The sequence below is a fragment of the Pseudomonas sp. RGM2987 genome (genome assembly GCF_022952855.1).
In the GTDB taxonomy this organism is placed as follows: Bacteria; Pseudomonadota; Gammaproteobacteria; order Pseudomonadales; family Pseudomonadaceae; genus Aquipseudomonas.
On record NZ_JALJDX010000205.1, the window covers coordinates 1 to 56,049 of the forward strand.

Consider the following 56,049-nt stretch of genomic DNA (forward strand, 5'->3'; position numbering starts at 1 on the left):
CATTTGGATTAGTGTCGCCCTCGCCTCTTCATCACCCAAATCAATCTTCCTGTTCAGCCTCTATTTCCGCGCCTAGACTCGGCCCATTCCAAACAAGGTAGGCCGCCATGTCCGAGACGCTGCTCAGTTCCCGTAATCTGGCTTTCGAGCTGTATGAAGTCCTTGATGCCGAGGGCCTGACCCAGCGCGAGCGGTTTGCCGAGCACAATCGCGAAACCTTCGACGCAGCCCTCGGCACAGCCCGCAGCATCGCCGAGAAGTACTTCGCCCCGCACAACCGCAAGAACGATGAGAACGAGCCGCGCTACGAGAACGGCGAGGCGATTCTGATTCCGGAAGTGAAACCGGCGGTGGATGCGTTTCTCGAGGCGGGTTTTCTCAATGCAGCCCGCGGTTTCGACGCCGGCGGCATGCAACTGCCGACGCTGCTGTCACAAGCCTGTTTCGCGCATTTCCAGTCGGCCAACGCCGCCTCCACCTCCTATCCGTTCCTGACCATGGGCGCAGCGAACCTGATCGAAAGCTTCGGCAGCGAGGAGCAGAAACAACGCTTCCTGCAACCGATGATCGACGGGCGTTTCTTCGGCACCATGGCCCTGACCGAACCCCACGCAGGCTCCTCGCTGTCGGACATCCGCACCCGCGCCGAGCCGGCGCCGGACGGCACTTACCGCCTCAAAGGCAACAAGATCTTCATCTCCGGCGGCGACCATCCATTGTCGGAAAACATCGTGCACATGGTCCTGGCGAAACTGCCGGACGCGCCACCGGGGGTGAAGGGTATTTCGCTGTTCATCGTGCCCAAGTTCCTGGTCAACGACAACGGCAGCCTCGGCCCACGCAACGACGTGCTGCTGGCCGGGCTGTTCCACAAGATGGGCTGGCGCGGCACCACGTCCACGGCGCTGAACTTCGGCGACAACAACGAGTGCGTCGGCTACCTGGTGGGCAAGCCGCACCACGGCCTGAGCTACATGTTCCAGATGATGAACGAGGCGCGGATCGGCGTCGGCATGGGCGCCGTGATGCTGGGCTACGCCGGTTACCTGTATTCCCTCGAATACGCCCGTGAACGTCCACAAGGACGAGTGCCGGACAGCAAGGACCCGACCACCGCCCCGGTGGCGATCATCCAGCACGCCGATGTGCGCCGCATGCTGTTGACCCAGAAGGCCTACGTCGAAGGCTCGTTTGACCTGGGCCTGTATGCGGCGCGGTTGTTCGACGACACCACCACCCTTGAAAGCGAAGCCGAACGGCAGCGCGCCCATGAACTGCTGGATCTGCTGACGCCCATCGTCAAATCCTGGCCGTCGGAGTTCTGCCTGAAGGCCAACGAACTGGCGATCCAGATTCTCGGTGGCCACGGCTACACCCGCGAGTATCCGGTGGAGCAGTATTACCGCGACAACCGCCTGAACCCGATCCACGAAGGCACCCACGGCATCCAGTCGCTTGACCTGCTGGGCCGTAAACTGGCGCAGAACGGCGGCGCCGGGCTCAAGCAGCTGATTCGCCTGGTAGCTGACACCACCGAGCGCGCCCAGGCCCATGATTCACTGGCGCCCTTGCGCCAGCCATTGGAAGCGCTGGTGGCGCGCCTGCAGACGGCCACCCTCGGCTTGCTGACCGACCTGGCCCAGGGCAAGGTCAACAGCAGCCTCGCCAACTCGGCGCTGTACTTGAAAGTGTTTGGTCATATGGTGATTGGCTGGCGCTGGCTGGAACAGGCGATTCGCGCCGAGGAAGGACTGGCCAGGGGCAATGCTGCGGACAGCGACTTCTACAAGGGCAAACTGCAAGCGGCGCGGTATTTCCTGACGTGGGAAATCCCCGGTTGCCACCATGAACTGGCATTGCTCGAGGCACGGGACGATACCTGCCTGGAGATGCGGGATGAGTGGTTCTGATCCGTTTTTGTAGCGCGGTTCAAATCGCTATCGCGAGCAAGCTCGCTGGGTTCTGCTGTGAACGCGGACTTTGCGACCACGCCAAGCTACTGTGGGAGCGGGCTTGCTCGCGAAAGCGGTGTGTCAGCAGGCACACGTGTAACTGACACTACGCCTTCGCGAGCAAGCCCGCTCCCACAGTGATCATCGAGACGTTCAAGCCTGATGAATCGTCTTGGCAATGACATCCACCGTGGCGTTGACCTGCTCCTGGTAACGCTCGAGTTCTGCCTGATGCTGCTTCTGCATCTCGATCTGCTGCGAGCACAGGTTCATGGCGGCCAGCACCAACAGCCGATCACCGATCAGCGTCGGGTATTTGCGCTTGGTGTCGGCCAGGGCCGCCTTGAGCATCGAAGCGGCGTCCAGCAGGGCCTGTTCCTGCCCGGCCGGGGCCTTGATTGAATAGTCTTCTCCCAGGATCGAAACGACTGTCACCCCATCGGCGTGCTTCATGCGCTGACAGGGCCTGCGCTGGCACGCTCGATCAGCGCCTGGATACGCGCGGCGGTGGTGCCATGCAGTTCTTCCTGCTCCATCAGGCTCAATTGCAGGCTTTCGTTTTCATCCTTGGCCCTGGCAAGTTCCGCGCTCAGGGTTTCGTTCAGGCCGGTGAGGTGACGGTTCTGTTGCACCAGGTCATTGACCAGTTGCTCCAGTTGGCTGAGGGATGCTTCCAACATATTGATTTCCAGGCTTTTTCAGGGGGCGCGTACGATAAAGAAAAGTCACCGGCGACGCTATGGGGCATGTGCGGCGGTGCTTCGCTGGCGAGCTTTAGAGACTGCGATTCGAGGATCTGGTTCCTACCCTTCGTCGTGCCACGCCCCGGCGCTGCGACAAAAGCACGCAGTCGCTCAAGACTTCAGTCGTATGACCGATAAGTCAGGGACCACCCGTAAAAAGTCTCGCACGGACGCCCTTCTCCGGTACTTTCCATGTCTCTACGTAATATGAACATCGCGCCGCGGGCGTTCCTGGGGTTTGCCCTGATCGGCGCCCTGATGCTGGCCCTCGGGGTCTTTGCCCTGAGCCAGATGAGTAAAATCCGCGAGTCCGGCGAAAACATCGTCGAGAACAGCGTGCCCAGCATCAAGGCCCTCGACGAGTTCACACAAATCACCCTGCGCCTGCGCGTGCTGTCCTATCGCTTGCTGGTCAACCGTGAACCGGACATCCAGCAAAAGACCTACGATCTGTTCGAACAACGCAACCAGCAGATCCGCGCCGCCCAGACCGCTTATGAAAAGCTTATCAGCGCCCCGGAAGAGCGAGCCGCCTACGATCAATACGTACAACTGCTGGGCCAGTACCGTCAGCTCGAAGAGCGGATGAAAACCCTGTCGCGCAACAATCAGCTCGAGGAGCTGCGGGCACTGCTCAACACTGAACTGCTGAGCAACTCCGATGCGATCAACGCGGTCATCGGCCGACTGATGGACATCAACAATAAGCAGGCCGAGGCCCTCAACCAGGGCGCGGTGGAGCAATATTCCACGGCCTTCAACTGGGTGGTCACGCTGCTGGTCATCGCCACCGGCCTGACCCTGTTGTTCGCCTGGCTGCTGACCAACAGCATCACCCGACCGATCGGCAATGCGCTGGACGCAGCCGAGGAAATCGCCAAGGGCGACCTGACCCGGCCGATCATCGTCGATGGCAGCGATGAAGCCGGGCGCCTGCTGCGGGCGATGTCGACCATGCAGGAAAAACTGCGCGACACCTTGCAACGCATCTCCGGCTCGGCCACGCAACTGGCCTCCGCCGCCGAGGAACTCAACAGCGTTACCGACGAGAGCGCCCGTGGCCTGGTTCAGCAGAACAACGAAATCGAACAGGCGGCCACAGCGGTCAACGAGATGACCAGCGCCGTGGAAGAAGTGGCGCGCAACGCGGTCAGCACCTCCGAAGCCTCGAAAAACGCCACCACCTCCGCCGGCGATGGCCGTGACCTGGTGCAGGAAACCGTCAGCGCCATCGAACGCATGAGTACCGATGTACAAAGCACCGCCACGCTGATTGGCAATCTGGCCGACGAGTCCCGTGACATCGGCAAGGTGCTGGACGTGATCCGTGGGCTGGCCGACCAGACCAACCTGCTGGCGCTGAACGCCGCCATCGAAGCCGCCCGTGCCGGTGAAGCCGGTCGTGGATTTGCCGTGGTGGCGGACGAGGTACGCGCCCTGGCCCATCGCACCCAGCAGTCGACCAGCGAGATCGAGCGCATGATCGGCAGCATCCAGAGCGGTACCGAACAGGCCGTGGATTCGATGCGCAACAGCACCGAACGCGCCGAGTCGACCCTGAACATCGCCCGCGGCGCCGGCATGTCCCTGGACACCATCAACACCGCCATCGTCGAGATCAACGAGCGCAACCTGGTCATTGCCAGCGCCGCCGAAGAACAGGCCCAGGTAGCCCGTGAAGTGGATCGCAACCTGGTGAACATCCGCGACCTGTCGGTGCAATCGGCCACCGGCGCCAACCAGACCAGCGCTGCCAGCGCCGAACTGTCGCGCCTGGCGGTGGACCTGAACAGCATGGTGGGGCGTTTCAGCCTCTGATCTGCGTAACGGTTGATCGTCCACAGACCGTGAGCGATCAACCCGCCAGCTTTTGTGGCGAGGGAGCTTGCTCCCGCTGGACGCTCCGACGCCTCGGGCGAAGCAGCCCCAGGCCTCAAAAGCGACGACTGCTTCGCAGCCGAGCGGGAGCAAGCTCCCTCGCCACGGTATTGCTGCCGCCCTTGTAGCCCAATCCCCAACCTTTTTTGACAGCATCACATTTCAACAGGTTAGAATCGCTGGCACGCAGACTGCATGGTCAGTCTGTGCCCGCCCTTGAGTTTTTTCGGAGTACTGCCTTTGACTGCGACGACCATCAACAGCCTGTTCTTGATCGGCGCGTTGCTGGTAGGTGCGAGCATCCTGGTGAGTTCTCTTTCGTCCCGCCTGGGCATCCCGATCCTGGTGATCATCCTGGCCGTGGGCATGGTGGCCGGGGTCGACGGCGCCGGTATCCTTTTCGATAACTACGCCACGGCCTATCTGGTCGGCAACCTCGCCCTGGCCGTCATCCTGCTGGACGGCGGCTTGCGCACCCGGGTTTCCAGCTTCCGGGTGGCGTTGTGGCCGGCGCTGTCGCTGGCCACCGTCGGGGTGTTGATCACCACCGGCCTGACCGGCCTGGCGGCGGCGTGGCTGTTCAACCTCAACCTGATCCAGGGGCTGCTGATCGGCGCCATCGTCGGCTCGACCGACGCTGCGGCGGTGTTCTCGCTGCTCGGCGGCAAAGGCCTGAACGAGCGGGTCAGTGCCACCCTGGAGATCGAGTCCGGCAGTAACGACCCGATGGCAGTGTTCCTCACGGTGACCCTGATCGGCATGCTTGCCAGTGGCGAAACCGGCCTGCACTGGAGCCTGCTGGGGCACCTGGTGCGCGAGTTCGGCATCGGCGCGGTACTCGGCCTGGGCGGTGGCTGGTTGATGTTGCAACTGGTCAACCGTATCAACCTGGCCAACGGCCTGTATCCGATCCTGGTGATCAGCGGTGGCCTGGCGGTGTTCGCCCTGACCAACGCCCTGCACGGCAGCGGCTTCCTCGCGGTGTACCTGTGCGGCCTGGTGCTGGGTAACCGTCCGGTGCGCAGCCGTCACGGCATTCTGCACATGCTCGATGGCATGGCCTGGCTGGCCCAGATCGGCATGTTCCTGGTGCTGGGGCTGTTGGTTACGCCCCACGACCTGCTGCCGATCGCCCTGCCCGCCCTGGGCCTGGCGCTGTGGATGATCCTGTTTGCTCGCCCACTGTCGGTCATGGTGGGCCTGCTGCCCTTCAAGGCGTTCCATGGCCGCGAGAAGGCGTTCATTTCCTGGGTTGGCCTGCGCGGCGCGGTGCCGATCATCCTCGCGGTGTTCCCGCTGATGGCTGGCCTGCCCCACGCTCAACTCTATTTCAACCTGGCGTTCTTTATCGTGCTGGTGTCGCTGCTGGTGCAGGGCACGAGCCTGCCGTGGGTCGCCAAGTTGCTGCATGTCACCGTCCCGCCTGAGCCGCTGCCGATTTCCCGTGCCGCGCTGGAGGTGCACGTCACCAGCGAGTGGGAACTGTTCATCTATCGCCTGGGCGCGGAGAAATGGTGCATCGGCTCGCCGCTGCGGGATCTGAAAATGCCCGACGGAACGCGCATCGCGGCGCTGTTTCGCGGCCAGCAATTGCTCCATCCGTCGGGTAGTACGGTGCTGGAAGTCGATGATTTGCTGTGTGTTATCGGCCATGAGCACGACTTGCCGGCCCTTGGAAAACTCTTCAGCCAGGCGCCGCAACGAGGCCTCGACCTGCGCTTCTTCGGCGACTTCGTACTCGAAGGAGACGCCCAGCTGGCCGCGGTTGCCGCCCTGTACGGGTTGCAACTGGACGGCATCGACCCGGACATGTCCCTGGGCCGTTTCATCGCCCAGAAAGTGGGCGGTGCGCCAGTGGTCGGCGACCAGGTGGACTGGAACAACACCCTGTGGACCGTCGCGGCCATGGACGGGAACAAGATCGGCAAAGTGGGCGTCAGATTCCCCGAAGGAAGTCGCCCGGGTCCCGGCTTGTTCCTCTAAACTGCTCCCACTCTCACTTGCTCGACCGGTCTCTATGCCTACCCTGCGCTCCTTTTTTGCCATCGCCCTTCTGGGCTTGAGTCTCTCCGTCTGCCCACTGCAAGCCGCTGAACTGCCCACCAGCGCCTCGGTGCAAACCAGCCTGGACAAGATCGGTGACCGCAAGCTGCCGGAAGCCGACGAGAAAGCCTTGCAGGCCGTGTTGCAGAGCACCCTGACTCAGCTCAACAACAAGGCAGACTACGAACAGAAACTGACGGCCCTCAAGCAGCAGTTGGCCACTGCGCCGAAACAGAACATCGAGAACCAGCGCGAACTGACGCGGCTCAAGGGCACCAACGTGGTGCCGGTGGCGCAGCGCTACGCCAACCTGCCGATTCCCCAGCTCGAGCAGATGCTGACGGAACGCTCCACCCAGCAGGGCGACCTGCAAAAGGCACTGGCCGAGGCCAACAGCCTGATCATCACCGCCCAGACCCGCCCCGAACGGGCCCAGGCGGAAATCTCCAGCAGCCAGACCCGCATCCAGCAGATCAACGCCATCCTCAAGGCCGGTCGGGACGCCGGCAAAGCCATCAGCGGCGAACAGCGTGACCAGCTCAACGCTGAGCTGGCGGCGCTCAACGCGCTGATTGCGCTGCGCCGCCAGGAGCTGGCCGGCAACAGTCAATTGCAGGACCTGGGCAACGGCCAGCATGACTTGCTGATGGAAAAAATCGCCCGCATGGAGCAGGAAATCCAGGACCTGCAAAACCTGATCAACCAGAAGCGCCTGGCCCAGTCCCAGGAAACGGTGACCCAGCAATCCATCGAGGCCCAGAAGGCCGGCGGCAGCAGCTTGCTGGCGACCGAAAGCGCGACCAACCTCAAGCTGTCCGACTACCTGCTCAAGAGCACCGACCGCCTCAACGAGGTCACCCAACAGAACCTGCAGACCAAGCAATTGCTGGACAGCGTCACCCAGACCGACGCCGCCCTGGACGAGCAGATCAGCGTGCTCAAGGGCAGCCTGCTGCTCTCCAAGATTCTCTACAAGCAGCGCCAGACCCTGCCACGCCTGAAGCTGGACCAGAACCTGGCCGACCAGATCGCCGACATCCGCCTGTACCAGTTCGAGGTCAGCCAGCAGCGCGAACTGTTGAACAATCCCAGTGCCTACGTAGACAGCCTGTTGGCCTCCCAGCCCTCGGAGCAAGTCACGCCGCAACTGCGCAAGGCCCTGCTGGACCTGGCATTGACCCGCGTCGACCTGCTGGAGCGCCTGAACCGCGAATTGAGCGCGGTACTCAACGAATCCATCACCTTGCAGCTCAACCAGAAGCAACTGCTCAGCACGGCGCAAAACCTGCGCTCGACCCTCGAGGAGCAGATGTTCTGGATTCCCAGCAACAAACCGCTGGACTTCGAATGGATGCGCGGCGTGCCGGCCCGCCTGGAAAAACAGGTCGATTCACTGCCCTGGGCCTCGAGCCTCAGTGAGCTGGCCGATGGCCTGACCCAGCGGCCCCTGCTGTTCCTGCCCCTGGCGCTGCTGATCGGTGCGTTGTTGTGGCGGCGCAAGCAGCTCTATGCGCGGCTGAACAAGGTTCACCAGGACGTCGGACACTTCAAGCGCGACAGCCAGCTGCACACGCCCCAGGCGATCCTGATCAATATCCTGCTGGCGATGCCCGTCGCATTGGCGCTGGCGCTGTGCGGCTACGCCTTGCAGATCGACGCACGGGGCCAGAACGCCAACCTTGGCGCCGCGTTGTTGCAGATCGGCCAGGCCTGGCTGGTGTTCTATACCGCCTACCGCGTGCTGGCCCCGGGCGGCGTGGCCGAGTTGCACTTCCGCTGGGAGAAGCCCCAGGTTGAATTCCTCCAGGGCTGGATCCGTCGGCTCGGGCTGGTCGTGCTGGCGCTGGTTGCGGTGGTGGCCGTGGCCGAGTTGCAACCCTCGGCCCTGGCCGATGACGTGCTGGGCATGCCGGTGGTGCTGACCTGCTACGCCCTGATGGCGTGGTTGCTCAGTCGCCTGCTGCTGAGCAGCCCGACCCACCAGAACACTTCGCTGTTTCGCAAGGCCGTCGGGGTGCTGTTCACTGCGCTGCCTATCGCGCTGTTCGTGGCGGTGTGCTTTGGCTACTACTACACCGCGTTGAAGCTCAGTGACCGGCTGATCAATACGCTGTACCTGCTGATGTTCTGGCTGGTGATCGAAGCCACGTTCGTGCGCGGCCTATCGGTCGCGGCGCGGCGCCTGGCCTACCAGCGCGCCCTGGCCAAGCGCCAGGCCGCCAAGGAAGCCGGCGATGGCGAGGCGGTGGTCGAGGAACCGACCCTGGATATCGAGAAGGTCAACGAACAGTCCCTGCGCCTGATCCGCCTGGCCCTGCTGGGTGGGTTCATCGCCGCGCTGTACTGGGTCTGGTCGGACTTGATCAGCGTGTTCTCGTACCTGGACAACATCACCCTCTACGAATACACCAGCGGCACCGGCGCCAACATGAGCATGGTGCCCATCAGCATCGGCGACATGCTCGGCGCCCTGATCATCATCGGCATCACCTTCGCCCTGGCCCGCAACCTGCCGGGCCTGCTGGAAGTGTTCGTGCTGTCAAAGCTGAACCTGGCCCAGGGCAGCGCCTATGCCACCACGACGTTGTTGTCCTATGTGATCGCCGGCGTCGGCTTCGTCACCACCCTCTCCACCCTCGGCGTGAGCTGGGACAAACTGCAATGGCTGGTGGCCGCGTTGTCGGTGGGCCTGGGCTTCGGCATGCAGGAAATCTTCGCCAACTTCATCTCCGGGATCATGATCCTGTTCGAGCGCCCGGTGCGCATCGGCGATACCATCACCATCGGCAACCTGTCGGGCACGGTCAGCAAGATCCGCATCCGTGCGACCACCATCACCGACTTCGACCGCAAGGACATCATCGTCCCGAACAAAACCTTCATCACCGGGCAACTGATCAACTGGTCGCTCACCGACACTGTTACCCGGGTGACCCTGAAGCTGGGCGTGGACTACGGTTCGGACCTGGACCGGGTCCGCGAGCTGCTGCTCAAGGCGGCCCGCGACAACCCACGGGTGCTGAAGGAACCGGAACCGATCGTGTATTTCCTCAATTTCGGTGAAAGTACCCTGGACCACGAGCTGCGCATGCACGTGCGCGACCTCGGTGACCGCAACCCGGTGCTGGACGAGATCAACCGCTTCATCAACCGTGAATTCAAGAAAGAGCACATCAACATTTCGTTCCGGCAGATGGAAATCTACCTGAAGAACCTGCACGGCCAGGAATACAAGCTGGTGCCTGCCGAGCCGGACAACAAAACCCTTGCGCCCGTGCCTTCGACCGTCGCCAGCATCAAACCGGTACCAGAGCCACCGCAACAGAATCTCGACTGATCGCGGGGTGCCTCTGGGCATCGCGCCGGAGACGGCCATGAAAACGCTGGAAACCTTGACCTTCGATAACCGTTTCGCCCGCCTGGGCGACGGTTTCTCGACCCATGTGCTGCCCGAGCCCATCGACAATCCCCGGCTGGTCGTCGCCAGCCCCGCTGCCATGGCGCTGCTGGACCTGGACCCGGGCGAAGCGCAGTCGCCGCTGTTCGCCGAGCTGTTCGGCGGTCATAAGCTGTGGGCCGAAGCCGAGCCGCGGGCGATGGTCTATTCCGGGCATCAGTTCGGCCACTACAACCCGCAACTGGGTGATGGGCGCGGGCTGCTGCTGGCAGAGGTGTACAACGCGGCCGGCGAACACTGGGACCTGCACCTCAAGGGCGCCGGCCAGACGCCATTCTCGCGGATGGGCGACGGCCGGGCAGTGCTGCGCTCCTCGATCCGCGAGTTCCTGGCATCCGAAGCCCTGCATGCCCTGGGCATTCCCACCACCCGCGCCCTGTGCGTGATCGGTTCGGACACCCCGGTGTGGCGTGAAAAACAGGAGCGCGCCGCCATGGTCCTGCGCCTGGCGCCCAGCCATGTGCGCTTCGGGCATTTCGAATACTTCTACTACACCAAGAAGCCCGAGCTGCACGCGGCCATCGCCGAGCACGTGCTGAACCTGCATTTTGCCGAGTGCCGCGAGCAGCCCGAACCGTACCTGGCGATGTTCCGCGAAATCGTCGAGCGCAATGCCGAGCTGATTGCGAAATGGCAGGCCTACGGGTTCTGCCACGGCGTGATGAACACCGACAACATGTCGATCCTGGGCATCACGTTCGACTTCGGGCCGTTCGCCTTCCTCGATGACTTCGACGCCAACTTCATCTGCAACCACTCCGATGACCAGGGCCGCTACTCGTTCAGCAACCAGGTGCCCATTGGCCAGTGGAACCTCAGCGCCCTGGCCCAGGCCTTGACGCCTTTCATCAGCGTCGAGGCCCTGCGCGAAACCCTTGGCTTGTACTTGCCGCTGTACCAGGCTCATTACCTGGACCTGATGCGCCGCCGCCTCGGCCTGACCTGTGCCGAAGAAGACGACCAGAAACTGGTGGAACGCCTGCTGCAACTGATGCAGAACAGCGGCGTCGACTACAGCCTGTTCTTCCGCCGCCTGGGCGACCAGGCCCCCGCACCGGCCATCGCCACCCTGCGCGACGACTTCGTCGACCTGAACGGCTTCGACGCCTGGGGCGAGCTCTACATCGCCCGGGTCAACCGCGAAGGCGCCATCGATCAAGACCAGCGCCGAACCCGCATGCACGCGGTCAACCCCCTGTACATACTGCGCAACTACCTGGCCCAGAAAGCCATCGACGCCGCCGAGTCCGGCGACTATGAAGAAGTCCGCCGCTTGCACGCCGTGCTGAGCAACCCGTTCGAAGAACAACCGGGCATGGACGCTTACGCGCAACGTCCACCGGAGTGGGGCAAGCATCTGGAGATCAGTTGCTCCTCATAATGCTGAGGCGCCACGAAAGGCAGGTCGGCATCAACCTGAATGATAGCGACGCTCATGCCCTAAATGAATGTTTCGACAGACACCCCGAAACGCTCCGCCAGCCAGCGAACCTGCCTCAAGTTGAGCTGACGTTTACCACTCAAAACTTCCGATACAACTGACTGTGCACCCACACCTGGCAATTCGCTCTGACTCATGCCGTGCTCGCGCATCAAGTAACGAAGCGCCTCGACGCCTGTCGCCTTTGGCATCGGCCGGTGCTGATGGTCCCAGGCCTCGATCCATTCTCCAATGATGTCCACCAGGCTCATCAACGGATGCGCCTCGTCTTCACCCACCAACTCCAATAGCTCATCAAGAGCACCGGCCAGCCGGTCGTAATCTTCTTCATTCCTGGGTTTACGCAACAACGGCGACACAAACTCCCAATGGGCGGCGACTTGTTCGATCAGTGCACTCATCGCTTTTCCTCCTTCCACTTGCCACGGTCGTATTCCTTATGATCCAGCACGCATTTGATGTACAAGCGTTGAGCCCGATAGTGAACTACGGCGACCAGCCGCAATTTGTTGCCACCAATGTCGAACACGTGCAGCGGACCCACTTTATCGGCGGCAGGGAAAATCGCTTTCATCGTCGCGAAATCTGTAGGCTTGTTGCGCTTGATAAGTCGATACCACTGATCCAACGCCGCCGCTGACTGCGGCCATTTTTCCTTGGCCTCCCAGATGCGTTTCTCGGTGATGACATGCATGCAATATCCTTATCGCATTTTGCTATGGGGGAGTTAAGCATGGATCAGGCATATCGCAAAATGCGATAGCCTCGAATCAGACAGACGGGTGCCTGAAGACCTTTTTCAGCCTAGCTGTTCCAAACTTCAGGCTCCGCTTCAAGATGTCAGTAGATATGAGCTTCGTTCTTACCCCACCTTATCGTTGCCCTGCTCCGGCGTTTCGATCCCTGTCTCCGTTTCGGCGTCCGCCTGCTCGTCGGTCGATTCGGCCGGCGATTTCTTCTTGGGGTAACCGGGTAGGCCACGGGTGTCTTCAGGGGTCAGCTCATCCCGGTCATGGCGCTCATCGGTGGCATAGGACGGGGCGGCGTTCGGGTCTTCGTCGCGACCGGCAGTGCCGAGCACGAAGCCGTCGTCGTTGGGGCTGTTCAGGGTGGTGGAGAGGGTTGGGTCTTGAGGATTGCTCATGGGGCCTCCGGAATATGAACAGGTGCGTTGTATTTTTGAGGGCCTGGCGCGCCTTGCGTGCGGTGGACCTGATGAATGGCACCGTGAGAAGACTTGGAGAAAATCTCTGTGGGAGCCTATTCGCTCCCACATTGGGGCCTGCGGTGGCCCGTACTTTCATGCCCGGCGCAAATCCTGTGGGAGCGGGCTTGCTCGCGAAGAGGTCAGGACATTCAACCTCTTTGCTGGCTGTTACACCGCCTTCGCGAGCAAGCCCACTCCCACAGGGGGATGCGCCGGGCTTGCTGATTTCACCCTAAGCCATATCGCTATGGCTGAATTCCTCAGCCAAAAAGTCGATCAATGTGCGCACCGACGGCAGCAACCCGCGCCGGGAGGCGAAGATCGCGTGGACGATCCCGCATTTCGGCGTCCAGCCCGGCACCAATTCAACCAGGCGTCCAGCGGCCAGGTCCTCGCGCACCACTACGGTGGGCAGGTGGGCGACGCCGATACCCGCCAGCACCGCATGCCGCAGGGCCAGCAAGTCGTCGGTGACCATGCGCGGTTCATGGCGGATCAACGCACGGGCGCCCTCCGGACCGAACAGTTCCCACTGGTATTCGCGTTGCGCCGAGCCCCAATGCACGCTGGGCAAACCGTTGAGGTCCGCCGGTGAGGCAGGTGACGACAAATGCTCCAGATAAGCCGGGGTGCCCACCAGGCATTGGGTGCTGTTACTCAGCACTTTCATGACCATGTCGGTGTTTTCCAGCGGCGGGAAGCGCACCCGCAAGGCGATATCGAACCCCTCATGGATCAAGTCGACCCTACGGTTGGTGCTCTCGATGAACAGCTCCACCCGCGGGTACTTGAGCATGTAGCGGGTCAGCATCGGCCCGACCCAGCTATTGAGCAATGCCGTCGGGCAACTGATACGCACCAGGCCCTGGGGTTCGGAACGGTTGCGTTCGATCACCTCGGCCGCACTCTCGGCCTCGACCCGCATCGCCAGACAGCGCTGGTAATAGGCCTGGCCGATCTCAGTCAACGTGCAAAGGCGGCTGGTGCGATGGATCAAGCGCACCCCGAGCCGCTCTTCCAACTGGGCGATACGCCGGCTGAGCTTGGATTTAGGCATGTCCAGCGCACGCCCGGCAGCGGCGAAGCCGCCGTGCTCGACTACCTGAGTGAAATAGTAAAGCGTGTTGAGGTCTTCGATGATCGTTCTCCAAATAGAACGCTAAGGCTGATTTTCGCACTCTAGCGCATCAAAGGTGTCAGTTTTAATCTATGTCCATCGCTTAGGAACACAGACCGAAGCCAAAAGCTTCAGTCGGATCGACACCCGATTTAACGCTGTACCGAGTTCAAAACCTTAACCCCGCCGAATCGATCGGCACCCAGACTTTATGAGGATTACGCCATGACTACTTCCTACAACCGCCTGGACAAAGACAACGCCGCCGTTCTGCTGGTAGACCACCAGGCCGGCTTGCTGTCCCTGGTACGCGACATCGATCCGGACCGTTTCAAGAACAACGTACTGGCCCTGGCTGACCTGGCGAAATACTTCCAACTGCCGACCATCCTCACCACCAGCTTCGAAACCGGCCCCAACGGCCCGCTGATGCCCGAGCTCAAGACCCTGTTCCCGGACGCGCCGTACATCGCCCGCCCTGGCCAGATCAACGCCTGGGACAACGAAGATTTCGTCAAGGCCATCAAGGCCACCGGCAAGAAGCAACTGATCATTGCCGGCGTTGTGACTGAAGTCTGCGTGGCCTTCCCGGCACTGTCGGCCCTGGCCGAAGGTTTCGAGGTGTTCGTGGTCACCGATGCCTCTGGCACGTTCAATGAACTGACCCGTGACTCGGCCTGGGACCGCATGTCCACCGCTGGCGCCCAACTGATGACTTGGTTCGGCCTGGCCTGTGAGCTGCACCGCGACTGGCGCAACGACGTGGAGGGCCTCGCGACCCTGTTCTCCAACCACATCCCGGACTACCGCAACCTGATGACCAGCTACAACACGCTGACCAGCGCAAAATAAACAGCACTCTATAACCCCTGTGGGAGCGGGCTTGCTCGCGAAGGCGTAGTGTCATGTACTGCCCTCTTCGCGAGCAAGCCCGCTCCCACAAGGGTTTTGTGGTGGCCGGCAGGCCGTGTTCAAATCGTTGCATCGATGTTTTCTCTGGAGACTCCCCATGCTGATCCCCTGCCCCCATTGCAACGGGCTCAATCGCATCCCCGCCGAACGCCTGGGCGACCAGCCCAAGTGCGGGCGCTGCAAGGCGCAAGTCCTGTTGAGCAAACCGTTCGAACTCAAGCAAGGCGACTACGCCAGCCAGATCAAGGGTGACCTGCCGTTGCTGGTCGATGTGTGGGCCGATTGGTGCGGGCCGTGCAAGTCCTTTGCGCCGGTATTCGAACAGGCCGCCGCGCAACTGCTGGGTAAATGCCGGCTGGCCAAGCTCGACAGCGAAGCCAATCAGGCGTTATCGGCACAACTGGGGATCCGCTCGATTCCCAGCCTGATCCTGTTCAAGGAAGGCCGGGAAGTGGCGCGCCAGAGTGGGGCGCTGCCGTTGCCGCAGTTGATGGGGTGGTTGCGTAGCCAGGGGGTTTGAGATCACACAGACCACTGTGGGAGCGGGCTTGCTCGCGAATGCGCAGTGCCAGCAACACATTTGCCACCTGACACTCCGCATTCGCGAGCAAGCCCGCTCCTACAAAAGATCCAGATCGCCCTCAGGATCAAGCGCCTTCCAGTAACCCATGCAACTCGACGAACTGCTGGGTCAGCTTGTGCCGTGGGTCCAGGTGAATCAGCGGCAGGCTGGCCTGGTGGGATTCGCGCATGCGCACCGAGCTGCTCAGGTACACCGGCAACACCGGCAGGCCTTCGGCGATCAGTTCGTCCAGGATCTGCTGGGGCAGGCTGGCGCGGGCCTGGAACTGGTTGACCACGATGCCCTCGACTTCGAGGCCTTCATTATGGTCGTCCTTGAGCTCTTCGATTTCCGCCATCAGGCCGTAGAGGGCCTGGCGGGAGAAACTGTCACAGTCGAAGGGAATCAATACTCGATCAGCGGCGATCAGTGCCGAAACCGCGTAGAAGTTCAGGGCTGGCGGCGTATCCAGGTAAATCCGATCGTAATCCTCTTCCAACTCTTCCAGCAGTTTGCGCAGCTTGTTGATCTTATGCTTCGCCTCAAGCTTGGGCTGCAGGTCCGTCAGCTCCGCCGTGGCAGTGATGACGTGCAGGTTGTCGAACGGCGTCTCGTAGATATCCACCTTGTTCTTCTTCGAGAAGGGCCCGGACGACAGGGTCTGCTTGAAGAAGTCGGCGATCCCCATGGGAATCTCATCGCCGGTCAGGCCAGTCAGGTATTGGGTGGAGTTGGCCTGGGCGTCCAGGTCCACCAACAGCGTGCGATACCCTTCGCTGGCGCTGACTGCTGCCAGGTTGCAGGCGATGCTGGACTTGCCCACGCCACCTTTCTGATTGAACACCACACGCCGCATGGCAAAGCCTCCGTGTCTCAAAGATTCCCGAGTGTAGTAGGCCGCGACACCGCTTAGCTACCTTCTGCGTAGAAGGACTACAGCATCGGTGGCTTTTTCCACGCTTGCGGCGTCAGTTCCCCGTGGATATGCCGGAAGCAACCGACAGACAGGCGCGTCACAATCGCGACAATGGTCCCGGCCTGAGACCCAGTGCACTGATTCGTACATTTTTACTGGGCAAAATGTAACCAGCATTTGCTACAAGCCAACAGCACCGGGATAATGCGCGCCACTTGGGTCGCAAGACCATGCAGGGTTGGACGCGGGTCAAACCACTGACCGTGACAATAAAAGCCCGCAGGGGTGGGGTTAATTTGTGATCAATTTCAACATCGCCCAATGGCGCGCATGGGCCCCTGGGCTCGAAAGCGTGGCCGATTGGCAGGCATGGAGCCGACAGCCGGTCGTGTTGCCCGCCAGCGATGCCGCCCCTGACGTCTCGTTTCTGCCAGCCATGCAGCGCCGCCGCCTCAGCCGCCTGGCGCGGATGGCCTTCAGTGTGGGCTGGCCGCTGGCCGAGGGCCGGCCGGACCTACCGTTGGTCTTTATTTCCCGCCACGGCGAAACCCCACGCACATTCGAGATTCTGAAAGACCTGGCCGCTGACCAGCCGTTGTCGCCGACCCAGTTCAGCCTGTCGGTACACAACGCGGTGATTGGCCTGTGGTCGATCATGCGCGGCGAGACCAGCGAGATGACAGCCCTGGCCGCCACCGGCGACGGGCTGGAACACGGCGTGCTGGAGGCCGCCGCACTGCTGAATGAAGGATCGCCCGCCGTATTGCTGGTGATGACCGAGGAACAACCGCCGCAGGTGTACGCGCCGTGGGTCAATGATGTGCCGTTTCCCTATGCCATGGCCCTGCTGCTGACCCCAGGCGATGACTGGCAATTGGACTTGGCCGCCGGTCAATTGCCCGGCAGTGACTGGCCCCATGCCCTGGATCTGCTGCGTACCCTGCTGACCAACCAAACCTCTTGCCAACATGCCTGGAAGAATCGCGTATGGACCTGGCAACGCAACCGGTAATCGGTAGACATCGCGACGCCTTTTACTGGCGCCTGTTCGCGACCGCCGCCAGCTTCGCCCTGTTCGGGCTGGGCGGGCTGTGCCTGCGCCTGTTGGTGTTTCCGGTCCTGGCCTGGCTGCCTGGCGACGCCCAGGCCCACCGGCAACGGGCCCGCCGCACGGTCGGCCGGCTGTTCTGGTGTTTCATCCGTTTCATGGCCCGTACCGGGGTGCTCACTTATCAGATCGACGGCGCCGAACGGCTTGGCCGCCCCGGACAGATGATCATCGCCAATCACCCGTCGCTGATCGACGTGGTGTTCCTGATCGGCCTGGTGCCCAACACCAATTGCGTGGTCAAACAAAGCCTGTGGGACAACCCGTTCACCCGCGGCCCGCTGCGCGCGACCCAATACATCAGCAACGACGGCAGCATGGACATGCTCGATGCCGCCAGCGGTGCCCTGCAGGACGGCCAGACCCTGATCGTTTTCCCCGAGGGCACCCGCACCCAGCCAGGCCAGGCGCCGGCCTTTCATCGGGGCGCCGCAGCCATTGCCCTGCGCGGTGCGAAGATCCTCACGCCGGTCACCATCAAGGTCTGCCCGACCACCCTGACCAAGGCCGAGCCCTGGTATCGCATTCCCGCGCGCCGCGTGCACTTCAGTTTTCGCGTCGGGGCCGATATAGACCCACAGGCGTTCGCCGCGCTGGGCCCGCCGCCCCAGGCTTCGCGCAGGCTCAACGATTTTCTGCATCACCATTTCATCAAGGAGCTCGCCGAAGATGAGCGATCTGCACCGTGACATCAAACAGCTGATCATCGACGCCCTCGGCCTGGAAGACATCGGCATCGACGACATCGGCGACCACCAGACCCTGTTCGGCGAAGGCCTGGGCCTGGACTCGGTGGATGCCCTGGAGCTTGGCCTGGCGATCCAGAAACAGTACGGCATCAAGATCGACGCCGACGCCAAGGACACCCGTAACCATTTCAGCAATGTGGCAAGCCTTGCGGCCTTCGTCACTGCAAAACGCCCCTGAGACCGGACCATGCAAACTCGTGACGACATTTTCAACACCCTGCGCGATGCTCTGGTCGAGCTCTTCGAGCTGGACCCCGAGCGTGTGACGCTGGAATCGAACCTGTACCAGGACCTGGAAATCGACAGCATCGACGCGGTTGACCTGATTGACCACATCAAGCGCCAGACCGGCAAGAAAATCGCTGCCGAAGAATTCAAGTCGGTGCGCACCGTCAATGATGTGGTCGAGGCGGTTTATCGACTGGTCCAACCGGCCGCATGACCCGGCTGATTGGCCTTGGCCTGCTGCTGGCGGGCCTGTTGTACCCCTTTGCGGTGTATTTCGGCATGGAGCACTTCGCGCCGTGGCAGTTCGGGCTGCTGCTGGGCAGCCTGTGGCTGGCCCGGGCCCTTCTGGTAGAAAGCCGGCCCGGCAGCCGCTGGATGGCGGCCACGGCGATCGTGTTCTGCGTGTTACTGGCGCTGTTCGACAGCCCGCTCCTGCTGCGCTGGTACCCGGTGCTGATCAGCGCCTTCATGCTCGGGCTGTTCGTCCTGAGCCTGAAATACGGGCCGCCGATGATCGAACGCCTGGCCCGCCTGCGCGAACCGCAGTTGCCGGAGAAGGCGGTGGTCTATACGCGCCAGGTCACGGTGGCCTGGAGTGTATTTTTCCTGTGTAACGGTCTGCTCGCCGCCGCCCTGACCCTTTGGGCGCCGCTGAGTTGGTGGATGTTGTACACCGGCCTGATTTCCTACGGATTGATGGGGCTGCTGTTTGCCATTGAATGGCTCATACGACAACGGGTAAGAGGCCGCCCATGAATTGGATAACACTTGAGCAGATGTTGCTCGAGGCTTTGCCGGAACGTGCTGTTACAGCCGATCCGGCGCTCAATCACGCGCAGCTGCGGGGCGCGGCGTTGCGCCTGGCGTCCGGCCTGCAAGCCCGGGGCGTGCGGCATGTCGCCGTGCACCTGGAAGACGCCGCCGACCTCGCGGTGGCCCTGCTCGGCGCCTGGCGTGCCGGGGTGCGAGTCCTGCTGCCGGCCGACCTGCAAGCGCAGACCCGGCAACGCTGGGCCGCCGAGGTCGACCTGTGGCTGACCGGACAGCCCGGCGACACCCACCCCGACGACATGCAACAGGCCCCGCTGCCCCCCGCGGAACTGGACCTCGATGACTGCTGGCTGAGCCTGTGCACCTCCGGCTCCAGCGGCGAACCCAAGCGCATCGAAAAAAACCTGCGGCAGTTGAGCAATGAAGTCCAGGCCCTGGAGCAGCTGTGGGGCGCCGGGTTGGGTTCGGCCTGCATGATCGGCAGCGTTGCCGCCCAGCACATCTATGGCTTGCTGTTCCGGGTGTTGTGGCCGCTGTGCGCCGGGCGTACGTTCGTGCGTCGGCAACTGGCCTTCCCGGAAGACCTGCAACGTGCCAGCCGCGAACACCCGGCGTTTGCCTGGGTCGCCAGCCCGGCGCTGCTCAAGCGCATGGGCGATAACCTCGACTGGCCGACCCTGAGCCGGGTGCGCCGGGTGTTCTCTTCCGGTGGCGCGTTGCCGGCCGAGGCCGCCCAAAGCTTGCAGCAGCGCCTCGGGCAATGGCCGACGGAAATATTCGGCAGCTCGGAAACCGGCGGTATCGCCTGGCGTCAGGGCGGCGGGCTGTGGCAGCCGTTTGCCGATGTCGAGCTGAGCCAGGACAGCGACGGCGCCTTGCTGATCGCCTCGCCCTATCTGCCGACCGGCCATGTGGAACACACCGCCGACGCAGCGCGGATCGCCGAAGACGGACGCTTTGAACTGCTCGGGCGGCTGGACCGTATCGTCAAGCTCGAAGAAAAACGTATTTCCCTGCCGATGCTCGAACAGGCGCTGACGGCCCACGAGTGGGTCAGCGAAGCACGGCTCGGGGTTGTGCAAGAGAATCGTGCCTCCCTTGGCGCACTGCTGGTGCTCAGCGAAACCGGCCTGCGGACCTTGCGCAACCAGGGCCGGCGCGCCGTGACCGAGGGCCTGCGCCGCCACCTGAGCGGGCACTGCGAAACCCTCGCCCTGCCACGGCGCTGGCGCTGGTTGCGACAGCTACCGCTCAACGCCCAAGGCAAACTGCCCCAGGCCGAGGTCGAAGCGCTGCTGATGGCACCGCGTCCCAAGGCGCCCGAAATCCTGGAACAAGTCGAAACCGACGGCGAGTGGCACCTGCACTTGGTAGTTCCGCCGGATCTCGCGTACTTCAGCGGCCACTTTCCTACCGCGCCCGTGCTGCCGGGGGTGGTCCAGGTCGATTGGGCCATGAGCCTGGGCCGACAACTGTTGAAGGTGCCGTCCCGGTTCCTCGGCATGGAAGTGCTGAAGTTCCAGCAACTGGTGCGCCCCGGCGATGAAATCCAGCTGAGCCTGCGTTTCGACCGTGAGCGCGGCAAGCTGTACTTCGCCTACCGCAACGACACGGCGGCCTGTTCCAGCGGGCGGATTGTGTTGGGGGTGGGTGATGAGTAATCCCAACGTTTGCACGCTCCCCCTGTGGCGAGGGAGCTTGCTCCCGCTCGAGTGCGCAGCGCTCGCCCTTGGAAAGCGGGGGGCTGCTTCGCAGCCCAGCGGGAGCAAGCTCCCTCGCCACAGCAAGCTCCCTCGCCACAATGAATCGGTGGAAGGCAAAGAGCATGCATAACCCCTGCGCCGTGATCCCGGTCTACAACCACGAAACCGCCATCTCGGCCGTGGTCCAGGCGTTGCTCGCCTGTGGCCTGCCCTGTGTGCTGGTGGACGATGCCAGCAGCCCGGCCTGCGCGGCGGTGCTGGAGCGACTGGCCGAAGGCGAGCGGGTGCACCTGGTCCGGCTGGCCGTCAACCAGGGCAAGGGCGGCGCGGTGATGACCGGTTTGCGCGAAGCGGCGCGCCTGGGTTTCAGCCACGCCTTGCAGGTGGATGCCGACGGCCAGCACGACCTGGGTGACGTGACTACATTCATCGAGCAGTCCCGCGCCTATCCCGACGCGCTGATCTGCGGCTATCCACAATACGACGCCAGCGTGCCGAAAGGTCGCCTGTACGCACGCTACCTGACCCACGTCATGGTCTGGATCAACAGCTTGTCCCTGCAAATCCGCGACTCCATGTGCGGTTTTCGGGTCTACCCGCTGCCACCGACCCTGGCGCTGATCGACTCGGCCAATATCGGCAAGCGCATGGATTTCGACTCCGACATCCTGGTGCGCCTGGCCTGGCGCAACCAACCGATGCGCTGGCTGCACACCCGGGTCCACTACCCTGCCGACGGGGTTTCACACTTCCGGCTGTTCCACGACAACGTGCTGATTTCCGGCATGCACACCCGATTGTTCTTCGGCATGCTGGTGCGCTTGCCGCTGATTCTCTGGCGACGGTGGCGGCCATGAGCGTCGACAAGCAACACTGGGCCGACCGTCAGGAGCGCGGCAGTTTCTGGCTGATGAAGCTCACCGCGTTCGCCGCCAAGGTGCTGGGCCGCCGCCTGCTGACGCCGGTGCTGTACGGCATCGTCCTGTACTTCTTCATTTTCGGACGTAGCGCGCGTCGGGCCGCCTGGCAATACCAGGAGCGCCTGGCCGACTGGAGCGCCCGTGCCGACCTGCGCCCGACCCGTTGGCGGGTGTTCGGCCAGTTCATGGCATTTGCCGACTCCCTGCTCGACAAGCTCGACGTGTGGAACGGCAAGCTGAGTATCGAGCAGATCGAAATCGTCGACACCGCGTTGCTGCGCAATCACCTGCGCGACGCCCGCGGGCAGATGCTGGTGGGCGCACACCTGGGCAACCTGGAGATGTGCCGGGCCCTGGCCGAGCTGGGCGAGAAAGTCACCATGAACGTGCTCGTGCACACCAAGCACGCCGAGCAATTCAATCGCCTGTTGGGGGAAGCCGGGGCCACGCACCTGCGGCTGATCCAGGTCAGCGAACTGGACCCGGCGGTCATGCTGCAACTGAGCGAGCGCCTGGAGCGCGGCGAGTGGCTGGCGATTGCCGGCGACCGTGTTCCGCTGCACGGCGGGCGCAGCGTGACCGTGGATTTCATGGGCCATCCGGCTGCATTTCCCCAAGGCCCCTGGCTGCTGGCCGGCCTGCTGAAATGCCCGGTGAACCTGCTGATGTGCCTCAAGCACGAGGGGCGCTATCGCGTCACCCTCGAACCCTTCGCCGAGGCCGTGGTGTGGAAGCGCAACGACCGCGAGCAAACAATCGCCCACTGGGCCGGCCGCTACGCTGAACGCCTGGCGCAGTTCTGCCTCCAGGGCCCGCAACAGTGGTTCAACTTTTATCCTTTCTGGAAGACCGATGACGATGCCCACTCTTGAGCCGGTAACCTTCGGCGAACGCCCTTTGCGCATCGAAGATGTGCTGGCCCTGGCGAACCGCCAGGCGCCGACCCGCTTGCAGGATGACCCGGCGTTCCGCCAGCGCATCGCCAAGGGTGCGCAGTTCCTCGATTCCTTGCTGGACAAGGAAGGCGTGATCTACGGCGTGACCACCGGCTACGGCGACTCCTGCGTAGTGGCGGTGCCGCTGCACCACGTCGAGGCCCTGCCGCGTCACTTGTACACCTTCCACGGCTGCGGCCTCGGCAAGTTGCTCGACGCCCAGGCCACTCGTGCGGTGCTGGCGGCGCGTTTGCAGTCGCTGTGCCACGGCGTGTCGGGTGTGCGAGTGGAACTGCTGGAGCGCCTCCAGGCCTTCCTCGAACACGACATCCTGCCGCTGATCCCCGAAGAAGGCTCGGTGGGCGCCAGCGGCGACCTTACGCCGTTGTCCTACGTGGCCGCGACCCTGTCCGGCGAGCGCGAAGTCATGTTCCGTGGCGAGCGGCGCTCGGCGGCCGACGTGCACCGCGAACTGGGCTGGACGCCATTGGTGCTGCGGCCCAAGGAAGCCCTGGCATTGATGAACGGCACTGCCGTGATGACCGGCCTGGCTTGCCTGGCCTACGCCCGGGCTGATTACCTGCTGCACCTGGCGACCCGCATCACCGCGCTGAACGTGGTCGCCCTGCAAGGCAACCCGGAGCACTTCGACGAGCGCCTGTTCGCTGCCAAGCCACACCCGGGGCAGATGCAAGTCGCCGCGTGGCTGCGCAAGGACCTGGCGATCGATGCGCCGACCGCGCCACTGCATCGCCTGCAAGACCGCTACTCCCTGCGCTGCGCGCCGCATGTGCTCGGGGTACTGGCGGACAGCCTGGCTTGGCTGCGTTCGTTCATCGAGACCGAACTCAACAGCGCCAACGACAATCCGATCATCGACGCCGAGGCCGAGCGGGTCCTGCACGGCGGGCACTTCTACGGCGGGCACATCGCTTTCGCCATGGACAGCCTGAAGAACCTGGTGGCCAACGTTGCCGACCTGCTGGATCGGCAACTCGCGCTGCTGGTGGACGAACGCTACAACCACGGCCTGCCGAGCAACCTGTCCGGCGCCAGTGCCGAGCGGGCGATGCTCAACCATGGCTTCAAGGCCGTGCAGATCGGCACCAGCGCCTGGACCGCCGAAGCCTTGAAAAACACTATGCCGGCCAGCGTGTTCTCACGCTCCACCGAGTGCCACAACCAGGACAAGGTGAGCATGGGCACCATCGCCGCCCGGGACGCTATCCGTGTGCTGGAACTGACCGAACAAGTCGCCGCCGCGACGCTGCTGGCGGCCAACCAGGGCGTGTGGCTGCGCAGCCGCGCCGAAGACGCACGCGCGCTGCCGCCGGCCTTGGCCGCCATGCACGCGCAACTGGCCGAGGATTTCGCCCCGGTCATCGAAGACCGTGCCCTGGAAGGCGAACTGCGCCTGTGCCTGCAACGCATCGCCGAGCAACACTGGAGGCTGCATGCGTAGCCAGGGAGTGCTGCATGTCGACACGCAGGTGGTGGTGCCATTCTTCGATGTGGATTCGATGAACGTGGTCTGGCACGGCCACTACGTCAAATACCTGGAAGTGGCCCGCTGCGCGCTGCTCGACCTGGTCGGCCACAACTACAACGACATGCTCGAATCCGGCCATGCGTGGCCGGTGATCGACCTGCAACTGCGCTACGTGCGCAGTGCCGTGTTCGGCCAGGTCCTGACCGTGCGCGCCAGCCTCGTGGAGTGGGAAAACCGGCTGAAGATCAATTACCTGATCAGCGATGCAGCCACTGGCGAACGCCTGACCCGTGCCAGTTCGGTGCAGGTGGCGGTGGACATCGCCAGCCGCGAAATGCTGCTGGCCTCGCCCCGGGTTTTTGTTCAAGCCGTTGAAAGGAAATTGCCATGAAGCGCCTGTCACTCTGGCTCCTGCTCTGCTGCCTGGCGCCCCTGGCCCAAGCCTTCGATTTGCAGCAGTTGAGCGATCAACTGGCGCGTCCGGAGGTGATCCACGGCCAGTTCATCCAGGAAAAACACCTGCGCGCCCTGCCCCAACCGCTGATCAGCAAGGGCCGCTTCGTGCTGGCCAAGCAACACGGCCTGCTCTGGCTGCTGCAAACCCCGTTGCAACAGGACTATCGCATCAGCGCCCAGGGCATCGCCCGGAGGGACGGCGACCACTGGCAGATGCTGCCGAACAAAAGCGCCGGTGCCGAACAGAACCGGCTGTTCCTGGCGGTATTGCAGGGTGACAGCAGCGGCCTGCAACGGGATTTCGAGCTGAGCCTTTCAGGCGAGCCAACCCAGTGGAAACTCACCCTGACCCCGCGTTCGGTGCTGCTCAAACAGGTTTTCAACCAGATCAACATCGACGGCGGCGAGCTGGTGCAACGCATCGAGCTGCTGGAAACCCAGGGCGACAGCACCGTGCTGCGCATGCAGGAAGCCACCAGCGCGCAGCCCTTGAGTGAAGCGGAGCAACATGATTTTGCCGAGTGAACGCAGGTTGCCACGGCTGTTCCTGATCCTGCTGCTGGCGGTGCTGGCGCTCGCCGGTTGGCAATGGCGTCACGGTGCGCCGCTGTCGGCCAATCTCATGGAACTGGTGCCGGGCACCTCTCCGGACGCCCTGGAGCTGATCGCCGAACAACGCATGCAGGAGCCGCTCAATCGTGAGGTGCTGGTGTTGGTCGGGCACACCGACCGCCAGCAAGCCATCGCCCTGGCGCAGAACCTCGCCGGGCGATGGCAGGCCAGCGGCCTGTTCGACAAGGTCCAGTGGACCCTGCAGGCCGATTTGCCGGCGCTGCGCACGCAACTGCTCAACGGGCGGCTGGCGATGCTCTCGGCGGCGGACCGCCAGCAACTGATCGAACAACCCCAGGCGTTCATCCAGCAACGGGTCCAGGCGCTGTTCGATCCGTTCAGCGGTTTCAGCCTGGTGCCCAGCCAGGACGATTGGCTGGGCCTGACCGGACGCATCCAGAACAGCCAGCCACAACGCGGCGCGATACAACTCGACGTCGGCAGCGGTGCGCTGGTCGCCGAGGCCGACGGCAAGCATTGGGTGATGCTGCGGGCTCGCGCCCAGGGCAACGCGTTCGACATGAACCTGCCGCTGCAAGTGGCCGAGTTGCTGCAACGCAGTCGTGAGCAGGCGAGCCAGGCCCAAGGGCAACTGCTGGCCGCCAGCGGCCTGTTGTACGCCGCCAGCGGCCAGCAACAGGCCTCGCGGGAAATCACCTGGGTCGGCGGCGGTGCGACGGTCGGCATCCTGTTGCTGTTACTGCTGGCGTTCCGGCGCCTGCGTGTGTGGCTGGCCTTCGTCCCGGTGTTGGTGGGCATGTTGTTCGGTGCGGTGGCGTGCGTGGCGCTGTTCGGCCGCATGCACGTCATGACCCTGGTGCTGGGTTCCAGCCTGATCGGCGTGGCGGTGGATTACCCGCTGCACTATCTGTCCAAGAGCTGGAGCCTGAAACCCTGGCGCAGCTGGCCGGCCCTGCGCCTGACCCTGCCGGGCCTGAGCCTGAGCCTGGCGACCACCTGCATCGGTTACCTGGCCCTGGCCTGGACGCCGTTCCCGGCGCTGACCCAGATCGCGATATTTTCCGCCGCCGGGCTCGTCGGCGCCTATTTGACGGCAGTCTGCCTGCTGCCGGCGCTGCTCAAGGGTGCGGATCTGCGCCCGGCCCAATGGCCGCTGCGCCTGTGCGAAGGCCTGCTCAAGCTGCGCGAAGCGCTGTTGGCGCGAGTGCCCACGCCGGTCCTGCTGGGTCTGTTGCTGGCGTTCTGCGCGGGCGGTCTGTGGCACCTGACCAGCAAAAACGACATCCGCCAGTGGATCGGCACGCCCCAACACCTGACCGACGAAGCCCGCGACATCGCACGCATCACCGGTTTCCAGCCCACCAGCCAGTTCTTCCTGATCCGCGCCGACGACCAGGCCCAACTGCTGGAACGCCAGACCGCGCTCAACGAGCGCCTGGACCAGTTGGTCGGCCTGGATAAACTCCAGGGCTACCTGTCGCTGAACCAACTGGTCAGCCCGCCGGCCGAACAGCAAAAAGTCCGTGAAGCCCTGGCCCGCCTGCCGGCATTCTGGCAGCCGCTGCTGGAGCTGGGCGTGCCGGTCGCCGCGCTGCAAGCGGAGCTGGCGCAACTGCAGGCCTTGCCGATCGAAGACATCGATGCGGCGCTGACCGGCCCGCTCGCTGAGCCATATCGCACACTCTGGCTCGGCCCAACCGGACAAGGCGTGGCCGCCACCATCAGCCTGCAAGGCTTGAACGACGCCGCGTTGCTGCGGGTGCAAGCAGTGGATCTGCCGGGCGTGCAACTGGTGGATCGCCTGGGGGACCTGAACCGAGTGTTCGCCGCCACGCAGGTCAGTGCCGCCGAACTGAAGCTGGCCTCCTGCGTGCTGATCGTGCTGGTGCTGATCTGGCCGTTCGGTCTTGGCGCAGCCTTGCGCATCGTCGCCTTGCCGCTACTGGCCGCGCTGTGCAGCCTGGCGAGCCTCGGCTGGCTGGGGCAGCCGCTGACCCTGTTCAGCCTGTTCGGCCTGTTGCTGGTGACGGCCATCGGCGTCGATTACGCGATCCTCATGCGCGAACAGATCGGCGGCGCCGCCGTAAGCCTGCTGGGCACCTTCCTGGCCGCGGTCACCACCTGGCTCTCGTTCGGTCTGCTGGCCCTGTCCAGCACCCCGGCGGTGAGCAACTTCGGCCTGGCGCTGAGCCTGGGGCTGGCCTTCAGCTTCATGCTGGCGCCGTGGGCCGGGCGTCATGCCCACGGGGCAAGCGACCCGGAGCCTGCGCCATGCTGATCCTGATGTTCTGGTTGATGGCCCTGCTCTTGTTCGCCGTCGCGACGCGGCTGGGCCGGCGCTTCGGGTTGATCCCGATAGTCAGCCAGTTGCTGCTGGCGACCTTCGGCCTGCCGCTGCTGATGTACTTCTGGATCGAGCCGGGCTGGCAGCTCAGCGGCGCGCAACTGGTGTCGCCGGTATGGCTGAAGAATCTCTACAGCCTGGCGTTCGCGTTGTTGCTGGGACACATTCTCAGCGACGTGATCGACCTGCGCCTGGACCGCCAGAGCGTGAAGATCGCCTTGCCCAGCTTCGTCGTTCCGTTCGCCTGTGGCCTGGGGACCGCCTTCTGGTTATTGCCGCCGCAACCGTGGATCAGCTCCCTGGCGGTAGGCCTGCTGTTCGCAATCACCGCGATCCCGGTGCTGTACCTGTATCTGCGCCACATCGACTACCCGCCCGCCGCCACCCGGCGCCTGGTGCAAACGGCGATCCTGATCGACCTGGCCTGCTGGAGCCTGTTCGGCCTGGCCCAGGGCAGCCTGCACCTGAGCAGCCTGCTGTTGCCATTGGCCGGCGCCTGCATGCCGCTGCTGTTGCGGCTGCTCGGCCTGCGCCAGCCGTTGCTGCACAGTGGGATTTTCTTTGCCCTGCTGGTGGTGGCCGAGCACTACCGGCTCAATGCGCTGATCGTTGGCATCGGCTACCTGCTGTGCATGGCCGCGCTCAAGGTGCCGCTGGTCCTGCCCATCAACTCGGCCTGGATGCAAGGGCTACAGACGTACCTGGCGATCCCGCTGATCCTCACGTTCGGCATCGTCCAGATCAACGTCCACAGCGCCATGCACAGCCTCGGCTGGGTGCAATGGCTGGCGTTGCTGGGCCTGCCGATTGCCAGCAAACTGTTGGGCAACTGGCTGGGGCTGGGCTGGGCCGGGGCTTCGTTCGCCGGCGCCAGTCGCTGGCGTGAAAGTGTCTTGCTGAACATCCGCGGCTTGAGCGAAATCGTGTTCCTCAACCTGCTCTTGCAACAACAACTCATCAGCCCGGCGTTGTACTTCACCCTGATGCTGATGGGGCTGATCGCCACATTGCTGCCGGCCCTGGCCGGTTTTCACCGTATGACCTCGATTGCCGTCCCGGCCAGGAGCTCCAATGCCAGAAGTTGAAATGGAAAGTCGCCAGGTCGTCGTGATCGGTGCCGGCCCTTCCGGCGCCATCGCAGCCGCGCTGCTCAAGCGCAAGGGCCACGATGTGCTGGTCATCGAGCGCCAGCATTTCCCGCGGTTCTCCATCGGCGAGAGCCTGTTGTCCCATTGCCTGGATTTCGTCGAAGAAGCCGGGATGCTCGAAGCGGTGAATGCCGCCGGGTTCCAGCGCAAGAACGGCGCAGCCTTCGCCTGGCGCGAACGCTACAGCGCCTTCGATTTCGGCGACACCTTCAGCAACGGCAAGCCGACCACCTTCCAGGTGCAACGCGCCGACTTCGACAAACTGCTGGCCGACCAGGCGGCGCTGCAAGGCGTGGAAATCCGTTACGGCCAGGCCATTGCCAGCGCCGACTTCAGCCTCGCCAGACCGCAACTGGGCGTGCAACGTGAAGACGGCAGCCAGTACCGGGTCGAAGCGGACTTCGTGCTCGACGCCAGCGGTTACGGACGGGTCCTGCCGCGCCTGTTGGACCTGGAGGCGCCGTCGAATTTCCCGGTGCGCCAGGCGGTGTTTACCCACATCGAGGATCGCATCGACGCGGCGACCTTCGACCGCGAGAAAATCCTCATCACCACCCACCCGAGCAAGCGCGACGTGTGGTTCTGGACCATCCCGTTCAGCGGCGGGCGCTGCTCGGTGGGCGTGGTCGCGGCAGCCGAACATTTCGCCGGCCGCACCGACGACCTCGATGCCTGCCTGCGCGGCTTCATCGACGAAACCCCAAGCCTGGCCGGTGTGTTGCAGAACGCCGTGTGGGACACTCCGGCGCGGACCATCGGCGGTTATTCGGCCAATGTCAAAACCCTGCACGGCCCGGGCTTCGCCCTGCTGGGCAACGCCGCGGAATTCCTCGACCCGGTGTTTTCGTCCGGCGTGACCATCGCCATGCGTTCGGCAAGCATGGCCGCCGGTGTGCTGCATCGTCAGTTGCAAGGTGAAACCGTGGATTGGCAGAGCGAGTTCGCCGAGCCACTCAAGCGCGGCGTCGATACCTTCCGTTGCTACGTCGAAGGCTGGTACGCCGGCACTTTCCAGGATGTGATTTTCTACACCGAAGGCTCGGCTGACATCCGCCGTATGATCAGCTCGATCCTGGCGGGTTACGCCTGGGACGAGCGCAACCCGTTCGTCAGCGAACCCAAGCGCCGCCTGCGCATGCTTTCGGAAATCTGCGCGAGTGACGCCTCATGAGCTACCTGAGCGACAACTACGTCGAAGAGACGCGCTTCGGTTTCTGGTTCCTGCGCAGCCACACCTGGCAGCACCATGTGTTGCGGGTAGCGATCAACGACCTGCGTGGGTTGTTCAATCAACCGCTGCCGGTCAGTCCGGTGTTGCTGGATGCCGGTTGCGGTCAGGGCAAGTCGTTCCAATACCTGCGCCAGACATTCGCACCACAGCGTTTGATTGGCGTCGACGCCGATCCCCATAGCCTGGACTTGAGCGCCGAGGAAGCGGCGCGCCAGGGCATGGCCGTGGAACTGATCGGCAGCGACTGCGCGCAATTGCCGGTGCCCGATGCCAGCGTCGACCTGCTTTTCTGCCATCAGACCTTCCATCACCTGGTGGAGCAGGAAAAGGCCCTCGCCGAGTTTTATCGCGTGCTCAAGCCCGGCGGCTACCTGATGTTTGCCGAGTCCACCGAGGCCTATATCGACACCTGGGTGATCCGCTGGCTGTTCCGCCACCCGATGCACGTGCAGAAAAGCGCCGCGCAGTACCTGGGGATGATTCGTGAGCAAGGTTTCCAATTCGAGGACCGCAACGTGTCCTACCCGTACCTGTGGTGGAGCCGCGCCAAGGACTTCGGCCTGTTGGAACGCTTTGGCCTGCGCCAGCCCAAGCCGTTTGGCGAGCGCGAGGAAACCCTGGTCAACGTGGTGGCCCGCAAACCGCTCGAAGGGACTGCCGGATGATGCGCGCCCTGCTTATCGGCTGCCTGTTGCTGCTCAGCGCCTGTGCCAGCCATGCACCGCTGCCTGAACGCACGCCGACCCTGGCCTTGCCCCTGCAACTGCACATCCAGCGGCAATTGGCCGGCCAGCGGCAGGACTGGTTGCTGGTGATCCAGCGCGAAGACGCCGGGATCCGCTGGTCAATGATGGACCCGCTGGGCATTCCCGTGGCCCGCCAGCGCCTGGTCGACGGCCACTGGCAGGCCGACGGTCTGCTGCCGCCGAATGCCGAGGCACGCGAGCTGTTCGCCGCGCTGTTGTTCGCCCTGACGCCGGAGGCTGAACTTGCCGGCAACTACCCCACCGCCCGGCAGCAAGCCACGCAACGCAGCCTGGATGCCCGTTGGCGGGTGAGCTACCAGCGGCCGCTGGACTTCCAACTGAGCCTGCCCCAAGGCCCGCTCTACCGCATCACGCCGTTGACCGAGAGCGCGCCATGACTGCCTATCTGAATGCCCTCGGCGTGATCTGCGCCCTGGGCCGCGACAAACACAGCGTGGCGCGCAACCTGTTTGCCGGCGACTGCTCGGGCCTGCGCCTCGAAGCGGGCTGGGTGGCCGACCGGGCCTTGCCGGTGGCCTCGGTGACCGGTGACCTGGCGCCCATTCCCCAAACCCTGGCGATGCAAGGCAGCCGCAACAATCAACTGCTGCTGGAAGCCGGCTTGCAGATCCGCGCCGAGATCGATCAGGCCATCCAGGCCTATGGTCGAACCCGCATCGGCATCGTGCTGGGCACCAGCACCTCGGGCATCAATGAAGCCAGCCATAGCATCGCCCATTACCTGCGCGAGCAGCGCTTCCCCGAAGGTTACGACTACCAGCAACAGGAGCTCAGCGCGCCGGCCAACTTTTTGTCCGACTGGCTCGGCCTGAGCGGGCCGTCCTATGTGATCTCCACCGCCTGCACCTCCAGCGCCCGAGCCTTGATGAGCGCTCGCCGCCTGCTGGACCTGGGCCTGTGCGATGCCGTGCTCTGCGGTGGGGTGGACAGCTTGTGCAAACTGACCCTCAACGGCTTTTCCGCGCTGGAGGCGATGTCGAATGAACGTTGCAACCCGTTTTCGGTGAACCGCAGCGGCATCAACATTGGCGAGGCGGCGGTGCTGTTCCTGATGAGCAAGACACCTGGCATTGGCGCCCCGATCGCCTTGCTGGGGGACGGCGCCAGCTCCGATGCGCACCATATTTCCGCGCCCGAGCCCACTGGCCGCGGCGCCCGCCAGGCGATGGAAAAAGCCCTGCGTTGCGCCGCCCTCGAGCCGGGCCAGATCGACTACCTGAACCTGCACGGCACCGCCACGCAACACAACGACGCCATGGAAAGCCTGGCAGTGGCCGGGTTGTTTCCGGCCGGAGTGCCCTGCTCCTCGACCAAACCCATGACCGGCCACACCCTCGGCGCCGCCGGAGCCCTGGAAGCGGCGTTCTGCTGGCTGACCCTGAGCACCGAGAACACCGCCCAGGCGTTGCCGCCGCACCTCTGGGACGGCCAGGCTGATCCGACGCTGCCGGCGTTGGACTGGGCCAGTGCCAATACCCGTTTGAAACCGACCCGCCCACGTCGCCTGATGAGCAATTCCTTCGCCTTCGGCGGCAACAACGTCAGCCTGATTATCGGAGACGCCCCATGATTGACTGGCCGCTCGCCGAATTGCTGCCCCATGCAGGCGACATGATTCTGATCGACCGGATCCTGTCCTTCGATGACGAGCAGATCCATACCCACACCACCGTCAGGCCCGGCGGTTTGTTCAACCGTGATGACGGCGCGCTGCCGGCCTGGGTCGGCATCGAGCTGATGGCCCAGAGCGTCGCGGCGTTTGCCGGTTGCCATGCACGCCAACGCGGCGACGCCGTGGAGCTGGGCTTCCTGCTCGGCACCCGTAAATTCGAATGCAACGTCGAGTGCTTTCCCGTCGGCACCGAGCTGACCATCCAGGGCCTGCGCTCACTGGAAGACGACAACGGCATGGGTGTGTTCGAATGCCATATCCATGGCCCCGGTATCCAGGCCACGGCGCGGCTGAACGTGTTCCGTCCGCCCCAGGCTGCCCACTATCTTCATGAACCGTCCTCAACAGGAAACACGCCATGACTGAATCCGTACTGGTCACCGGCTCCAGCCGTGGCATCGGCCGCGCCATCGCCCTGCGCCTGGCACAGGCCGGGCATGACATCGTGCTGCATTGCCGCAGTGGCCGTGCCGAGGCTGAAACCGTCCAAGCCGAGATCCGGGCCCTGGGTCGCAACGCCCGCGTGCTGCAATTCGACGTTTGCGACCGCGCTGCCTGCAAGGCGATCCTTGAAGCGGATGTCGAGACCCACGGTGCCTATTACGGCGTGGTGCTCAACGCCGGCCTGACCCGTGACGGTGCTTTCCCGGCCCTGAGCGAAGACGATTGGGACACGGTGATGCGCACCAACCTCGACGGTTTCTACAACGTGCTGCACCCGGTGATGATGCCGATGATCCGTCGGCGCGCCGCCGGACGGATCGTCTGCATCACCTCGGTGTCGGGGCTGATCGGCAATCGCGGCCAGGTCAACTACAGTGCTTCGAAGGCCGGCCTGATTGGCGCGGCCAAGGCGTTGGCAATCGAGCTGGGCAAGCGCAAGATCACCGTCAACTGCGTCGCGCCAGGGCTGATCGACACGGCCATGCTCGATGAAAACGTACCCGTGGAAGAACTGATGAAAATGATCCCCGCCCAACGCATGGGCACCCCGGAAGAAGTGGCTGGCGCGGTGAATTTCCTGATGTCCGCCGAAGCCGGCTACATCACCCGGCAGGTACTGGCCGTCAACGGAGGCCTGTGCTGATGAAGCGCGTCGTCGTCACCGGCATGGCCGGCATCACCTCCATCGGCAGCGACTGGGAGACCATCGCTGGCAACTTCGCCGCTAACCGCAGCGGTATCCGGCGCATGGATGAGTGGGACCGTTTCTCTGAGCTGAATACCCGCCTGGCCGGTCCTGTGGATGATTTCCAAGTCCCGGCCCATTGGACGCGCAAGCAACTGCGCAGCATGGGCCGGGTTTCGCGGATGGCGGTGGGCGCGGCGGAACAGGCCCTGGCCGACGCCGGCCTGCTGGGCGACGAGTCGATCAAGGACGGGCGCATGGGCGTGTCCTGCGGCTCATCCACTGGCAGCACCGACGAGATCAAGGCGTTCGGCAACATGCTGCTCAACAGCGTGGCCGAAGGGCTCAACGCCAACTCCTACGTGCGGATGATGCCCCACACCACGGCGGCCAATATCAGTATTTTCTTCGGGCTCACCGGAAGGATGATCCCGACGTCCAGCGCCTGCACCAGCGGCAGCCACGGCATCGGCTATGCCTACGAAGCGATCAAGTTCGGCCGCCTGCCGCTGATGCTGGCCGGGGGCGCGGAGGAACTGTGCCCGACCGAAGCGATGGTCTTCGATGCGCTCTACGCCACCAGCCTGAAAAACGATGCGCCGCAAACCAGCCCGCGTCCCTACGACAAAAGCCGCGATGGCCTGGTGATCGGTGAAGGCGCCGGCATACTGGTCCTTGAAGAGCTGGAACATGCCCTGGCCCGCGGCGCACGGATTCATGCGGAAATCGTCGGCTTTGGCAGCAATGCCGACGGCCAGCACGCCACCCGCCCGGAGCAGACCACCATGCGCCGGGCGATGGAACTGGCCCTGGAAGACGCCGGTCTGGCGCCATCCGCCATCGGCTACGTCAACGGCCACGGCACCGCCACCGAACAGGGCGACATTGCCGAGACCCTGGCCACCAGCAGCCTGTTTGGCGAACAGATGCCCATCAGCTCGCAGAAAAGCTTCCTCGGCCATACCCTGGGGGCCTGCGGGGCACTGGAGTCTTGGTTCAGCATCGAAATGATGAACCGCGACCGCTACGTGCACACCTTCAATCTCGATGAAGTCGACCCCGAGTGCGGCAAGCTCGACTACCTGCGCCACGAGTTCCGCTCGATGAGCAACGAATACGTGATGAACAACAACTTCGCCTTTGGTGGGGTCAACACGTCGTTGATCTTCCGTCGCTGGCGCTGAACCCAATCCAACCCCGCTACCCCGTCAAGGAGACCCCAGATGTCGTTGAAGAAAATCGCCGTGACCGCCGCCCTGTTGCTCGGCACCCTGCCGAGCCTCAGCCAGGCCCGTGATACCGCGCTGTTCCTGCCTTTCGACAAAGTGGTCGCCGAAGCCATCCGCACCGGCAAGATCGACGGCAGCGTGAAGTTCTACCTGGCCGGCAACAAACCGGCCGGTAACGTCACCGTAATCAGCCCGGGCGCGGTGACCAACAAGAAGACCAACGCCTTCAACAAGTCCGACGAAGTGGCGTGTGAATGGGTGCTGCAATCGGCCCTGATCAGCCTGCACCAGGCCGCCAAGAATGCCGGCGCCAATGCGGTCACCAACATCGTCAGTTTCTACAAGAGCAATGAGCGCAAGGATCCCACCACCTACGAATGCCACGCCGGGGCGATCATGGCCGGGGTTGCGTTGAAAGGGGATCTGGCGAAGGTGCAGTAAGTCTTTCGTAAACGCCGATAATTGTGGGAGCGGGCTTGCTCGCGAAAGCGGTGTACCAGTCAATTCGATGCTGGCTGATATGACGTCTTCGCGAGCAAGCCCGCTCCCACAGGGTCTGTGCCCAGGTGCCCTGCCTACCCTGCCTGACACCGCCGCGTGCGGTATCTATCTACCGCCCACTTCGCCCCTTGTTTCAATAGCGTGGTCTTCCGAAGGTTTTCCCTGGAAGAGCACATGTTGGATAACACACCCCTGCAAGCCGATGACCCTACAGACCCAAGCGCGGCGCTGATAAATCTGCTGAGCACCTCGCAGCAGCACATGATCCGTCTCAATGACGCCGTTCCACGCGCCTCGAAGGTGCTGGAGCAGCATCTGGATAACGGACCCGGCAGGATTTTCCCCGAAAGCGTCCCGCTGGATGCTTACCAACCCCTGCTGACCCAGGCACTCGACGACTTCTGGAACCTACCCGCCGATTTCAGCCAGGGCCGGAGCGTCAACGCCTGGTTGGTCGATGAACTGGCGACACAACTCAAGACCCAGGCGGATCTCCATGCACTGGACGGAACGCTGAGCCCACTGATGCACAAAGCACTGACCGAGCGCGCCTTGGCGGCACCGGACGCGGCGGCTCGGGCGCGACTGACGGAGTACCAGCGGCCCGGCGTCCATAGCCTGCGCCTGATTCCGCAAGGGTGGGCCGTGAGCGTGCCGGTCCCCGGTGCCGTGGTCGTGACCCGCCATGACCGAGCCGGCGAGTCGGGCGGCGCGGTGCTGTACCGTCCGGGCGAACCGCTGCACATCTACGAGGACCTGGCGGCGCTCAAGGCGAGCCTGAGGGACGATGGCGATCCCGGGGATGAGATCGAAACCGCGCCGATAGCCGAAAACTTCCTTGCCCGCCTGGTCACTGAACTGCGGATGACGCAAAAGAGCGCCGTGATTCGTGCGTTGCTCGACGGCCCAGCAGAAGCTGCGCAGATCAGCACGTGGGTAAGCCGGATGGACGCGGCGACGGACTTGAAGGATCGACTGGACCTGGCCACCGCCATGGATGAACGCGAGCTGCGGCTAAGCTTGAAAAAGCTCGACGACTGGTTGCACAGCAACCCCGACGTCACCGGCGGCGACCGCCTGGCGTGGTGGGAGGCGACCCGGACATTCCAGCGAGCCCTGGCAGAAAGCGCGCCTACGCCAGACCCGGTAACGCTGGCCACCCCTGTCGCCCTTCATGCCCGGACCCGCAGCCTGTTAGCCGGTTTGATCCGCGAGAAATACCCGCCGGTAGACCCCGAAGATGTGTCACTGAGCATCAGGAGACAGGTGACTGATCTGCACGCCCCCACGGGCGGCTCACCGTTTGGGTCCGGGATTTCGCAGGGCGATGTCCGAGGCGTCATCGATGACCGTCGCTCCCTGACGGAGTGGGCCATGTCCAACCTGACGCTGGAGGAACGCAATGCCCCCCAGCCCACCGTAGAGGGGCCGCTGAGCTTTGAGCAAATCGTGGAAGTCATCGAAAGGGCGAATATCGGCGCTCGGCTGCCGAACGAGCTGCAAAGGGTAGCCCACCAGATGCAGGCGCCGTGGATGGCCCTGAAAAAGCAACAGATGCGCGCCCAGCTGTGGGCGGCCCACCTCTCCGGCGATCTGCGGCATGACCGCGACAACATCGGGCTGAAACTGGTGCTGGCGGCGCTGGAGAGCCCGGCGGCGGCAGGACGCGGCAAGGTCGGCGGACATGAGGTGGGGGTCCGTCAGTTGCGCTGGGGTGAGAGCGTATTGAAAGAAGTGTTGGCATTTGGGGTCACGACGCTGGCGAGCCGCCCGTCGCTGACGCTGTACACGCCGGGAACGCCGGACGGCAAGGTGTTCCGGGACGTGGACGCGACCAGCAGCCGAACGCTGGAGGCCACCCTGGTGCAGACGCTGACCGAAACGCCGGAGATGACCCGCTGGCTCATTTCGCACCTGCCATTGCTGGAGCAGGCCGAACAGCTTGCCAGCCTGGTGCCGCTTTCGGAAAACCTGACGTTCGAGCAGAAGATCCGGGCAGTCACGCAGTCGGTCTTCGCCTGGACGAAGGACCGGGCACAGAATGATTTCGCCAGGAAAATCGCTTCGCCCCTGGTTGAGACGAACCTGTTCAAGGTGCTGCACGAGACCCAAATAGCCCATGCGATCAAAACGGCAGAAATGCTCACGGTGACAAATGCCGAGCGCGACAGCGCGTCCGCGCGGGAGGGACGCCGGAACGCCGTCATGCTGCTGACGGGCGCCATGTCGATGTTCCCCGTGGGTCGGCTTGGCGGCCTGTTGGGCCGAGCGATCCTGCCAACCATGGCGGGCGGTGCCGCGGTCTCGGCGATCGATGACGAGAGCGGCAGCGTCCGTCAGTGGACCGCTGACTTTATCGGCGGGTTGGGGGAGGTCCTGGCCGAGGCCGGACAGGACTTGATCATGGCCCGCGCGGGCCGCCGCCGGCGCCAGGCGCGCCCGGCGCTGTCGGCCCTGCCACGTATGCCGGATCCGGAACTGGAGCCCTATCGGCTCAAAGGCTTCAACGGACATGGATTGATCGCCGAGGGACGCCACCGCTACCGCGACGCCGCCGGGCAGGGTTATCTGATGCTGGGGAAGGACTACTACAAGACCGCAGTCCAGGCAGGCGAGCAGATCATTTATGCGTCGGGCAATCGTTCGGACCAGCGGACAGTCACTTGGGAGAACGACGGCTGGCGCGTTGAAGAGCAATATCGGTTACGTGGCGGTGGCGCGCTCCAGAGTGTGTTCGGCCAGGGCTTGGAAACCCAAAGACAAAGAACCTGCAATGCGCTGGTGGAAGGGGTGCTGGTGATGAATCGCTATCCCTCCCTTGAAGCCGTCGACACCGCGAGGGCCATCTTCCAATCCATGCCCGAAGCACTGGCCGAACGCATCTTGCAGGAAAGCATGGCCGATATAGGTGCGCCCGACCTGAACACCTACCGCTCACAAGTACGCGACATGACTCAAGAGCGGGGTAACGCGCCCAGACGCAAAGCCTTCCTTGAACAGCTGTTGGACAAGATGAACACGTGGAGCATCGTCATCCTCAGCAGCAAGGACATTGAAGCCAATGTGTTCAACGTTGACTTGAGCGAAACCCAGAAAATAAAAATATACGACACGATACTGGCGCATAAGAGCATGTTCTTTACCGAAGACCGTATTCAGGTCAACACGACGGTCATAACGGACAACATTACCGGTGCCGTCTTCATGGCCTTCACTTCGAAAGAAGGGAGAAAGAAGGCAGCTATGGCCAAGATAGCCAAGGACACCCGGGAAATGTTGGATGCCGTGGAGGCAAGACTGGCTGCCAAGACGCATGCGCTGTTTCCAGGCAATGAGCCAGAAGCCAAGGCAGCCCGGGACCGGTACACCGCCTCCAACGAATACTATAACGAGTTGATTACTGCCCTGCGGGAAGAAAAGCAGCGCCGGCACAAACCTGGCCTGCTGACAGAAATAAGGAACAATCGGGTGCCTTACATCATCGCCAACAAAGGCCAGACACAACGAAACGTCATGTTGCTCACCGGCGAAGACATTACTGATTTCACGCGTACGCTCGCTAACTACGAACCCTTCGATATCGACATCGTGACCCAGGCCCAAACCCATAAAGTCACAGGCACCCAGCCCCCCATCACATCCCCGGCTTCGCCTGCCCCACTGCCGGCACCGGACACGTTTGCCGTCAGCACCAGCACATTGGCCGAGACGCAGATGTCATACGCCAATTTTCCGGAAGCGGCCCGAACCAAAGTCACGCAAATCATGGAAGACATTCGCGCCGGCAGGGTGACCACCAAGCGAATCAACCGATATTACTGGTACGACCTGGCCCAACTGGCCCCCGGCGGTGGCCGAAGCGCATGGCGCGCCGCGTTCGAACGCAAGGGCGACACCTGGATACTCCAGGGTTTTTATGATTACCACGTCAACAGAGCGGCGACGGTCTGGGAAGGCTGAGAACAAAGGGCGCCCTACAGCGTAATGCTGTTCACTTGAATCGTGGCGAGGGAACTTGCTCCCGCTGGGCTGCGTAGCGGCCCCATTTTTTGTGTGTGCTACGCACTCAAGCGGGAGCAAGCTCCCTCGCCACAGGTTGAGTGGTTTCCTGAAGTGAAGCTTGTTTGATATCGCGGGCCCGACTGCTTCTATTACCGCATGGAAGGCCATGGCCTGACGTGATTCAGATCCAATCAACCATACGATTGATGCAAATCAAATTCAGAAAATTCCCACAGGAAAAAACTGAATCTTCGAGCTAGGGTCAGGCCTTCAACTCTATTGGGACAATCCAATGAATGAAATGACCAAAAAGGCAGTTGTCGTTTTCAGTGGTGGGCAAGACTCGACAACCTGCCTGATCCATGCCCTTCCGAGATATGACGAAATCCACTGCATCACGTTTGATTACGGCCAGCGCCATCGTGCAGAGATCGAGGTAGCGCGCCAGCTTGGCAAAAGGCTGGGCGTAACAGCCCACAAGGTTCTGGATACATCGGTACTCAACGAACTGGCCATCAGCAGCTTGACCCGTGACAACATTCCTGTTCCGCCGGCCGAGAGTACCGTTAACGGACTCCCCTCAACGTTCGTCCCCGGACGCAATATTCTATTTTTAACGCTGGCCTCTATTTATGCCTATCAGGTAGGCGCCCAAACCGTCATCACAGGTGTTTGCGAAACGGATTTTTCCGGTTATCCAGACTGCCGCAACGAGTTTATCAAAGCTTTAAATGATGCCGTTGAACTGGGTATGGATTATAAAATCCGCTTTGAAACGCCCCTTATGTGGCTGACAAAGGCGGAAACCTGGGCGCTGGCCGATCATCACAACCAACTGGAGCTGGTCCATCAAGAGACGTTGACCTGCTACAACGGAATCAAGGGGCATGGATGCCGCAGTTGCGATGCTTGCAGCCTTCGCGCAAATGGCCTGGAGCAGTTCTTGAAGAATGGAGAAATGGTAATGCGCAGTTTAAAAAACAAACTTGAATTGTAATTTCTTTGGGAAGTGATGGGTTATCCGGATAGCCCATCACACTGATGTCAAGCAGCTTGGGTTCCCACAACATAACGTCTGAACAATGCCCGGGCACCATAAGCAGGCAGCACGTTAAAAAAAGCAAAGCCCATCTTGATCACTATCTGAACATACACGATGCCAAGAATCTCTTCGTTTTTCATCGCACCGTAAAACGCGATGAAACAGAAAATAAAACTATCGAGGATTACCGCAAACAAAGTACTAAAGAAGACCCGCAAAAATAGAAACTGAGAATTGGTAAGTGTTTTGATTTTGCATAACAGATAAGAATTAGCATACTCAGAGCAAAAAAAGGCAACGGATGAGGCGATCAAAGCTGATGAAACATGAGTAATAACCTCGTTATATGGCTCATCCAAACTCCAGCCAGGCAGCTTTGGGAGGTAAGTCGAGGCACTGAGTAAAACCGTAATAAGCGCATTGCTAGTCAACACAAAAAATATTGCATTTCTTGCGAGTTTTAGGCCATAAAACTCATTCAGCATATCAACGATCAAAAAAGTCAACGGATAAAGGAACACTCCCGGGGTTACAACCACATCAAACCAACTGATATAAACAGGTTTTGTTGCAGAAAAATTTGAAAATATATACAGAGTAATCAAGGCTAAATTTAAAATTACAAAGATCATCCAAGAACGCTCATGCCGATCACTCACCTCATAGATAGTCGACGCGGTCCCCTTGGAATAAAACTTTCGATAAACATCCTTCATCTCCGCCTTGTTTAAATCATCTAAAACCTCACTAGCCAACAGCTCGCTCAATTTAATTTTAAATACTTTCCCCGTAGAAATTACCATCACTACAGCTAAACCCTTCCTACTTTCGAAACCCAACAACCTATATTTGGTATTTTCCGTTCCAGCACTACTTAGCATTAAACCTTTCCTCCACCACCTCACCAACAATAAAAGACTCTTCAGAACACTTGAAAGTCCCACTCACAAAATATAATTGTTTATTTTTCTTATCGTACGCTAGCTTTTCGGATTCTTTCGTAGATCCGTCCTTTTTTACTATCAACAAATCTCCTGGCCCGTTCGCATCATCAATTTTGTTCTCCAAGAGAACCCCTATCAGATTATGGGCGACCCCAAAGTAGTAAGTTAAGGGACAAATCGTGGACAGTTCCCCAATCGCCTTATCAAAATCCCGGACAAGACGACTCTCTCTTATTATAGGAACCGCCGCAGGATTTTTATTGCCCTGCGGCGAGATGCTACTTTCAATTATCTCTTTCGCCTCCAGATCCTCTGTCTCTATCTCCTTATATGAAACGCCAAAAAAATTAGAAATCTTTCTAATTGTGGACTGTTGAACATTAACTACTTTTCCTTCCAAAATGTTATATATGGTTGTGCGCGTCAACCCACTGGCATTACACAAAGACAGCTGCGTTTCACCACGACTCCTTATTAAGTATTTAATGTTGCTCTTTAAGTTTTCTACTTTTTCTTTTTTGTGCATTTATCACACACCCTTTACTCATAACCATTACGAACCGTCATCCACCTATCCACGCTGAGGCCCGCTTAGCATCGTACATACCCGGCTTGCGCACAAAAATTTATGCCCAAACAAGGCAAGCGACTTGTTAGCGCATATTTCAAAAACCAACCTTTACGTCTTCAACAGCCCCATACATGTAACGAATTTTCTTACAAGAATATCTTGCGATAATTTCTTACAGGCATTAGAAATCATAAACAAACAACACCAACTTCACTGCAACGAACTCTTGCCTCTCTCCCGTTGAGCGAGGAGCAAGGCCCAGTGAAACCAAACCAACTTTAATCATTTAATTAGACAAATGTTCAATTCTTTGATTAATAACGATATTTTTTAATTATTAACTTTACTCCCCTGTCAACCCGGCTAAAGTGACAAAGCAAATTACTTAATTGCAATATTGAAGCCTTCTATCTTTTTTCGCTAAGGGAGTTCCATAGTGAACAGCCATAAACCGAGCCGCCCGCAACAGCTAGGGACGGCAAGTGTCAGCACCGTCGACGTATCCGAACGCCCCAACATTACCGGGCGCCCCGACCCAGTCAGTAACGTCTTCACCATCGTTGCGAACGTCGACACCGAAGCCCTTCTCTGCCACGCCAGTGAGAACCTCGCCTCATTGAGCGTGATGGCCAGCGACCTCGCCGACCAGTTGGACGGGCCGCGCCGAAACGTTGCACTGGCTATGCATCAACTCACGGTGTTGTGCGAGCTACTGGTGAATCGGGCGCTCGATGACCTGGATCCTCCTCAGAAGGTGCCTGACGCTTCTATATCCAACCAACGCTGAGCCGCGCCATTTCCCAGGTCATGGAGGTATTTTTGTTATGGACAGGTACATCCCTACCACCGGCATTGATTGCACTACTGCTTCGTTGCTGATCGACGCGCAAGCGCCACTGGACGTGCTGCAGGAAACGGCGGCAGACCGCGTACGGGTCGTGACGCAACTGCTCGAGAGCTTGGCTTTTGAAGAGGGCCCTTACAGCGAACTGGCGCGCGTGCTGGTAGTTTCATTGCGCGAAGGCTGCGATTTGCTGGACGTAGTCGGGCGACGATTACGGTCGCAGATTCTGGCGTAAATAAAAGGCGCCTTTGGCGCCTCTCTCTAAGGACTAACTGATCGGTTGGGCCCCGGCGAGAAATGGGGAGGTCTGATTTTTCAAAAGTATCCGCTCAGGATCCCAACTCCCCCGTCAACAACGCCACAAACGCCCTCGCCATCGGCGAGCGCTGGTCCTTGCGTTGCACCAGCCACACCGCCGACACCGCCGCCGGGTCGAGCAGCGGGCGGTAGACGACACCGTCGATACGCATGCGCTGGTAGGACGCCGGCAGGACCGAGACGCCCAGGCCCGCCGCTACCAGGCCGATGATGGTCATGGCTTCGCCGGCTTCCTGGGCGAAGTGCGGGCTGAAGCCGGCGTCGCGGGCCAGGCTCAGCAGTTGCGCGTAGAGGCCGCTGCCGTAGCTGCGGGGGAAAAATACGAAGGGCTCCTGGGCAAGCGCCGAGAGAAACAGGCCCTCTTCGCTGCCTTGGGCCAACGGGTGCTTGGCGCTGAGCACGGCCACCAGCGGCTCGCGGCTGAGTTCGATCTCGTTCAAGGACTCGGGCAGCGGCAATGGACGCATGATGCCCACCTCGATCACGCCTTCCATCAGCGCATCGGCCACTTGGGTGCTGCTCATTTCCCGCAGGTTCAAGTGCACGGCGGGGAAGCGTTGGCGGAAAGTGAAGATCGCCTGGGGAATCGTCGAGTTAAACGGCGCCGAGGAGGTGAAGCCGATTTTCAACTCGCCCAGTTCGCCCAGCTGCGCGCGGCGGGCCACGTCGGCGGCCTTGTCGACCTGGGCCAGCACTCGTCGCGCCTCGTCGAGGAACAGCCGTCCGGCCTCGCTCAGTTCGACCCGACGATTGGTGCGCTCGAACAACCGCGCTCCAATCTCCTGTTCCAACGCCTGGATCTGCTGGCTCAAGGGCGGCTGGGAAATGCCCAGGGCCAGGGCGGCGCGGCCGAAGTGCAGTTCTTCGGCAACGGCGATGAAGTAACGCAGGTGACGCAGTTCCATGGGCCATCCAATAAGTCGTAGAACGTCTTAAATAGGTCGAACAATATATTGGATAGAAACATTAGCCGGCTATATGCTTTTTTCACTGCCCGCTGATCGTGCTCCTGCGAGGTCCACCGTGAAAACTGCTGTCGCTCCACTGGCCCATGAAATCCCGTCTCGAGTGCAGGATGAGGTCGTCGCCGAACTGAAGGACATCTACATCGAGAAAGGCACACCGATGTTCATGCGCACGGTGCTGGCGCTGTTTTGCGGTGGCTTCGCGACCTTCGCCCTGTTGTATTGCGTACAGCCGATGATGCCGTTGCTGTCCCGGGAATTTTCCATCAATGCGGCCCAGAGCAGCCTGATCCTTTCGGTAGCGACCGGCCTGCTCGCGGTCGGCCTGCTGGTCACCGGGCCGGTTTCCGACCGCATCGGTCGCAAGCCGGTGATGGTCGCCGCACTGTTCGCCGCCGCGCTGTGTACGTTGGCCAGCGCGATGATGCCGACCTGGCACGGCGTACTGCTGCTACGGGCGCTGGTAGGGTTGTCATTGAGCGGCTTGGCAGCGGTGGCGATGACCTACCTGAGCGAAGAAATCCACCCGCGGCACATCGGCCTGGCGATGGGACTGTATATCGCCGGCAATGCCATCGGCGGCATGTGCGGGCGCTTGATTGCAGGGGTGTTGATCGATTTTGTCAGCTGGCATGCCGCGATGCTGGTGATCGGCGGCCTCGCCCTGATCGCGGCGGCGGTGTTCTGGAGGATTCTTCCCGAATCGCGCAACTTCCGGCCTCGCTCGCTGCACCCGCGCAACCTGCTGGACGGTTTCATCATGCACTTTCGCGATGCGGGGCTGCCGCTGCTGTTTCTCGAAGCTTTCGTGTTGATGGGCGCGTTCGTGACGCTGTTCAACTACATCGGCTACCGGCTGCTGGCCGAGCCTTATCACTTGGATCAGGCCTATGTCGGATTGCTCTCGGTGGTGTACCTGTCGGGCATCTACAGCTCGGCAAAGGTTGGCGCGCTGGCGGACAAACTGGGCCGGCGCAAGATGCTCTGGGCAACCATCGCCCTGATGCTGGCGGGCCTCGCGCTGACTATGGCCACGCCGCTGGTGCTGGTGATCCTCGGCATGCTGGTCTTCACCTTCGGCTTCTTCGGCGCCCACTCGGTCGCCAGTAGCTGGATCGGCCGCCGCGCCCTCAAGGCCAAGGGCCAGGCTTCGTCACTTTATCTGTTCAGCTACTACGCCGGATCGAGCGTCGCCGGTACGGCAGGCGGCGTGGCCTGGCACCTGGGAGGGTGGAACGGCGTCGGCCTGTTCATCGGTGGCTTGCTGGTGGTGGCGTTGTGGGTGGCGGTGAAACTGGCGACGTTGCCGTTGTTGCCGGGTAATGTTCAGGTTTGACGTCACATGCGGTCCCGTGGCGAGGGAGCTTGCTCCCGCTGGGCTACGCAGTAGCCTCTACAACGAGGGCCGCTTCGCGCCCCAACGGGAGCAAGCTCCCTCGCCACGGGCGTGCGTTGCATACGCATACAAAGGCTTCAGTTGACCTGCCGCAACTCCACCCGCGCATCCAGCACACCCTCTCGCGCCTGCAAGGTCAGCGACTGCAAGGCCGCGCCCTCCCGTTCATGCTGATCCAACCAGTTGAGTAACCTGGCGGCATCCCCACTCACCGCCAGTCGCAATGAATCGCCGTCAGTGTCCATCTCGGCTATTTCCAACCCCGCCGCTGCCGCACTGTCGTTGACCCGCACCGACAGAGGACGTTTGGCAGCACTTATGTCCCGGGTCGGCTCGACGCGCTGGATACTGGCGTTCAGTTCAGCCTGTTGCCGATAGTGTCGCTCGGCAACCTCCAGCCGTTGCCAGGTGGGTTGCCAGATCGAGGTATAACCCACCACGACCAACAGCAACGCAGCAAGGCCCTGCAAGAGTCGTTGCTCCCGTGGTGAAACCCTCTCCCAGGCCTGTTTCAGACGATTGAAATTCATCAACGGCTCTCCAGCGTGACGGTGGCCTGCACCCGATTGTCCTGTTTGCTGGCACTGCCCAGAGTCACGGGCAACCCATGTTCCCGCCCGCGCTCACGCAACTGTTCGAGTTCGACGAAGCTGCTGGCGGTCAGTTGGATTTTCCAGCCTTCGCCTTCGCGAAAATCGATGCGCTGCACCTCGACATCGCTGGCGCCGATAACCTGCTCCGTCAAACGGACCAGCCGTGTGACCTGGGTCGCCTGGCGCGGCCCCCGATGGTTCTGCAAAGCCTGGAACTGCGCCGCCAAGTCAACGACGCGCTCCTGCCCCGGATACAGGGCCCGGAATCGCTGTTCACTTTGCCCATAAAGGTGCCGGGCTTCGGCTTCAATAAATCGCACCCGGACTTCGCCGAACACCCAGCTCAGCAACACCATTCCCAGCGCCGCTGCCGCCGCGCCGCGCCATGGCAGGCGCTGGCGCTGGCGGCGGCGCTGGAACTCACCCTGCAAAAGATCGATGGGATGGCCGCTGGCGCTCAACAGCCACTCGTCGATACCCTGGCGATCACGTTCCTCGTCCAACCAGTGAATGTCCTCCGGCAGGCCAGGTTTGAGCGCCGCCAGGGTCCGGACCGACAGCGCCACCGGCGCCGACAACGCGCCCCCCAATAGCCAGCGACCGAACCAGCGCACACCGAACGCCTTGTCCTCGGGAAGCAGATCGGCATCGACGTACACCGCCCGCACATCAATGCCCTGCCCGGCGAGCAGCGTCAGCAGCGCCTGGAACCGGGCTCGCTGAATCACCATCAACGAATAGCGCTGCTGGCGATCCCGGGGGCCGACGCTGATGTGCACGGCCTCCAGGTTTTCACTCAGTTGTTCTTCGATGGCGAATGCGAGCGCCTGGGCCCGAGGCTTGCGCCGCGAAGGCCAAGGATCACTGCGCAGGCCGCTGCACATTTCCATCGGCAATAACACATCGACGGCCCGGCCATTCAGCTCATGTGCCGCTTCGTGCAGGGGCAGGCAACGGCGTTCACCGGTGGGCGACCACACGCAGCAGAGCCAGTTGGCACCGGGCGCAGCCAGGCCTTCGGCTGTGAGGTAAAGCCAGGTTTTCATCAGGGAAGCTCGCTGGGGCTGGTAGGTAGGAAACGACGCTGACGGACGGTCCAACGTCCGCTGACGGCATCGCGCTCGATGTCGGAGGCCAGGCGCAGGCGGCTGTCAGCGCGGGTCACACTCACCGTGATGCGAAACCACCGGCTGCTCACGCCCAGGCCATGGCCGGTCAGGCCCAGGCCGGCCAGCAACGGGTCGTTGGTGAACGCCTGCACGCTGGCGTATGGGCTGTGGTGACGCTGCTTGACCAGCGCCTGGGCCGGCTCGGCTTCCATGCCATCCAGGGTCATCAGCAATAACTGCGGTGCGGTATTGATATTCAGCCGGGCCTCTTTGGGCAGCAACGCCACCCATGGTTCCAGGCGTCGCAACGTGTGCGCGTCGACACCCGGCAACAGGCGCAGTTGGCTCAACTCGTGCACCACCCCGACTTGAGGCAAGGACAGCGGCGGTAAATCCAACAGTTCCAGCAACCGCGTCCAGCGGCCCAGCGTGACCCGGTCGACCTGCCCCTGGGCCAGCAACGGGTTCAGGTTCAAGCGCCCGGACAGATCCTCGATATCGACATGCACCTCGGCGTCTGCCACCTCGAATGCAGGCTTGAGCCGCGCCCAGTCCTGGCTCAGGTCAATCGGACCGGTCGGCGTCAGCGCACTGCCTTGCAGCACCGCCTGCGCCCAGGCTTCGCCGGCCAGCCCCAATTGCCGCAACTCGCTTTGCTGCAACTGCTGGGCGCTGCTGTGCAGCAACAACCGATGGCTGCGCAACATGCCGCCCACCAGCAGCAACGCCAGGCTCAGCACCAGCAGCACGCTGATCAGCGCCACGCCCCGTTGCCGATTCATGGCAACGGCCCGGGCAACAGCAGCACTCGACGGACCTGTTCGAAGCGCCCCGCCGACACGATCAATTCCAGCGCCAGCGGCGAAGTATCCTGGGCGTTCACGCTGTGCCAACCACGCTGCGGATCGAACAAGCGCCAGCTCAGATCGCGCACCCCGTCGAGCAGCTTCTGCTGCTGCACGACGAGGCTGCCCTCGCCCTGGCTGTCGCGCCACAACGCGCCGCCTTCGAGCCGATAGCTCACCGTCTGCCGCTCGCTGCGCGGCTGGTCCAGCGGGTTGCGCCAGTGGCTACGCTGCAGTTGCAGGCGGCCCGGCGCCAACTTGATGGAGCCGGTAACAGCCTGCCACGCATCCCGCTCGATCACCCCGACGGCACGCTGCAAGGCGCGGATGTCACGTTCATGCTGAGCGCTGCTTTGCTGGGTCCGTACGACGCCGTCGAACAGGCGCCAACTGGCCAGGCCAAGCAGGGCAAAAATGCTGATCGCGATGACCAGTTCCAACAAGGTGAAACCCGACTGTCTATTCATGCCGATGACCGATCCACCCCGTGGTGCGATGCACGACCGTCGGGCTGCCAGCACGGCTGACCTGGATCTCGACCTGGAGCAGGCGCGGGTCGCGGGACGGGGCGATACGCTGTTGTACGATCCAGTCCCGGCGATCCAGACGCCGGGTCAGCTGCTGTTGCCCAGCAGGCGTCACGGCTTGCAGGCGCAGTTCGCTCAGTTGGTTATCGGCCAGCCAGGCGCCGAACAGGCGATCCTCCAGGTTCACGCTTTGCTTGAGCACGAATTGGCTGGCCGAGAGCACCGCCGCCGCCAGCGTGGCGAAAATCGCCAGGGCGATCATGACTTCCAGCAGGGTGAAGCCTCGGCTACCTGCGGCCAGCCTGCGGTCGTCATTCATCGATCGACGCCTGCGCCAGACCATCACTCGACACCCGGACGAACGTCTGGCCGGCGACCTTGATCGACAACCTGAACGGGCTGATCTCGTCACTGCTGAGCATCAGCAATTGCGGTGCGCCTTGCCCGTCATCAAGGGCCACCCCATGGCCGTCCAGTTCCAGCCTCAACGTCAGATCGCCGGGCAGGCGCTGCACGCTCGCCACCGCTGTCCAACCCTTGGCCTCCAAGCGCAACGCCTGGTACGCGCCAGGCTGTAGGCGCACGCCGTATTCCTGGGCATCGAGTACCGCCCGTTCGCGCAGTGCTTGCACCACCTGGATAAAGTCCTGGGCCTGCTGCCGGGCCTCGCGCCCTGGGCTCGGACCGATGGCGAGGCTGACCATGCCCGCCAATACGCCCATCAGGACGATGACGACCATCAGTTCCAGCAAGGTGAAACCCTGGCAACGCCTGCCCATGTTCATTCGACCCAGTTGCCGATGTCGGCGGCCACCCCATCGCCACCCGGCGCGCCATCGGCGCCCAGCGAAAAAAGGTCATAGCTGCCATCGGCGGATTTGTAGCCCGGGTTCAGATATTGGTAGGGCGTGCCCCAGGGATCGATCGGCAGGCTTTTCAGATAACCCTGGGGGTTCCAGTTCCTGGGCGCAGGCGTGCCGGACGGGCGTTTGCTCAGCGCCTCCAGGCCTTGCTGGGTCGAGGGGTAGTGGAAGTTGTCGAGGCGGTACATTTCCAACGCGGTGGAGATCGCCTGGATATCGGTGCGGGCGGCCGTGGTCTTGGCCTGGTCGGGCCGACTCATGAATTGGGGCACGACGATAGCGCCGAGCACGCCGATGATGACCACCACCACCATGATCTCGATCAGGGTAAAGCCGCGTTGATGACCGGCAGGCCGGTTGTTGGGAGATTTCATGGGTCAGTTCACCAATTGATTGAGGCTCAGGATAGGAAGGAGGATGGCCAGGACGATCAGCAGCACGACGCCGCCCATCAGCACCAACATGGCCGGTTCGAAGAGGCTCACCACCAGGGCGATGTGCGCCGCGAGGCTGGCCTCTTGTTGTTCGGCGGCCCGGGCCAGCATGCTGTCGAGTTCGCCGACCCGCTCGCCGCTGGCGATCATGTGCAGCATCAGCGGCGGAATGTCCCCGCCCAGCTCCAGCCCACGGGTCAGGGTCCCGCCCTCTCGGACCGACCGGGCGACATCGGCCATGCGCGTGCGAATCGTCAGGTTGCCGATCACCTGGGCGGCGATGTGCAGCGCCTCCACCAGCGGCACCGCGCTTTTACTGAGGATCGCCAGGGTACTGGCGAACCTGGCCGCCTCCATCGCTCGCAACACCTCGCCCAGCAACGGCAGCCCAAGCACCAGACGATGCCAGCGCAGACGCCATGTCGCTTGGCGCAGGCTCCAGCGCCACAACCCGAGGAGCCCGGCCAGCGCGCCGAGCAACAGCAGGCCATAAGCGCGCAACCCATCACTGACGGCGATCATCGCCCGGGTCAACCAGGGCAACGGCTGGCCGCTGTCGACGAAAATCTTCACCACATCCGGCACCACATAGCCCAGCAGGAACGCAACAATCGCCACGCAGGCCAGCATCAGAATCAGCGGATAGACCAACGCCAGCTGGATGCGCTGGCGCGACGCCTGGCGCGCCTGGGTGTAGCTCGCCAGTTGCTCGAGCACCTGGCCCAGATGACCCGATTGCTCGCCCGCCGCCACCGTGGCGCAGAACAGTTCGGGAAATGCCTGGGGGAACGCCCGCAGCGCCGTCGCCAGCGGGTGGCCTTCCATGACGCGAGTGCGTACCGCCGACAACAGGTGGCTGACGCGCCGCTTCTGACTCTGCTGCGCCACGGCGCCCAGGGATTCTTCAAGAGGCAGGCCGGCCTGGATCAAGGTGGAAAGCTGCAAGGTCAGCAACGCCAGGTCTGCCGCGCTCAAGCGCCCACCGGTCTGTCGAGGACCCATGACTCGTTGCCCGCCGGCCGCGTGCACCTCGCTGGGCAGCAGGCCACGCTCGCGCAATAACTGGCGGGCATGACGCGGGCTGTCGGCTTCAACGCGGCCCTTGCAGCGCCGGCCCCGGACGTCTTCGGCACGATAGTCGAACGTCGGCATGGCGCTACTCCTCCTGGGTGATGCGCAGCAGTTCATCGACGCTGGTCAGGCCTTCCAGCACCCGCTGACGTCCGTCCTGGAACAGGCTGCGAGAGCTTTTACGCGCCTCGCCGGCCAACGCCTGCTCGCTGGCACCTTGATGAATCAACTGGGAGAACGCGGCACTGACGGTTACCAGTTCATAGATGCCGAAGCGCCCGCGGTAGCCTTTTTGGCACTGATCGCAACCCTGGGCCTTGAACAGCCGTGGGGCGGCGTCGGCTTCCAGGCCGAGGCGGCGGCAGGTCGTGGCGTCGGCCACATAAGGCGTCTTGCAGGCCGGGCACAACGCGCGTAACAAGCGCTGGGCGACGATGCCCGCCAGGGACGAAGCCAGCAGATACGCATCCACCCCCATGTCCACCAGCCGCGTGACCGCGCCGACGGCAGTGTTGGTGTGCAGGGTCGACAGCACCAGGTGCCCGGTCAGGGATGCCTGGACCGCGATCTCGGCGGTCTCGCGGTCGCGTATCTCACCGACCATTACCACGTCCGGGTCCTGGCGCAGGATGGCCCGCAAGCCGCGGGCGAAAGTCATGTCGACTTTCGGATTGACCGGCATCTGGCCGATGCCCGGCAGGTGGTATTCGATCGGGTCTTCGACGGTGAGGATGTTGCGGCTCTGGTCGTTGATGCTGCTCAGCGCCGCATACAGGCTGGTGGTCTTGCCCGAGCCCGTGGGGCCGGTGACCAGCACGATGCCATGGGGTTTGCCGAGCAGTTGGCGCAGCCCTGCCAGGGTGTCGTCGGGCAGGCCCAGGCGCTGCAATTCCAGGCGCCCGGCCTGCTTGTCGAGCAGGCGCAACACCACGCGCTCGCCATGGGCCGACGGCAGGGTCGAGACCCGCACGTCGACTTCATGCCCCGCCAGGCGCAGGGCCATGCGCCCATCCTGGGGCACGCGCTTCTCGGCAATGTCCAGGCGCGCCATGACCTTGATCCGCGACACCAGCAGACTCGCCAGCTCCCGGCGCGGACGGAGCATTTCCTGCAATTGGCCGTCGATGCGCATGCGCACCGACAGGTACTGCTCGAACGTTTCCAGGTGCACATCTGAGGCGTGCTCACGCACCGCCTCGCTGAGCAAGGCATTGATCAGCCGAATGATCGGCGCATCGCCCTGCTCTTCCAACAGGTCGGTGGTCTGCGGCACCTGGTCGGCCAGGCTGAGCAGGTCCAGTTCCTCGTCCAGGCCTTGGGCAACCTGCTCGGCCGCACTCTGGCCCTGGCGATAGACACTCGCCAGGCGCATCGCGAACGGCGCCGGGTCCAAAAGCTCCACAGGCAGATCCCGACCACACAGGCGCCGCACTTCTGCCACGGCGCTCAGCGGCGCATCCCGGCGCAGGACCAGGTTCAGGTCCGGCCCCTCGCCTTGCAGCAGTACGCCAAAACGTCGGGCGAAACCAAAGGACAACTGCTCGCTCACAGTTCACCCGAGCGCAGTTGACGCAAGTCGCTCACCGGCGCCTCGCTGGACGGTTCGAACAACTGGCGGGCCTCGCGAGGCAACAACAGCGAATTGTTCTTGCGCGAACCCGGCTTGCTCAATTCACGCAACGCGTCGTAGCGCTGGCGGCTCACATCGGCCAGGTCCTCGCTGCTGCGCACGATGGTGGGCCGCAGGAAGACCATCAGGTTGCTTTTGGTCTGGGTGTCGCGGTTCCAGCGAAACAGCGCGCCCAGGTACGGGATACTGCGCAGCAATGGCACCCCGCTTTCCTGGGTCCGGACACTGTCGCGGATCAGCCCGCCAATCACGATGATCTGCCCATCGTCTGCCAGGATCGTGCTCTTCAGGGCGCGCTTGTTGGTGATCAGGTCCGAAGAGTCCACGCCCGAGACCGCCGGTGCAATGTCCGAGACTTCCTGCTGGACCTCGAGGCGCAAGGTCGAGCCTTCATTGATGTACGGCTTGACCTTGAGGCTGATGCCGACGTCCTTGCGCTCCACCGTGGTGAACGGATTGTCCGCCCCGCTGCTGTTGGTGGCGTATGAGCCGGTCTTGAACGGGACGTTCTGCCCCACGATGATTTCCGCTTCCTGGTTGTCCAGGGTCAGCAGGCTGGGGGTGGAAAGCAGGTTGCTATGGCTGTTACCCGCCAGCGCCGAGACCAGCGCGCTGAAACGATCACCGCCCAAGCGCAGGACCGCGCCTTCCGGGGCCTTTTCAAGGTCATCGAAATTCAGGCCACCCAGGATCGGGATATTGGTTCCAGGGAAATTGACGAAGCCGTTGGCGCTGCCACTGTTGAGGCTCCACTGCACGCCAAGGGCTTCGGTGATGTCCCCGGTGATCTCGACGATGGCCGCGTGAATAAGCACCTGGGCCCGGGGTTGGTCCAACTCACGAACGATGTTTTCTATGGTGCGCACCTGGGCCGGCTCGGCGATCAGTACCAGGGCGTTCTGGCTCTCATCGGCCTTGATTACGAACGGGCTGGCAGAACTGGCTTCTCGCTGTCCGGCCAGCGTCGAAGTGTGTTTTTTCTCCTGTCCGACGCCTTCCAGCACCTCGGCCAATTGCCTGGCATCGCTGTGGCGCAGGCGGATGACCCGCGCATTGTCCTGGGAGGCGGCCGGCGGCACGTCCAGGGTCCGGGCCAGATCGAGCAGGCGCTGGCGCACCGCCGGCGCACCGACGATCACCAGGCGGTTGCTGCGGGCATCGGCAATCACCAGGCCAGCCGTGTCGCCTTCGCGCTTGCCGGCGGAAGCTTCCACCAGCGGTGCGATATCTGCGGCTTGGGCATGCCGCAACGCCAGCACCACATGATTACGATTGCGCCCGGAGTCCAACTGCTGCACCACTGCGGCGATGCGCTGGACATTGGCGACCGTGTCTGTGACCACCAGCGCATTGGACGACACCGAAGGGCCCACGTAGCCGTTGCCCGACACCAGCGGCCGGACCAATCCGGCGATATCGGCGGCAATGCTCGATTGCAACTCGACGACCCGGGTAACGAACTGCGACGGCGTGGCGCTTTCTGGATCGCTGGTCCCGGCGCGCGTCTTGGCATCGCTGACCGGGGTGATCAGGATCCGCTCGCCTTCATCGATCACCGTGAAGTTGTGCGCATCGAGCACCGAATAGAACAGCCGGCGCACGCCTTCACGATCCAGCGCCTGGCGGGACATGACGCTGATCCGCCCTGACACACGGGGGTCGAGCACCACGGTCTTGCCGAGGATCCCGGAGATTTCCTCGACCACGTCGCGCAGTTCCGCATTGTTCATCGCCAGCTGCCAACGGGCCTCTTCGGCCCGCAGCGAGCCGGGAAACGCCAGCGGACAACATAGGCCAAGACAGAACAGGACGCGCGAAACGCCGCCCCGGATAAAGCTGTTCATGATTCGATCACTCTGATTGCCCGGCCACCGGGCGTAGGTATTGCGAGGAAATCAGCGTCGCAGGGGGCCCGTCTTCGGGGGCCAGCCGACGCAGCAAAGGTTGGGCTGGCTGTTGCAGGGCCACCCGCTCTTCCCGGCCGTTGCGCCACAACGTCACATGGCTGGCCTCGACCCGGCGCAGCACATTGCCACCCGGCAGGCGCTCACCTACCTGGTAAATGCGCGAGCCGGCGGCATTCGTCAGCAATGCCCGCGACAAGCCTTGGTCCGCGACAAAGCTGGCCTGCAAGGTGATCGGCTCTGAGCTGGGCGCATGGGCACCTTCAGGCATCAGGCCGAGCACGCTTGCCACCGCCTGCACATTGGGTGGCTCAGGTACCGGGACGATCGGCGCGGCCGCCGCCACCGGCACATCACCCTGCAATGCCTGGCGAAAACGCCACTCCTGTACCGCCAGGAATGCCCCGTACAGCAAAGGAACGAGCACCAGCAGAGTCTTCGGCAACCAGCTGCCGCCCCTGCGCAGAAAACTCATCGCTGTCCTCGCTCAATCATCGCGCCCGGGGGCTTGGCGAAGGACATTCGCCGCACGACCCGACGCCCGGAACACTCATGCCAGAGCACCGCGCAGAGATGCAGGGCGACAAGCCCCGAAAGCACCACGCAAGATCCGGTATGGATGACGTTGGCCAGCTCGATCAGCGCCGGATCGTCCAGTGGCTGGGGGATGCGCACGAGCCCGAAGACACTGATGGCGCTTTTCATCATCAGCACGCCCGTCACCAGCACCACCCCGACGTTCAGGTAGATCAGCGTGTGAACCGCCAATGCCAATCGCTTGTTCAGTGAAAGCGCCTGTTCACGAGGTTCGAGCTCGCGGACGAACAGCCAGGTCCGCCATGCGAACAGTGGAATGAGCAGCGTGGTCAGCGACACATTGAGCGACCCGACCCAATGTTCCACCGAAGCTGAAACGGGCATGCAGGCCACGTAAAAACCGGACACCAACGCCCACAAAATAACGACGGCCGACAGCCAGTGCAGCAGCACCCGCCGCCTGGAATAATTGGAATGCATGACTGCGTCCTCCTTTAAGGCTCCAGGCAACCGGGCCGGTCGCCTGAAGCCGTGCCTGTCAGGACTTACAGCTTGTCCCAGGCGCTCTGCCAGGACGCACCGACGCCCGGCTCGAAGCCGTTGGCGTTCGGGGCGTATTGCTTGCAGTAGCCGGACGCAGGGAACGGCTTGCACTCGAATACTTCGTCGGTCTTGGGTTGCAGCACTTTGGTACCGGCGGTGTAGTCGCTGATACCTTCAGGGAACACGAAGTCATACTCGATGCCCGCGCCTTCACCGGTCAGGGTGACGCTCTGGGTGTCCTGCCGAGTGGTCCGGCCATCTGCGGTAGTCCCTACCAGCGTCAGGGTGTGAGCACCCGGAGCACTGCGCACGTCAATGCTCAGCCCGGTATTGCCTTCACCCACGGTCTGGCTCACCGCACCCACCTGCTTGTTGTTTTCATCGAACAGCGCGGCCTGCAGGTCCATCCTGCGGTTGGTCTGCGCTGCGAACGCCATGCTGACCCGACCTTTGTCCAGTACGTATTCCGGCTGCAGGGAAGCGACCTCCATGCTGGCGCCAGCGTCTTCCTTCATGTCCAGTTGCACTTCATAGCGGGTCACGCCGCTTTCATTCTGGGCGTACAGCTTGTTGGTGCCCTTGATCGGCGTGATATTGCCCTCGTCATCGCGGATACCGGCACGAATCAAGGGATGTGCCTTGTTGATGGCGTCGGCCAGCTTGAACGACCAGTTCTCAGGCCTGCCTTCCTCGGCGTCGTCGATGCTGATCTCGACGCTGTACTCGGCAT

The 56,049-nt window shown here is 62.5% G+C and carries 56 protein-coding genes (1 of these 56 only partly in view); 33 read left to right on the top strand and 23 right to left on the bottom strand.

Annotated features, from left to right (window positions below; translation table 11 throughout):
- The first annotated feature begins 107 nt into the window (after positions 1-107).
- Complete coding sequence (locus RGM2987_RS16990) at positions 108-1,910, top strand: acyl-CoA dehydrogenase (RefSeq protein ID WP_245143400.1); 1,803 nt, start codon at positions 108-110, stop codon at positions 1,908-1,910.
- A 195-nt stretch (positions 1,911-2,105) separates the two neighbouring features.
- Here the strand turns inward: RGM2987_RS16990 and RGM2987_RS16995 are convergent, their stop codons facing one another.
- Positions 2,106-2,405, bottom strand: coding sequence for a cell division protein ZapA (locus RGM2987_RS16995; protein ID WP_245143402.1), 300 nt, complete (start codon positions 2,403-2,405; stop codon positions 2,106-2,108).
- Positions 2,402-2,632: a hypothetical protein gene (locus RGM2987_RS17000; protein ID WP_245143405.1), complete on the bottom strand. Its 231-nt coding sequence runs from the start codon at positions 2,630-2,632 to the stop codon at positions 2,402-2,404. Before RGM2987_RS17000 ends, RGM2987_RS16995 begins: the two co-directional genes overlap by 4 nt.
- Before the next feature lie 255 nt (positions 2,633-2,887).
- On the opposite strand from RGM2987_RS17000, the gene RGM2987_RS17005 reads away from it, so the two are divergent.
- From RGM2987_RS17005 to selO, 4 genes are all read left to right on the top strand, one after another.
- The gene (locus RGM2987_RS17005) at positions 2,888-4,513 is read left to right on the top strand and encodes a methyl-accepting chemotaxis protein (RefSeq protein WP_245143407.1); all 1,626 of its coding nucleotides are present in this window, start codon (positions 2,888-2,890) and stop codon (positions 4,511-4,513) included.
- A 300-nt stretch (positions 4,514-4,813) separates the two neighbouring features.
- Positions 4,814-6,556 (top strand): potassium/proton antiporter, encoded by a 1,743-nt coding sequence (locus RGM2987_RS17010; protein WP_245143408.1) that lies wholly within the window; start codon positions 4,814-4,816, stop codon positions 6,554-6,556.
- A gap of 34 nt (positions 6,557-6,590) precedes the next feature.
- Entirely contained in the window at positions 6,591-9,953 is a 3,363-nt protein-coding gene (mscK, locus tag RGM2987_RS17015; RefSeq protein ID WP_245143411.1) for a mechanosensitive channel MscK, read from the top strand.
- A 37-nt stretch (positions 9,954-9,990) separates the two neighbouring features.
- Positions 9,991-11,454, top strand: coding sequence for a protein adenylyltransferase SelO (gene selO, locus RGM2987_RS17020; protein WP_245143412.1), 1,464 nt, complete (start codon positions 9,991-9,993; stop codon positions 11,452-11,454).
- Between the two features lie 59 nt (positions 11,455-11,513).
- On the opposite strand, the gene RGM2987_RS17025 is transcribed toward selO, so the two are convergent.
- From RGM2987_RS17025 to RGM2987_RS17040, 4 genes are all read right to left on the bottom strand, one after another.
- Entirely contained in the window at positions 11,514-11,915 is a 402-nt protein-coding gene (locus tag RGM2987_RS17025; protein ID WP_245143414.1) for a transcriptional regulator, read from the bottom strand.
- A complete protein-coding gene (locus tag RGM2987_RS17030) occupies positions 11,912-12,208 on the bottom strand; it encodes a type II toxin-antitoxin system HigB family toxin (RefSeq protein ID WP_245143417.1) in 297 nt (98 codons plus the stop codon). The genes RGM2987_RS17025 and RGM2987_RS17030 overlap by 4 nt, the downstream gene beginning before the upstream one ends.
- A gap of 168 nt (positions 12,209-12,376) precedes the next feature.
- Entirely contained in the window at positions 12,377-12,658 is a 282-nt protein-coding gene (locus RGM2987_RS17035; RefSeq protein WP_245143419.1) for a hypothetical protein, read from the bottom strand.
- A gap of 295 nt (positions 12,659-12,953) precedes the next feature.
- Positions 12,954-13,859 carry a LysR family transcriptional regulator gene (locus tag RGM2987_RS17040; RefSeq protein ID WP_245143551.1) on the bottom strand — a complete coding sequence of 302 codons (906 nt, stop codon included), beginning with the start codon at positions 13,857-13,859 and terminating at the stop codon, positions 12,954-12,956.
- Positions 13,860-14,063: 204 nt separating this feature from the next.
- On the opposite strand from RGM2987_RS17040, the gene ycaC reads away from it, so the two are divergent.
- Positions 14,064-14,690, top strand: a complete 627-nt coding sequence (gene ycaC, locus RGM2987_RS17045; RefSeq protein ID WP_245143422.1) for an isochorismate family cysteine hydrolase YcaC — start codon at positions 14,064-14,066, stop codon at positions 14,688-14,690.
- A 157-nt stretch (positions 14,691-14,847) separates the two neighbouring features.
- Positions 14,848-15,270 (top strand): thioredoxin TrxC, encoded by a 423-nt coding sequence (gene trxC / locus RGM2987_RS17050; protein WP_245143424.1) that lies wholly within the window; start codon positions 14,848-14,850, stop codon positions 15,268-15,270.
- Between the two features lie 127 nt (positions 15,271-15,397).
- Here trxC and RGM2987_RS17055 read toward each other — a convergent pair whose 3' ends face one another.
- Positions 15,398-16,168, bottom strand: coding sequence for a ParA family protein (locus tag RGM2987_RS17055; protein ID WP_245143427.1), 771 nt, complete (start codon positions 16,166-16,168; stop codon positions 15,398-15,400).
- Between the two features lie 358 nt (positions 16,169-16,526).
- On the opposite strand from RGM2987_RS17055, the gene RGM2987_RS17060 reads away from it, so the two are divergent.
- The 23 genes from RGM2987_RS17060 to queC all read left to right on the top strand — a co-directional run bounded on the left by RGM2987_RS17060 (position 16,527) and on the right by queC (position 40,180).
- Positions 16,527-17,240 carry a beta-ketoacyl synthase chain length factor gene (locus tag RGM2987_RS17060; protein ID WP_245143429.1) on the top strand — a complete coding sequence of 238 codons (714 nt, stop codon included), beginning with the start codon at positions 16,527-16,529 and terminating at the stop codon, positions 17,238-17,240.
- Entirely contained in the window at positions 17,216-18,025 is an 810-nt protein-coding gene (locus RGM2987_RS17065) for a lysophospholipid acyltransferase family protein (protein WP_245143431.1), read from the top strand. The genes RGM2987_RS17060 and RGM2987_RS17065 overlap by 25 nt, the downstream gene beginning before the upstream one ends.
- On the top strand, positions 18,006-18,263 hold the full coding sequence (locus RGM2987_RS17070; protein ID WP_042727925.1) for a phosphopantetheine-binding protein: 258 nt from the start codon (positions 18,006-18,008) through the stop codon (positions 18,261-18,263). The genes RGM2987_RS17065 and RGM2987_RS17070 overlap by 20 nt, the downstream gene beginning before the upstream one ends.
- A gap of 9 nt (positions 18,264-18,272) precedes the next feature.
- Entirely contained in the window at positions 18,273-18,527 is a 255-nt protein-coding gene (locus RGM2987_RS17075; RefSeq protein WP_030140951.1) for an acyl carrier protein, read from the top strand.
- Positions 18,524-19,069: a hypothetical protein gene (locus RGM2987_RS17080; protein WP_245143433.1), complete on the top strand. Its 546-nt coding sequence runs from the start codon at positions 18,524-18,526 to the stop codon at positions 19,067-19,069. The genes RGM2987_RS17075 and RGM2987_RS17080 overlap by 4 nt, the downstream gene beginning before the upstream one ends.
- Positions 19,066-20,745, top strand: coding sequence for an acyl-CoA synthetase family protein (locus tag RGM2987_RS17085; protein WP_245143435.1), 1,680 nt, complete (start codon positions 19,066-19,068; stop codon positions 20,743-20,745). The genes RGM2987_RS17080 and RGM2987_RS17085 overlap by 4 nt, the downstream gene beginning before the upstream one ends.
- A gap of 164 nt (positions 20,746-20,909) precedes the next feature.
- Entirely contained in the window at positions 20,910-21,644 is a 735-nt protein-coding gene (locus RGM2987_RS17090; RefSeq protein ID WP_245143437.1) for a glycosyltransferase family 2 protein, read from the top strand.
- Positions 21,641-22,579 (top strand): glycosyl transferase, encoded by a 939-nt coding sequence (locus RGM2987_RS17095; protein ID WP_245143439.1) that lies wholly within the window; start codon positions 21,641-21,643, stop codon positions 22,577-22,579. Before RGM2987_RS17090 ends, RGM2987_RS17095 begins: the two co-directional genes overlap by 4 nt.
- Positions 22,560-24,104 carry an aromatic amino acid ammonia-lyase gene (locus RGM2987_RS17100; RefSeq protein ID WP_245143441.1) on the top strand — a complete coding sequence of 515 codons (1,545 nt, stop codon included), beginning with the start codon at positions 22,560-22,562 and terminating at the stop codon, positions 24,102-24,104. The genes RGM2987_RS17095 and RGM2987_RS17100 overlap by 20 nt, the downstream gene beginning before the upstream one ends.
- Complete coding sequence (locus RGM2987_RS17105) at positions 24,097-24,522, top strand: acyl-CoA thioesterase (protein WP_245143443.1); 426 nt, start codon at positions 24,097-24,099, stop codon at positions 24,520-24,522. Before RGM2987_RS17100 ends, RGM2987_RS17105 begins: the two co-directional genes overlap by 8 nt.
- Positions 24,519-25,112: an outer membrane lipoprotein carrier protein LolA gene (locus RGM2987_RS17110; protein ID WP_245143445.1), complete on the top strand. Its 594-nt coding sequence runs from the start codon at positions 24,519-24,521 to the stop codon at positions 25,110-25,112. The genes RGM2987_RS17105 and RGM2987_RS17110 overlap by 4 nt, the downstream gene beginning before the upstream one ends.
- Positions 25,096-27,438 carry a hypothetical protein gene (locus RGM2987_RS17115; RefSeq protein ID WP_245143447.1) on the top strand — a complete coding sequence of 781 codons (2,343 nt, stop codon included), beginning with the start codon at positions 25,096-25,098 and terminating at the stop codon, positions 27,436-27,438. The genes RGM2987_RS17110 and RGM2987_RS17115 overlap by 17 nt, the downstream gene beginning before the upstream one ends.
- Positions 27,432-28,589 carry a sodium:proton antiporter gene (locus RGM2987_RS17120; RefSeq protein WP_245143450.1) on the top strand — a complete coding sequence of 386 codons (1,158 nt, stop codon included), beginning with the start codon at positions 27,432-27,434 and terminating at the stop codon, positions 28,587-28,589. Before RGM2987_RS17115 ends, RGM2987_RS17120 begins: the two co-directional genes overlap by 7 nt.
- Positions 28,576-29,823, top strand: a complete 1,248-nt coding sequence (locus tag RGM2987_RS17125; RefSeq protein ID WP_245143453.1) for an NAD(P)/FAD-dependent oxidoreductase — start codon at positions 28,576-28,578, stop codon at positions 29,821-29,823. Before RGM2987_RS17120 ends, RGM2987_RS17125 begins: the two co-directional genes overlap by 14 nt.
- Positions 29,820-30,548 carry a class I SAM-dependent methyltransferase gene (locus RGM2987_RS17130; protein WP_245143456.1) on the top strand — a complete coding sequence of 243 codons (729 nt, stop codon included), beginning with the start codon at positions 29,820-29,822 and terminating at the stop codon, positions 30,546-30,548. The genes RGM2987_RS17125 and RGM2987_RS17130 overlap by 4 nt, the downstream gene beginning before the upstream one ends.
- Positions 30,545-31,027 (top strand): DUF3261 domain-containing protein, encoded by a 483-nt coding sequence (locus tag RGM2987_RS17135; RefSeq protein ID WP_245143459.1) that lies wholly within the window; start codon positions 30,545-30,547, stop codon positions 31,025-31,027. Before RGM2987_RS17130 ends, RGM2987_RS17135 begins: the two co-directional genes overlap by 4 nt.
- The gene (locus RGM2987_RS17140) at positions 31,024-32,220 is read left to right on the top strand and encodes a beta-ketoacyl-[acyl-carrier-protein] synthase family protein (protein ID WP_245143461.1); all 1,197 of its coding nucleotides are present in this window, start codon (positions 31,024-31,026) and stop codon (positions 32,218-32,220) included. Before RGM2987_RS17135 ends, RGM2987_RS17140 begins: the two co-directional genes overlap by 4 nt.
- Positions 32,217-32,684, top strand: a complete 468-nt coding sequence (locus RGM2987_RS17145) for a hotdog family protein (protein WP_245143463.1) — start codon at positions 32,217-32,219, stop codon at positions 32,682-32,684. The genes RGM2987_RS17140 and RGM2987_RS17145 overlap by 4 nt, the downstream gene beginning before the upstream one ends.
- Positions 32,681-33,409 carry a 3-oxoacyl-ACP reductase FabG gene (fabG, locus tag RGM2987_RS17150; RefSeq protein ID WP_245143465.1) on the top strand — a complete coding sequence of 243 codons (729 nt, stop codon included), beginning with the start codon at positions 32,681-32,683 and terminating at the stop codon, positions 33,407-33,409. Before RGM2987_RS17145 ends, fabG begins: the two co-directional genes overlap by 4 nt.
- On the top strand, positions 33,409-34,635 hold the full coding sequence (locus tag RGM2987_RS17155) for a beta-ketoacyl-ACP synthase (RefSeq protein ID WP_245143467.1): 1,227 nt from the start codon (positions 33,409-33,411) through the stop codon (positions 34,633-34,635). The genes fabG and RGM2987_RS17155 overlap by 1 nt, the downstream gene beginning before the upstream one ends.
- Before the next feature lie 39 nt (positions 34,636-34,674).
- Entirely contained in the window at positions 34,675-35,121 is a 447-nt protein-coding gene (locus tag RGM2987_RS17160) for an excinuclease (RefSeq protein WP_245143469.1), read from the top strand.
- Between the two features lie 234 nt (positions 35,122-35,355).
- Complete coding sequence (locus RGM2987_RS17165; protein WP_245143472.1) at positions 35,356-39,141, top strand: DUF6543 domain-containing protein; 3,786 nt, start codon at positions 35,356-35,358, stop codon at positions 39,139-39,141.
- Between the two features lie 343 nt (positions 39,142-39,484).
- A complete protein-coding gene (gene queC, locus RGM2987_RS17170; protein ID WP_245143553.1) occupies positions 39,485-40,180 on the top strand; it encodes a 7-cyano-7-deazaguanine synthase QueC in 696 nt (231 codons plus the stop codon).
- A 47-nt stretch (positions 40,181-40,227) separates the two neighbouring features.
- Here queC and RGM2987_RS17175 read toward each other — a convergent pair whose 3' ends face one another.
- Both RGM2987_RS17175 and RGM2987_RS17180 read right to left on the bottom strand, forming a co-directional pair.
- Positions 40,228-41,106: a queuosine precursor transporter gene (locus RGM2987_RS17175; RefSeq protein WP_245143474.1), complete on the bottom strand. Its 879-nt coding sequence runs from the start codon at positions 41,104-41,106 to the stop codon at positions 40,228-40,230.
- Positions 41,096-41,695, bottom strand: coding sequence for a helix-turn-helix transcriptional regulator (locus RGM2987_RS17180; protein ID WP_245143477.1), 600 nt, complete (start codon positions 41,693-41,695; stop codon positions 41,096-41,098). The genes RGM2987_RS17175 and RGM2987_RS17180 overlap by 11 nt, the downstream gene beginning before the upstream one ends.
- A 481-nt stretch (positions 41,696-42,176) precedes the next feature.
- Between RGM2987_RS17180 and RGM2987_RS17185 the strand changes: the two genes are divergently transcribed.
- Both RGM2987_RS17185 and RGM2987_RS17190 read left to right on the top strand, forming a co-directional pair.
- Positions 42,177-42,527 (top strand): DUF6124 family protein, encoded by a 351-nt coding sequence (locus RGM2987_RS17185; protein WP_245143478.1) that lies wholly within the window; start codon positions 42,177-42,179, stop codon positions 42,525-42,527.
- 37 nt (positions 42,528-42,564) lie between these two features.
- Positions 42,565-42,819, top strand: a complete 255-nt coding sequence (locus tag RGM2987_RS17190) for a hypothetical protein (RefSeq protein WP_245143480.1) — start codon at positions 42,565-42,567, stop codon at positions 42,817-42,819.
- A 94-nt stretch (positions 42,820-42,913) separates the two neighbouring features.
- On the opposite strand, the gene RGM2987_RS17195 is transcribed toward RGM2987_RS17190, so the two are convergent.
- Positions 42,914-43,807 (bottom strand): LysR family transcriptional regulator, encoded by an 894-nt coding sequence (locus RGM2987_RS17195; RefSeq protein WP_245143482.1) that lies wholly within the window; start codon positions 43,805-43,807, stop codon positions 42,914-42,916.
- Between the two features lie 118 nt (positions 43,808-43,925).
- Between RGM2987_RS17195 and RGM2987_RS17200 the strand changes: the two genes are divergently transcribed.
- Positions 43,926-45,203, top strand: a complete 1,278-nt coding sequence (locus tag RGM2987_RS17200; protein WP_245143485.1) for an MFS transporter — start codon at positions 43,926-43,928, stop codon at positions 45,201-45,203.
- Between the two features lie 137 nt (positions 45,204-45,340).
- On the opposite strand, the gene gspM is transcribed toward RGM2987_RS17200, so the two are convergent.
- From gspM to gbpA, 13 genes are all read right to left on the bottom strand, one after another.
- Complete coding sequence (gspM, locus tag RGM2987_RS17205; RefSeq protein WP_245143487.1) at positions 45,341-45,793, bottom strand: type II secretion system protein GspM; 453 nt, start codon at positions 45,791-45,793, stop codon at positions 45,341-45,343.
- Positions 45,793-46,902 carry a type II secretion system protein GspL gene (gspL, locus tag RGM2987_RS17210; protein ID WP_245143489.1) on the bottom strand — a complete coding sequence of 370 codons (1,110 nt, stop codon included), beginning with the start codon at positions 46,900-46,902 and terminating at the stop codon, positions 45,793-45,795. Before gspL ends, gspM begins: the two co-directional genes overlap by 1 nt.
- Positions 46,902-47,747 carry a type II secretion system protein GspK gene (locus tag RGM2987_RS17215; protein WP_245143492.1) on the bottom strand — a complete coding sequence of 282 codons (846 nt, stop codon included), beginning with the start codon at positions 47,745-47,747 and terminating at the stop codon, positions 46,902-46,904. The genes gspL and RGM2987_RS17215 overlap by 1 nt, the downstream gene beginning before the upstream one ends.
- Entirely contained in the window at positions 47,744-48,277 is a 534-nt protein-coding gene (locus RGM2987_RS17220) for a type II secretion system protein GspJ (RefSeq protein WP_245143494.1), read from the bottom strand. Before RGM2987_RS17220 ends, RGM2987_RS17215 begins: the two co-directional genes overlap by 4 nt.
- The gene (gene gspI / locus RGM2987_RS17225) at positions 48,270-48,656 is read right to left on the bottom strand and encodes a type II secretion system minor pseudopilin GspI (protein ID WP_245143497.1); all 387 of its coding nucleotides are present in this window, start codon (positions 48,654-48,656) and stop codon (positions 48,270-48,272) included. Before gspI ends, RGM2987_RS17220 begins: the two co-directional genes overlap by 8 nt.
- Positions 48,649-49,116 carry a type II secretion system minor pseudopilin GspH gene (gene gspH, locus RGM2987_RS17230; protein ID WP_245143499.1) on the bottom strand — a complete coding sequence of 156 codons (468 nt, stop codon included), beginning with the start codon at positions 49,114-49,116 and terminating at the stop codon, positions 48,649-48,651. The genes gspI and gspH overlap by 8 nt, the downstream gene beginning before the upstream one ends.
- A gap of 2 nt (positions 49,117-49,118) precedes the next feature.
- Complete coding sequence (gspG, locus tag RGM2987_RS17235) at positions 49,119-49,574, bottom strand: type II secretion system major pseudopilin GspG (protein WP_245143501.1); 456 nt, start codon at positions 49,572-49,574, stop codon at positions 49,119-49,121.
- Positions 49,575-49,577: 3 nt separating this feature from the next.
- A complete protein-coding gene (gene gspF, locus RGM2987_RS17240) occupies positions 49,578-50,786 on the bottom strand; it encodes a type II secretion system inner membrane protein GspF (RefSeq protein ID WP_245143503.1) in 1,209 nt (402 codons plus the stop codon).
- Positions 50,787-50,790: 4 nt separating this feature from the next.
- Complete coding sequence (gene gspE, locus RGM2987_RS17245) at positions 50,791-52,254, bottom strand: type II secretion system ATPase GspE (RefSeq protein WP_348529642.1); 1,464 nt, start codon at positions 52,252-52,254, stop codon at positions 50,791-50,793.
- Entirely contained in the window at positions 52,251-54,179 is a 1,929-nt protein-coding gene (gene gspD, locus RGM2987_RS17250) for a type II secretion system secretin GspD (protein WP_245143505.1), read from the bottom strand. The genes gspE and gspD overlap by 4 nt, the downstream gene beginning before the upstream one ends.
- A 7-nt stretch (positions 54,180-54,186) precedes the next feature.
- Complete coding sequence (locus tag RGM2987_RS17255) at positions 54,187-54,714, bottom strand: type II secretion system protein N (protein ID WP_245143508.1); 528 nt, start codon at positions 54,712-54,714, stop codon at positions 54,187-54,189.
- Positions 54,711-55,256, bottom strand: a complete 546-nt coding sequence (locus tag RGM2987_RS17260) for a cytochrome b/b6 domain-containing protein (protein ID WP_245143510.1) — start codon at positions 55,254-55,256, stop codon at positions 54,711-54,713. Before RGM2987_RS17260 ends, RGM2987_RS17255 begins: the two co-directional genes overlap by 4 nt.
- Positions 55,257-55,321: 65 nt before the next feature.
- On the bottom strand, positions 55,322-56,049 hold the end of the coding sequence (gbpA, locus tag RGM2987_RS17265) for an N-acetylglucosamine-binding protein GbpA (protein WP_245143512.1). Its footprint extends 739 nt past the window's final position; only the last 728 of its 1,467 coding nucleotides appear in the window; its start codon lies beyond the right edge, outside the window — the gene reads right to left on this strand; it ends in the stop codon at positions 55,322-55,324.

What these genes read in the sequence shown, in the direction of transcription:
- RGM2987_RS16990 (WP_245143400.1), top strand. Translation starts at nt 108, where the DNA reads ATGTCCGAGACGCTGCTCAGTTCCCGTAATCTGGCTTTCGAGCTGTAT.
- RGM2987_RS16995 (WP_245143402.1), bottom strand. Translation starts at nt 2,405, where the DNA reads ATGAAGCACGCCGATGGGGTGACAGTCGTTTCGATCCTGGGAGAAGAC.
- RGM2987_RS17000 (WP_245143405.1), bottom strand. Translation starts at nt 2,632, where the DNA reads ATGTTGGAAGCATCCCTCAGCCAACTGGAGCAACTGGTCAATGACCTG.
- RGM2987_RS17005 (WP_245143407.1), top strand. Translation starts at nt 2,888, where the DNA reads ATGTCTCTACGTAATATGAACATCGCGCCGCGGGCGTTCCTGGGGTTT.
- mscK (WP_245143411.1), top strand. Translation starts at nt 6,591, where the DNA reads ATGCCTACCCTGCGCTCCTTTTTTGCCATCGCCCTTCTGGGCTTGAGT.
- selO (WP_245143412.1), top strand. Translation starts at nt 9,991, where the DNA reads ATGAAAACGCTGGAAACCTTGACCTTCGATAACCGTTTCGCCCGCCTG.
- RGM2987_RS17025 (WP_245143414.1), bottom strand. Translation starts at nt 11,915, where the DNA reads ATGAGTGCACTGATCGAACAAGTCGCCGCCCATTGGGAGTTTGTGTCG.
- RGM2987_RS17030 (WP_245143417.1), bottom strand. Translation starts at nt 12,208, where the DNA reads ATGCATGTCATCACCGAGAAACGCATCTGGGAGGCCAAGGAAAAATGG.
- RGM2987_RS17035 (WP_245143419.1), bottom strand. Translation starts at nt 12,658, where the DNA reads ATGAGCAATCCTCAAGACCCAACCCTCTCCACCACCCTGAACAGCCCC.
- ycaC (WP_245143422.1), top strand. Translation starts at nt 14,064, where the DNA reads ATGACTACTTCCTACAACCGCCTGGACAAAGACAACGCCGCCGTTCTG.
- trxC (WP_245143424.1), top strand. Translation starts at nt 14,848, where the DNA reads ATGCTGATCCCCTGCCCCCATTGCAACGGGCTCAATCGCATCCCCGCC.
- RGM2987_RS17055 (WP_245143427.1), bottom strand. Translation starts at nt 16,168, where the DNA reads ATGCGGCGTGTGGTGTTCAATCAGAAAGGTGGCGTGGGCAAGTCCAGC.
- RGM2987_RS17065 (WP_245143431.1), top strand. Translation starts at nt 17,216, where the DNA reads ATGGACCTGGCAACGCAACCGGTAATCGGTAGACATCGCGACGCCTTT.
- RGM2987_RS17070 (WP_042727925.1), top strand. Translation starts at nt 18,006, where the DNA reads ATGAGCGATCTGCACCGTGACATCAAACAGCTGATCATCGACGCCCTC.
- RGM2987_RS17075 (WP_030140951.1), top strand. Translation starts at nt 18,273, where the DNA reads ATGCAAACTCGTGACGACATTTTCAACACCCTGCGCGATGCTCTGGTC.
- RGM2987_RS17080 (WP_245143433.1), top strand. Translation starts at nt 18,524, where the DNA reads ATGACCCGGCTGATTGGCCTTGGCCTGCTGCTGGCGGGCCTGTTGTAC.
- RGM2987_RS17085 (WP_245143435.1), top strand. Translation starts at nt 19,066, where the DNA reads ATGAATTGGATAACACTTGAGCAGATGTTGCTCGAGGCTTTGCCGGAA.
- RGM2987_RS17090 (WP_245143437.1), top strand. Translation starts at nt 20,910, where the DNA reads ATGCATAACCCCTGCGCCGTGATCCCGGTCTACAACCACGAAACCGCC.
- RGM2987_RS17095 (WP_245143439.1), top strand. Translation starts at nt 21,641, where the DNA reads ATGAGCGTCGACAAGCAACACTGGGCCGACCGTCAGGAGCGCGGCAGT.
- RGM2987_RS17100 (WP_245143441.1), top strand. Translation starts at nt 22,560, where the DNA reads ATGACGATGCCCACTCTTGAGCCGGTAACCTTCGGCGAACGCCCTTTG.
- RGM2987_RS17105 (WP_245143443.1), top strand. Translation starts at nt 24,097, where the DNA reads ATGCGTAGCCAGGGAGTGCTGCATGTCGACACGCAGGTGGTGGTGCCA.
- RGM2987_RS17110 (WP_245143445.1), top strand. Translation starts at nt 24,519, where the DNA reads ATGAAGCGCCTGTCACTCTGGCTCCTGCTCTGCTGCCTGGCGCCCCTG.
- RGM2987_RS17115 (WP_245143447.1), top strand. Translation starts at nt 25,096, where the DNA reads ATGATTTTGCCGAGTGAACGCAGGTTGCCACGGCTGTTCCTGATCCTG.
- RGM2987_RS17120 (WP_245143450.1), top strand. Translation starts at nt 27,432, where the DNA reads ATGCTGATCCTGATGTTCTGGTTGATGGCCCTGCTCTTGTTCGCCGTC.
- RGM2987_RS17125 (WP_245143453.1), top strand. Translation starts at nt 28,576, where the DNA reads ATGCCAGAAGTTGAAATGGAAAGTCGCCAGGTCGTCGTGATCGGTGCC.
- RGM2987_RS17130 (WP_245143456.1), top strand. Translation starts at nt 29,820, where the DNA reads ATGAGCTACCTGAGCGACAACTACGTCGAAGAGACGCGCTTCGGTTTC.
- RGM2987_RS17135 (WP_245143459.1), top strand. Translation starts at nt 30,545, where the DNA reads ATGATGCGCGCCCTGCTTATCGGCTGCCTGTTGCTGCTCAGCGCCTGT.
- RGM2987_RS17140 (WP_245143461.1), top strand. Translation starts at nt 31,024, where the DNA reads ATGACTGCCTATCTGAATGCCCTCGGCGTGATCTGCGCCCTGGGCCGC.
- RGM2987_RS17145 (WP_245143463.1), top strand. Translation starts at nt 32,217, where the DNA reads ATGATTGACTGGCCGCTCGCCGAATTGCTGCCCCATGCAGGCGACATG.
- fabG (WP_245143465.1), top strand. Translation starts at nt 32,681, where the DNA reads ATGACTGAATCCGTACTGGTCACCGGCTCCAGCCGTGGCATCGGCCGC.
- RGM2987_RS17155 (WP_245143467.1), top strand. Translation starts at nt 33,409, where the DNA reads ATGAAGCGCGTCGTCGTCACCGGCATGGCCGGCATCACCTCCATCGGC.
- RGM2987_RS17160 (WP_245143469.1), top strand. Translation starts at nt 34,675, where the DNA reads ATGTCGTTGAAGAAAATCGCCGTGACCGCCGCCCTGTTGCTCGGCACC.
- RGM2987_RS17165 (WP_245143472.1), top strand. Translation starts at nt 35,356, where the DNA reads ATGTTGGATAACACACCCCTGCAAGCCGATGACCCTACAGACCCAAGC.
- queC (WP_245143553.1), top strand. Translation starts at nt 39,485, where the DNA reads ATGACCAAAAAGGCAGTTGTCGTTTTCAGTGGTGGGCAAGACTCGACA.
- RGM2987_RS17175 (WP_245143474.1), bottom strand. Translation starts at nt 41,106, where the DNA reads ATGCTAAGTAGTGCTGGAACGGAAAATACCAAATATAGGTTGTTGGGT.
- RGM2987_RS17180 (WP_245143477.1), bottom strand. Translation starts at nt 41,695, where the DNA reads ATGCACAAAAAAGAAAAAGTAGAAAACTTAAAGAGCAACATTAAATAC.
- RGM2987_RS17190 (WP_245143480.1), top strand. Translation starts at nt 42,565, where the DNA reads ATGGACAGGTACATCCCTACCACCGGCATTGATTGCACTACTGCTTCG.
- RGM2987_RS17195 (WP_245143482.1), bottom strand. Translation starts at nt 43,807, where the DNA reads ATGGAACTGCGTCACCTGCGTTACTTCATCGCCGTTGCCGAAGAACTG.
- gspM (WP_245143487.1), bottom strand. Translation starts at nt 45,793, where the DNA reads ATGAATTTCAATCGTCTGAAACAGGCCTGGGAGAGGGTTTCACCACGG.
- gspL (WP_245143489.1), bottom strand. Translation starts at nt 46,902, where the DNA reads ATGAAAACCTGGCTTTACCTCACAGCCGAAGGCCTGGCTGCGCCCGGT.
- RGM2987_RS17215 (WP_245143492.1), bottom strand. Translation starts at nt 47,747, where the DNA reads ATGAATCGGCAACGGGGCGTGGCGCTGATCAGCGTGCTGCTGGTGCTG.
- RGM2987_RS17220 (WP_245143494.1), bottom strand. Translation starts at nt 48,277, where the DNA reads ATGAATAGACAGTCGGGTTTCACCTTGTTGGAACTGGTCATCGCGATC.
- gspI (WP_245143497.1), bottom strand. Translation starts at nt 48,656, where the DNA reads ATGAATGACGACCGCAGGCTGGCCGCAGGTAGCCGAGGCTTCACCCTG.
- gspH (WP_245143499.1), bottom strand. Translation starts at nt 49,116, where the DNA reads ATGGGCAGGCGTTGCCAGGGTTTCACCTTGCTGGAACTGATGGTCGTC.
- gspG (WP_245143501.1), bottom strand. Translation starts at nt 49,574, where the DNA reads ATGAAATCTCCCAACAACCGGCCTGCCGGTCATCAACGCGGCTTTACC.
- gspF (WP_245143503.1), bottom strand. Translation starts at nt 50,786, where the DNA reads ATGCCGACGTTCGACTATCGTGCCGAAGACGTCCGGGGCCGGCGCTGC.
- gspD (WP_245143505.1), bottom strand. Translation starts at nt 54,179, where the DNA reads ATGAACAGCTTTATCCGGGGCGGCGTTTCGCGCGTCCTGTTCTGTCTT.
- RGM2987_RS17255 (WP_245143508.1), bottom strand. Translation starts at nt 54,714, where the DNA reads ATGAGTTTTCTGCGCAGGGGCGGCAGCTGGTTGCCGAAGACTCTGCTG.
- RGM2987_RS17260 (WP_245143510.1), bottom strand. Translation starts at nt 55,256, where the DNA reads ATGCATTCCAATTATTCCAGGCGGCGGGTGCTGCTGCACTGGCTGTCG.